Origin of the sequence: Bradyrhizobium macuxiense (assembly GCF_007993935.1) — a bacterium.
Lineage (GTDB): Bacteria > Pseudomonadota > Alphaproteobacteria > Rhizobiales > Xanthobacteraceae > Bradyrhizobium > Bradyrhizobium macuxiense_A.
The window spans coordinates 333,703-389,077 of the sequence record NZ_VITY01000003.1; the positions used below are offsets into that span (position 1 = coordinate 333,703).

54 protein-coding genes and 3 tRNA genes (1 of these 57 cut by a window edge) are annotated in these 55,375 nt (G+C 64.3%); 36 read left to right on the forward strand and 21 right to left on the reverse strand.

What is annotated here, in order from left to right:
• Positions 1–248: 248 nt before the first annotated feature.
• From FBZ93_RS09510 to FBZ93_RS09530, 5 genes are all read left to right on the forward strand, one after another.
• Positions 249–1,019, forward strand: coding sequence for a gamma-glutamyl-gamma-aminobutyrate hydrolase family protein (locus tag FBZ93_RS09510; protein ID WP_050627340.1), 771 nt, complete (start codon positions 249–251; stop codon positions 1,017–1,019).
• Between the two features lie 480 nt (positions 1,020–1,499).
• Positions 1,500–3,770: a PAS domain S-box protein gene (locus FBZ93_RS09515; protein WP_246667423.1), complete on the forward strand. Its 2,271-nt coding sequence runs from the start codon at positions 1,500–1,502 to the stop codon at positions 3,768–3,770.
• Positions 3,771–3,862: 92 nt separating this feature from the next.
• Entirely contained in the window at positions 3,863–4,513 is a 651-nt protein-coding gene (locus tag FBZ93_RS09520) for a glutathione S-transferase family protein (RefSeq protein WP_146985654.1), read from the forward strand.
• Between the two features lie 128 nt (positions 4,514–4,641).
• A complete protein-coding gene (locus tag FBZ93_RS09525; protein ID WP_246667424.1) occupies positions 4,642–5,700 on the forward strand; it encodes a dipeptidase in 1,059 nt (352 codons plus the stop codon).
• Positions 5,701–5,852: 152 nt separating this feature from the next.
• The gene (locus tag FBZ93_RS09530) at positions 5,853–6,920 is read left to right on the forward strand and encodes an ABC transporter substrate-binding protein (protein WP_146985656.1); all 1,068 of its coding nucleotides are present in this window, start codon (positions 5,853–5,855) and stop codon (positions 6,918–6,920) included.
• 221 nt (positions 6,921–7,141) lie between these two features.
• On the opposite strand, the gene FBZ93_RS09535 is transcribed toward FBZ93_RS09530, so the two are convergent.
• Both FBZ93_RS09535 and FBZ93_RS09540 read right to left on the reverse strand, forming a co-directional pair.
• Entirely contained in the window at positions 7,142–8,371 is a 1,230-nt protein-coding gene (locus tag FBZ93_RS09535) for an ABC transporter substrate-binding protein (protein ID WP_146985657.1), read from the reverse strand.
• 186 nt (positions 8,372–8,557) lie between these two features.
• Positions 8,558–9,535 carry a GlxA family transcriptional regulator gene (locus FBZ93_RS09540; RefSeq protein WP_146985658.1) on the reverse strand — a complete coding sequence of 326 codons (978 nt, stop codon included), beginning with the start codon at positions 9,533–9,535 and terminating at the stop codon, positions 8,558–8,560.
• Positions 9,536–9,687: 152 nt separating this feature from the next.
• Here FBZ93_RS09540 and FBZ93_RS09545 point away from each other — a divergent pair, with 152 nt between their 5' ends.
• A complete protein-coding gene (locus FBZ93_RS09545) occupies positions 9,688–9,951 on the forward strand; it encodes a tautomerase family protein (RefSeq protein WP_146985659.1) in 264 nt (87 codons plus the stop codon).
• A gap of 178 nt (positions 9,952–10,129) precedes the next feature.
• Here the strand turns inward: FBZ93_RS09545 and glnA are convergent, their stop codons facing one another.
• A complete protein-coding gene (gene glnA / locus FBZ93_RS09550) occupies positions 10,130–11,539 on the reverse strand; it encodes a type I glutamate--ammonia ligase (protein ID WP_074127279.1) in 1,410 nt (469 codons plus the stop codon).
• Between the two features lie 150 nt (positions 11,540–11,689).
• Positions 11,690–12,028 (reverse strand): P-II family nitrogen regulator, encoded by a 339-nt coding sequence (locus FBZ93_RS09555; RefSeq protein ID WP_011441447.1) that lies wholly within the window; start codon positions 12,026–12,028, stop codon positions 11,690–11,692.
• A gap of 354 nt (positions 12,029–12,382) precedes the next feature.
• On the opposite strand from FBZ93_RS09555, the gene FBZ93_RS09560 reads away from it, so the two are divergent.
• From FBZ93_RS09560 to FBZ93_RS09575, 4 genes are all read left to right on the forward strand, one after another.
• Positions 12,383–13,882, forward strand: coding sequence for an NAD(P)H-hydrate dehydratase (locus FBZ93_RS09560; RefSeq protein ID WP_146985660.1), 1,500 nt, complete (start codon positions 12,383–12,385; stop codon positions 13,880–13,882).
• A complete protein-coding gene (locus tag FBZ93_RS41915; RefSeq protein ID WP_146985661.1) occupies positions 13,872–14,054 on the forward strand; it encodes a hypothetical protein in 183 nt (60 codons plus the stop codon). Before FBZ93_RS09560 ends, FBZ93_RS41915 begins: the two co-directional genes overlap by 11 nt.
• A complete protein-coding gene (locus FBZ93_RS41920; protein WP_146985662.1) occupies positions 14,051–14,323 on the forward strand; it encodes a GNAT family N-acetyltransferase in 273 nt (90 codons plus the stop codon). Before FBZ93_RS41915 ends, FBZ93_RS41920 begins: the two co-directional genes overlap by 4 nt.
• Before the next feature lie 99 nt (positions 14,324–14,422).
• Complete coding sequence (locus FBZ93_RS09575) at positions 14,423–14,977, forward strand: flavin reductase family protein (protein ID WP_146985663.1); 555 nt, start codon at positions 14,423–14,425, stop codon at positions 14,975–14,977.
• 9 nt (positions 14,978–14,986) lie between these two features.
• Here the strand turns inward: FBZ93_RS09575 and FBZ93_RS09580 are convergent, their stop codons facing one another.
• The gene (locus FBZ93_RS09580) at positions 14,987–15,886 is read right to left on the reverse strand and encodes a LysR family transcriptional regulator (protein WP_146985664.1); all 900 of its coding nucleotides are present in this window, start codon (positions 15,884–15,886) and stop codon (positions 14,987–14,989) included.
• A 151-nt stretch (positions 15,887–16,037) separates the two neighbouring features.
• On the opposite strand from FBZ93_RS09580, the gene FBZ93_RS09585 reads away from it, so the two are divergent.
• The 4 genes from FBZ93_RS09585 to FBZ93_RS09600 all read left to right on the forward strand — a co-directional run bounded on the left by FBZ93_RS09585 (position 16,038) and on the right by FBZ93_RS09600 (position 21,124).
• Positions 16,038–17,042 carry an HpcH/HpaI aldolase/citrate lyase family protein gene (locus FBZ93_RS09585; RefSeq protein ID WP_146985665.1) on the forward strand — a complete coding sequence of 335 codons (1,005 nt, stop codon included), beginning with the start codon at positions 16,038–16,040 and terminating at the stop codon, positions 17,040–17,042.
• Positions 17,032–18,231 carry a CaiB/BaiF CoA transferase family protein gene (locus tag FBZ93_RS09590; RefSeq protein ID WP_146985666.1) on the forward strand — a complete coding sequence of 400 codons (1,200 nt, stop codon included), beginning with the start codon at positions 17,032–17,034 and terminating at the stop codon, positions 18,229–18,231. Before FBZ93_RS09585 ends, FBZ93_RS09590 begins: the two co-directional genes overlap by 11 nt.
• 39 nt (positions 18,232–18,270) lie before the next feature.
• Positions 18,271–19,641, forward strand: a complete 1,371-nt coding sequence (locus FBZ93_RS09595) for an LLM class flavin-dependent oxidoreductase (RefSeq protein WP_146985667.1) — start codon at positions 18,271–18,273, stop codon at positions 19,639–19,641.
• 61 nt (positions 19,642–19,702) lie between these two features.
• The gene (locus tag FBZ93_RS09600; RefSeq protein ID WP_208763982.1) at positions 19,703–21,124 is read left to right on the forward strand and encodes an MFS transporter; all 1,422 of its coding nucleotides are present in this window, start codon (positions 19,703–19,705) and stop codon (positions 21,122–21,124) included.
• An 81-nt stretch (positions 21,125–21,205) separates the two neighbouring features.
• Here FBZ93_RS09600 and FBZ93_RS09605 read toward each other — a convergent pair whose 3' ends face one another.
• On the reverse strand, positions 21,206–21,547 hold the full coding sequence (locus tag FBZ93_RS09605) for a monooxygenase (protein ID WP_146985668.1): 342 nt from the start codon (positions 21,545–21,547) through the stop codon (positions 21,206–21,208).
• Between the two features lie 174 nt (positions 21,548–21,721).
• Here FBZ93_RS09605 and FBZ93_RS09610 point away from each other — a divergent pair, with 174 nt between their 5' ends.
• The 7 genes from FBZ93_RS09610 (at position 21,722) to FBZ93_RS09640 (ending at position 29,001) form a co-directional block, all read left to right on the forward strand.
• A complete protein-coding gene (locus tag FBZ93_RS09610) occupies positions 21,722–22,300 on the forward strand; it encodes a TetR/AcrR family transcriptional regulator (RefSeq protein WP_146985669.1) in 579 nt (192 codons plus the stop codon).
• A gap of 84 nt (positions 22,301–22,384) precedes the next feature.
• Positions 22,385–23,497 (forward strand): alkene reductase, encoded by a 1,113-nt coding sequence (locus tag FBZ93_RS09615; RefSeq protein WP_146985670.1) that lies wholly within the window; start codon positions 22,385–22,387, stop codon positions 23,495–23,497.
• A gap of 21 nt (positions 23,498–23,518) precedes the next feature.
• Positions 23,519–24,328, forward strand: a complete 810-nt coding sequence (locus FBZ93_RS09620; RefSeq protein WP_208763983.1) for an acyl-CoA thioesterase — start codon at positions 23,519–23,521, stop codon at positions 24,326–24,328.
• Positions 24,329–24,427: 99 nt separating this feature from the next.
• Positions 24,428–25,078 (forward strand): NAD(P)-dependent oxidoreductase, encoded by a 651-nt coding sequence (locus tag FBZ93_RS09625; RefSeq protein WP_146985671.1) that lies wholly within the window; start codon positions 24,428–24,430, stop codon positions 25,076–25,078.
• Between the two features lie 11 nt (positions 25,079–25,089).
• Positions 25,090–25,722 (forward strand): glutathione S-transferase family protein, encoded by a 633-nt coding sequence (locus tag FBZ93_RS09630; RefSeq protein WP_146985672.1) that lies wholly within the window; start codon positions 25,090–25,092, stop codon positions 25,720–25,722.
• A 10-nt stretch (positions 25,723–25,732) separates the two neighbouring features.
• The gene (locus tag FBZ93_RS09635) at positions 25,733–26,443 is read left to right on the forward strand and encodes an SDR family NAD(P)-dependent oxidoreductase (protein ID WP_146985673.1); all 711 of its coding nucleotides are present in this window, start codon (positions 25,733–25,735) and stop codon (positions 26,441–26,443) included.
• A 77-nt stretch (positions 26,444–26,520) separates the two neighbouring features.
• A complete protein-coding gene (locus tag FBZ93_RS09640; RefSeq protein WP_167528977.1) occupies positions 26,521–29,001 on the forward strand; it encodes a CoA transferase in 2,481 nt (826 codons plus the stop codon).
• Between the two features lie 205 nt (positions 29,002–29,206).
• Here the strand turns inward: FBZ93_RS09640 and FBZ93_RS09645 are convergent, their stop codons facing one another.
• The 3 genes from FBZ93_RS09645 to FBZ93_RS09655 are packed head-to-tail and all read right to left on the reverse strand — an operon-like array spanning position 29,207 to position 32,632.
• Positions 29,207–30,139, reverse strand: a complete 933-nt coding sequence (locus tag FBZ93_RS09645) for a hypothetical protein (protein ID WP_246667425.1) — start codon at positions 30,137–30,139, stop codon at positions 29,207–29,209.
• A 29-nt stretch (positions 30,140–30,168) separates the two neighbouring features.
• Positions 30,169–31,254, reverse strand: coding sequence for an enolase C-terminal domain-like protein (locus FBZ93_RS09650; RefSeq protein WP_146985675.1), 1,086 nt, complete (start codon positions 31,252–31,254; stop codon positions 30,169–30,171).
• 43 nt (positions 31,255–31,297) lie between these two features.
• On the reverse strand, positions 31,298–32,632 hold the full coding sequence (locus FBZ93_RS09655) for a multicopper oxidase family protein (RefSeq protein ID WP_146986013.1): 1,335 nt from the start codon (positions 32,630–32,632) through the stop codon (positions 31,298–31,300).
• A gap of 136 nt (positions 32,633–32,768) precedes the next feature.
• Between FBZ93_RS09655 and FBZ93_RS09660 the strand changes: the two genes are divergently transcribed.
• The 6 genes from FBZ93_RS09660 (at position 32,769) to FBZ93_RS09685 (ending at position 40,617) form a co-directional block, all read left to right on the forward strand.
• A tRNA-Leu gene (locus FBZ93_RS09660) sits at positions 32,769–32,853 on the forward strand.
• Between the two features lie 165 nt (positions 32,854–33,018).
• Positions 33,019–34,380, forward strand: a complete 1,362-nt coding sequence (gene tig / locus FBZ93_RS09665) for a trigger factor (RefSeq protein WP_074127198.1) — start codon at positions 33,019–33,021, stop codon at positions 34,378–34,380.
• Positions 34,381–34,625: 245 nt separating this feature from the next.
• Complete coding sequence (locus tag FBZ93_RS09670; RefSeq protein ID WP_021079148.1) at positions 34,626–35,261, forward strand: ATP-dependent Clp protease proteolytic subunit; 636 nt, start codon at positions 34,626–34,628, stop codon at positions 35,259–35,261.
• Between the two features lie 469 nt (positions 35,262–35,730).
• On the forward strand, positions 35,731–37,005 hold the full coding sequence (clpX, locus tag FBZ93_RS09675) for an ATP-dependent Clp protease ATP-binding subunit ClpX (RefSeq protein WP_018271869.1): 1,275 nt from the start codon (positions 35,731–35,733) through the stop codon (positions 37,003–37,005).
• A 322-nt stretch (positions 37,006–37,327) separates the two neighbouring features.
• On the forward strand, positions 37,328–39,757 hold the full coding sequence (gene lon / locus FBZ93_RS09680; RefSeq protein ID WP_146985676.1) for an endopeptidase La: 2,430 nt from the start codon (positions 37,328–37,330) through the stop codon (positions 39,755–39,757).
• 269 nt (positions 39,758–40,026) lie between these two features.
• The gene (locus FBZ93_RS09685) at positions 40,027–40,617 is read left to right on the forward strand and encodes a cache domain-containing protein (RefSeq protein WP_246667426.1); all 591 of its coding nucleotides are present in this window, start codon (positions 40,027–40,029) and stop codon (positions 40,615–40,617) included.
• Positions 40,618–40,766: 149 nt separating this feature from the next.
• Here the strand turns inward: FBZ93_RS09685 and FBZ93_RS09690 are convergent, their stop codons facing one another.
• Together FBZ93_RS09690 and FBZ93_RS09695 are read right to left on the reverse strand one after the other, a co-directional pair.
• A complete protein-coding gene (locus FBZ93_RS09690) occupies positions 40,767–42,029 on the reverse strand; it encodes an MFS transporter (protein WP_146985677.1) in 1,263 nt (420 codons plus the stop codon).
• Between the two features lies 1 nt (position 42,030).
• A complete protein-coding gene (locus tag FBZ93_RS09695) occupies positions 42,031–42,699 on the reverse strand; it encodes a GntR family transcriptional regulator (RefSeq protein ID WP_146985678.1) in 669 nt (222 codons plus the stop codon).
• A 195-nt stretch (positions 42,700–42,894) separates the two neighbouring features.
• On the opposite strand from FBZ93_RS09695, the gene FBZ93_RS09700 reads away from it, so the two are divergent.
• Both FBZ93_RS09700 and FBZ93_RS09705 read left to right on the forward strand, forming a co-directional pair.
• Positions 42,895–43,299: a GFA family protein gene (locus tag FBZ93_RS09700; RefSeq protein ID WP_146985679.1), complete on the forward strand. Its 405-nt coding sequence runs from the start codon at positions 42,895–42,897 to the stop codon at positions 43,297–43,299.
• A 55-nt stretch (positions 43,300–43,354) separates the two neighbouring features.
• A tRNA-Val gene (locus tag FBZ93_RS09705) sits at positions 43,355–43,429 on the forward strand.
• A gap of 160 nt (positions 43,430–43,589) precedes the next feature.
• Here FBZ93_RS09705 and FBZ93_RS09710 read toward each other — a convergent pair.
• Entirely contained in the window at positions 43,590–43,838 is a 249-nt protein-coding gene (locus FBZ93_RS09710; protein ID WP_433995393.1) for a PRC-barrel domain containing protein, read from the reverse strand.
• Between the two features lie 208 nt (positions 43,839–44,046).
• On the opposite strand from FBZ93_RS09710, the gene FBZ93_RS09715 reads away from it, so the two are divergent.
• Genes FBZ93_RS09715 through FBZ93_RS09725 form a run of 3 tightly spaced genes read left to right on the forward strand, consistent with a single transcriptional unit; the run spans position 44,047 to position 45,558 of the window.
• A complete protein-coding gene (locus FBZ93_RS09715; RefSeq protein ID WP_146985680.1) occupies positions 44,047–44,331 on the forward strand; it encodes a hypothetical protein in 285 nt (94 codons plus the stop codon).
• A gap of 34 nt (positions 44,332–44,365) precedes the next feature.
• Positions 44,366–44,671 (forward strand): YciI family protein, encoded by a 306-nt coding sequence (locus FBZ93_RS09720; protein WP_050425261.1) that lies wholly within the window; start codon positions 44,366–44,368, stop codon positions 44,669–44,671.
• 35 nt (positions 44,672–44,706) lie between these two features.
• Positions 44,707–45,558, forward strand: coding sequence for a class I SAM-dependent methyltransferase (locus FBZ93_RS09725; RefSeq protein ID WP_146985681.1), 852 nt, complete (start codon positions 44,707–44,709; stop codon positions 45,556–45,558).
• A gap of 123 nt (positions 45,559–45,681) precedes the next feature.
• Here FBZ93_RS09725 and pepT read toward each other — a convergent pair whose 3' ends face one another.
• Both pepT and FBZ93_RS09735 read right to left on the reverse strand, forming a co-directional pair.
• A complete protein-coding gene (gene pepT, locus FBZ93_RS09730; RefSeq protein ID WP_146985682.1) occupies positions 45,682–46,938 on the reverse strand; it encodes a peptidase T in 1,257 nt (418 codons plus the stop codon).
• A 168-nt stretch (positions 46,939–47,106) separates the two neighbouring features.
• Positions 47,107–47,430 (reverse strand): HU family DNA-binding protein, encoded by a 324-nt coding sequence (locus FBZ93_RS09735; RefSeq protein WP_224924859.1) that lies wholly within the window; start codon positions 47,428–47,430, stop codon positions 47,107–47,109.
• A gap of 307 nt (positions 47,431–47,737) precedes the next feature.
• On the opposite strand from FBZ93_RS09735, the gene FBZ93_RS09740 reads away from it, so the two are divergent.
• Positions 47,738–47,814 (forward strand) — tRNA-Asp (locus FBZ93_RS09740).
• A gap of 141 nt (positions 47,815–47,955) precedes the next feature.
• On the opposite strand, the gene FBZ93_RS09745 is transcribed toward FBZ93_RS09740, so the two are convergent.
• Positions 47,956–48,141, reverse strand: coding sequence for a hypothetical protein (locus tag FBZ93_RS09745; RefSeq protein ID WP_146985683.1), 186 nt, complete (start codon positions 48,139–48,141; stop codon positions 47,956–47,958).
• Between the two features lie 304 nt (positions 48,142–48,445).
• Between FBZ93_RS09745 and FBZ93_RS09750 the strand changes: the two genes are divergently transcribed.
• Complete coding sequence (locus FBZ93_RS09750; RefSeq protein WP_146985684.1) at positions 48,446–49,438, forward strand: class I SAM-dependent methyltransferase; 993 nt, start codon at positions 48,446–48,448, stop codon at positions 49,436–49,438.
• Positions 49,439–49,502: 64 nt separating this feature from the next.
• On the opposite strand, the gene FBZ93_RS09755 is transcribed toward FBZ93_RS09750, so the two are convergent.
• The 5 genes from FBZ93_RS09755 to FBZ93_RS09775 all read right to left on the reverse strand — a co-directional run bounded on the left by FBZ93_RS09755 (position 49,503) and on the right by FBZ93_RS09775 (position 52,510).
• The gene (locus tag FBZ93_RS09755) at positions 49,503–50,801 is read right to left on the reverse strand and encodes a hypothetical protein (protein WP_146985685.1); all 1,299 of its coding nucleotides are present in this window, start codon (positions 50,799–50,801) and stop codon (positions 49,503–49,505) included.
• Between the two features lie 170 nt (positions 50,802–50,971).
• A complete protein-coding gene (locus FBZ93_RS09760; protein ID WP_223967230.1) occupies positions 50,972–51,139 on the reverse strand; it encodes a hypothetical protein in 168 nt (55 codons plus the stop codon).
• Positions 51,140–51,177: 38 nt separating this feature from the next.
• Complete coding sequence (locus tag FBZ93_RS09765; RefSeq protein ID WP_146985687.1) at positions 51,178–51,378, reverse strand: hypothetical protein; 201 nt, start codon at positions 51,376–51,378, stop codon at positions 51,178–51,180.
• Positions 51,379–51,465: 87 nt separating this feature from the next.
• Positions 51,466–52,116, reverse strand: a complete 651-nt coding sequence (locus FBZ93_RS09770; RefSeq protein WP_146985688.1) for a haloacid dehalogenase-like hydrolase — start codon at positions 52,114–52,116, stop codon at positions 51,466–51,468.
• A 190-nt stretch (positions 52,117–52,306) separates the two neighbouring features.
• Positions 52,307–52,510 (reverse strand): hypothetical protein, encoded by a 204-nt coding sequence (locus tag FBZ93_RS09775; protein ID WP_021079164.1) that lies wholly within the window; start codon positions 52,508–52,510, stop codon positions 52,307–52,309.
• A 256-nt stretch (positions 52,511–52,766) separates the two neighbouring features.
• Between FBZ93_RS09775 and FBZ93_RS09780 the strand changes: the two genes are divergently transcribed.
• Entirely contained in the window at positions 52,767–53,723 is a 957-nt protein-coding gene (locus FBZ93_RS09780; protein ID WP_146986018.1) for a TRAP transporter substrate-binding protein, read from the forward strand.
• 120 nt (positions 53,724–53,843) lie between these two features.
• Complete coding sequence (locus FBZ93_RS09785) at positions 53,844–54,662, forward strand: alpha/beta fold hydrolase (protein WP_146985689.1); 819 nt, start codon at positions 53,844–53,846, stop codon at positions 54,660–54,662.
• Here the strand turns inward: FBZ93_RS09785 and FBZ93_RS09790 are convergent.
• On the reverse strand, positions 54,659–55,375 hold the 3' portion of the coding sequence (locus FBZ93_RS09790; RefSeq protein ID WP_146985690.1) for a spinster family MFS transporter. Its footprint extends 576 nt past the window's final position; 717 of the gene's 1,293 nt are visible here — the last part of the coding sequence; the start codon falls outside the window, past its right edge — the gene reads right to left on this strand; its stop codon occupies positions 54,659–54,661. The two genes, FBZ93_RS09785 and FBZ93_RS09790, sit on opposite strands and share 4 nt — an antisense overlap.

Here is a 55,375-nt window from a genome sequence, read left to right on the forward strand (position 1 = left end):
CTTCGCGACGGTCTCCGAGCAGTCTTTGGCGAAAATCCCGCCGGGATCAAGCTGGCGGGACCGTGCCGGTTTGCCGCTGACGCGCCGGAGGGCGCCCGGCCGGATTGGGAGGCTCCGGGGGAGCTAATCTGTGCAGGACTGCAAGCCCCCCTGTGCAGAACTAGGCAGTTGATCCCCGGGGAACTCGAAGGCATGATCGTCTCCGCAACGTCGCAAACTTAGAAGAATCATTGCGCGAGACTTCAATAATGAGACGGCCCGTGGTCGGCGTGATCGGAAACGCCCATCGCATCGAAAATCGTTTCACGGTCCAGATGGTCGGAGAGCGCAACCTTCGCGCGGTTGCCGAGGTGTCGGGCGCCGTGCCCCTGATGTTCGCAGGCAGCCCCGAGATCACCGAGGTCGGCGCATTGCTCGACGTGGTCGACGGCGTCGTACTGACCGGGGCCCGCGCCAACGTTCATCCGACCCGCTTCAACACCGAACCCTGTGCCGCGCACGAGCCCTATGACATCCACCGCGACGATGTCGCGCTGGCGCTGTCGGAGGCCTGCGTCGCGCGCGGCGTGCCGATCTTCGGCATCTGCCGCGGCCTGCAGGAGATGAATGTCGCGTTCGGCGGCTCGCTGCATCCGGAGATCCGCGAGATTCCGGGCCGCATGAATCACCGGATGCCGCGGCTGGAGAACGGCGAGATCCATCCTGATCCGACCGTGGTGTTCGCCGACCGTCACGACGTTGCCCTGACGCCGGGCGGCGCGTTCGCGAAAATCCTCGGCCGCGAGACCATTCGCGTCAATTCGCTGCACGGCCAGGGCATCCTTGAGCCCGGCAAGCGCGTCGTGATCGAAGGCATCGCCGAGGACGGCACCATCGAGGCGATCCGCATCGCTGATGCCACCGGCTTTGCGCTCGGCGTGCAATGGCATGCCGAATACGACCCGCAGCGCAACCCGATCAATCGCGCCCTGTTCGAGGCCTTCGGCGACGCGCTGCGCGAGCGGCGCCGGGCGGCGTAGGGGGCTCCACGCGGCCCTGTCGTCCCTGCGAAAGCAGGGACCCATACGCCGCGGCGCCTCTTGCGAACGGGACTCGTTGTTCCACCATCTTGCGACTAGCAGCGTCGGTGGTTATGGGTCCCTGCTTTCGCAGGGACGACACTGAGTTTGTTTCGCCGTCGCTGGTCAAGCATCCGCAACATGAACTCCCGACTTGTTGTCTTCCGTTCCGCCGCTCTGCGAACAGAGGGGCTGGGAAAGCCGGGTCCCGATCACACCCATGGGCCCGCGCCCTCGAGTCAGCTGTCCTCCGTACTTATACGGATACGAAAGTGGCGGATTGCGGCGCCGGACTCGGCTAAGCAACTGGGTGCAAGCCACCCGATATTGCCCCGGCGCTGACAATACCTTTCCTGCTCCTGTTTTCCTTTTCCATTTTCCGGTGCAGCTGCTCACGATGAGTTGGTCGGGATGAATTTGTCGGGCCGTTTGGCGGTCGGGATGATGCTTCCCGTCGTCACACTCCTGGTCACACTGGGCTTCATCCATGGCGTCACCTGGCCGGGCATGGCGCTCGCCGGCGGCGCGGTTGCGGTGGTGTTGATGACTGCTGAGCTGATTGCGAGATCGCTGTCCAGGACGCCGGCCCAGTTGGTGCGGGCGGCGGAAGCGCTGTCGCGCGGCCAGCAGGTTCCCACGCCAGGCGGCAACGACGAGACCGCGCAGCTCGCCGCGACGCTTGCCGAGCTGTCGGCGCAATTGGGCAGCAGGCAACACCTGCTGGAGAAGACCGTCGAGAGCATCCGCGATCCGGTGGTGGTTGCCGACGAGCACGCGATGATCGTGATCGTCAACGCAGCGGCGCGGCGGCTGTACGGTGTCGAGCCCGGTTTCGACACGCTGACAGGCGTTCGCACCTTCCAGAACTATTATGCCGACGGTACGACCGAGATGCCGATCGCGGACACGCCGATGGCGCGTGCGCTGCGCGGCGAGAACATCGACGATTTCGAACTGATCGTGAAACCTCTGCCGCCGCAGCCGGCTGTCTACCTCGTCGTCAATGCGCGGCCGCTGCGCGACGATGCCGGCAATTTGCGCGGCGCTGTTATCGTGCTGCACGATGTCACCGCGCAGCGTCAGGCGCATCAGGCGCTGGTGGAAAGCGAGCAGATGGCGCAGGCCATCGTCAGGACCGCGCTCGACGCCTTCGTGCAGACCGACCAGGACGGCATCGTCCTCGACTGGAGCCCGCAGGCCGAGACGTTGACCGGCTGGACGCGGTCCGAGGCGGTCGGTTGTCGCGTCGTCGAACTGGTGTTTCCGGAGGAGCTTCGCGTCGCGCACCGGCAGCGCATCACCCGCTTCCTGCAGGAGGCCGCGGGCGGCGGCATGGGCATGCGCTACGAGACCGCGTCCGTGCATCGCGACGGCCACCGCTTCCAGGTCGAGGTGTCGCTCAATGCGCTGCGCCGCGGCGATGGCTGGATCATCAATTCCTTTGTCCGGGACGTCACCCAGCGCCGCATCGCCGAGGAGCAATTGATCCAGGCGCAGAAGACGGAATCGCTCGGGCGGTTGACCGGCGGCATCGCGCACGACTTCAACAACATGCTGACGGTGATCACCGGCACGGTCGAGATCCTTGCCGACGGGGTCAAGGACAACCCGCAGCTCGCCGCCATCGCCAAGCTGATCAGCGACGCCGCCGATCGCGGCGCGCAGCTCACCTCGAGCCTCCTGGCCTTCGCGCGCAAGCAGCCGCTGCAGCCCGCCGAGACCGACGTCAACGACCTGATCGGCGAAGTGGTCCGCCTGTTGTCGCAGACGCTGGGGTCGCAGACCGAGATCAGGACGGAACTTAACCGCAGCGCCTGGCTCGCCTTTGTCGACCGCGGCCAGCTCGGCGCTGCGCTGGTCAATCTCGCCATCAATGCGCGCGATGCGATGCCTGAAGGCGGTACGCTGACGTTTGCGACCCGCAACGTCCAGCTCGGCATTCCCGACGCCGTGGCGCACGGCGTCGAGCGCGCCGGCGACCATCTCGTGATCGAGGTCGCCGACACCGGCACCGGAATTTCGCCGTCGCATCTGGAGAAGATCTTCGATCCGTTCTTCTCCACCAAGGAGGTCGGGCAAGGCACCGGGCTCGGGCTCAGCATGGTGTTCGGCTTCGTCAAGCAGAGCGGCGGCGGGATCGAGGTCAGGAGCGAGCAGGGCAGCGGCACCGTCTTCAGGATCTATCTGCCCAAGGCAGATGGCACCGCGCAGCGCGCGGCCGAGGAGGACGATCAGCCGGTCAGGGGCGGCGACGAAACCGTCCTGTGCGTCGAGGACGACCCCACGATCCGCGACTACGTCACAGGCCAGCTCGAAAGCCTCGGCTACAAGGTGCTGGTCGCGGCAAACGCAGACGCTGCGCTCGAGATCGTCAACCGCGGCACCGCATTCGATCTCCTGTTCACCGACATCGTGATGCCCGGCAGCATGAACGGCCGGCAATTGGCCGATACGCTGATGGCCGGGCGGCCGGCGCTGCGGGTGCTGTTCACCTCAGGCTACAGCGACGGCGCGTTGCCGGCACAACAGGGGCGGGGCGGCCACGGCATTCCGCTGCTGACCAAGCCCTATCGGCGCAGCGAACTGGCGCGGACGCTGCGGCGCTGCCTTGATCTTCAGGTCGACTTCCAGGGCGATCCGGTTCCGCAGCCGTACTCCGTGCAGCCCGATCTCGAACGCTTCCTGCGCGAGAACCCGCCGGAAAAGAGCTAGGATGGCGACGCGCTGACAAGCGCGAGCGGGCGCGGTGAACATCGCGCACCGGGATCCACAACCAGCTGCGAGTTCGCCGGGGAGAAGCCTGCATGACCATCACGATCACCGCCTTTGAGCGGTCGCCCGACGGCGGCAAGGGACTGGCGCGGGATACGCGGGTTCGGTGGGCGCTTGAAGAGGTGGGGCAACCCTACAACGTTCGCCTGGTTTCGTTTGCTGCGATGAAGGAGCCGGCGCATCTGGCGCTTCACCCGTTTGGCCAGATACCGACCTATCAAGAGGGTGATCTCGCTCTGTTCGAGACGGGGGCGATCGTGCTCCACCTCGCCGAGCGCCATGTTGGCTTGCTGCCCGACGACGCCAATGCCCGGGCGCGCGCGATCGCATGGATGTTTGCTGCGCTCAACACGGTGGAACCGCCGATCCTCGAGTTCGCGACCGCGAGGCTGTTCGAGCGCGACAAGCCGTGGCACGAGGCGCGCCTGCCGCTGGTCGATGACCGGGTCCGGCAGCGGCTGGACCAGCTGTCGGATCGACTGGGCGATGCAGATTGGCTCGACGGTGCGTTCAGCGCGGGCGATCTGATGATGGTGTCGGTGCTGCTGCGCTTGAAGCCGTCAGGCATGCTCGACGGACATCCGAAGCTTGCGGCCTACGTCGCTCGCGGCGAAGCGCGGCCCGCTTACAAGCGGGCTTTCGCGGCTCAGCTGGCGGTCAATAGTCCGCCAGTCGCTGGCTGACTGAACCGGTCCGTAGGATGGGTAGAGCGCAGCGAAACCCATCAACCAGCCATCCGCGAGGCGAGATGATGGGTATCGCTTCGCTCCACCCATCCTACTTGGCGCAAGTCGGGCGAGAGGAATGCACCGTGCAGGACCACACCAAGATCGCGATCTTCGATGGCCACAATGACGCGGCTCAGCACCTCACCGAATATCGGGAAGGCGGTCGGGACTTTCTCGTGCGTTCCGAGGAGGGCCACCTCGATCTGCCGCGCGCCCGGGAAGGCGGCATGGTTGGCGGCCTGTTCGCGATGTACGCCAAGGCGGAGCATCCGCGACAGGGCGATTTCACGCGAACCGCCGACGGCTACGAGGTGCGCCTTGCCGAGCCGCTCGATGCGGCCTATGCGCGCCGCACCATCGATGCCCAGCTGAGCGCGCTGGAGGCCATGGTGGCCCGCGCCGACGGAAAGATCCGACGGGCAACGACCGTGGATGAGATCGAGGCGGCGCGCCGGGACGCGGTGTTTTCGATCGTGCTGGACCTCGAGGGCGCCGAAGCGATCGACGCCGATCTGGACGGGCTGGCGAGGCTCTATGCCCGCGGCCTGCGTTCGCTCGGCCCGGTCTGGAGCCGGCCCAACATCTTCGGCCATGGCGTGCCGTTCGCCTATCCGCGCTCCCCGGACACCGGGCCCGGTCTGACGGACGCCGGGAAGGCGCTGGTGCGGGCCTGCAATGAACTCGGAATCATGGTCGATGCAGCCCACCTCAACGAGCGCGGCTTCTGGGATCTCGTGGCACTCAGCACGGCTCCGATCGTGGTCACCCACGCCTGCGCGCATGCGATCTGCCCCGCGACCCGCAACCTGACCGACCGGCAGCTCGACGCCGTCAAAGCATCCGGCGGCGTCGTGGGCTTCAATTTCAGTGTGTCCGAGGTGCGGCCGGATGGGCACAGCGATCCCGACGCGCCGATCGAGGCGGTCGCCAACCATCTCGGCTACCTGGTCGAGCGGATGGGGGAGGATCACGTGGCGCTGGGATCCGACTTCGACGGTGCGGTGATGCCGCGTCCGCTCAGGGATGCAAGCCAACTCCAGAGCCTGATCCAGGCGTTGCGCGGGCGCGGGTTCGATGAGGCCAAGTTGCGAAAAATAGCCTTTGACAATTGGATGCGCGTATTCCGTCAAAGTTGGCGATGATCAAGTCTTTAGGATGGGTAGAGCGAAGCGAAACCCATCAACCAGCCATCCGCGCGGTGAGATGATGGGTTTCGCTTCGCTCTACCCATCCTACGCGCTATGCTCCCGCAACAAAGCGCGGCCGGTCAACGGCCCGATTCAGGGAGCGTGGAATGCAGGACCGCAAATGGTCGAGACGCGACTGGCTCAAGGTGACTGCGGCCACCGCTGCCGGCATGGTGTTCGCCGAACCGTTGCGGGCGGCGCCGCCGCCGGCCGAGGCCGTGACGCCGGAGCTGATCGCGGCGGCCAAGAAGGAAGGCAAGATCTCGTTCTACAGCGCGCTGGAGCTGAACACGGCCGAGCGCCTCGCGCGCGACTTCGAGCAGAAATATCCCGGGATCAGCGTCCGCGTCGAGCGCTCCGGCGCCGAGCGGATCTTCCAGCGCATCGCCCAGGAGCAGGGCAGCGGCATCCACGCCGTCGACGTCGCCAACTCCACCGATCCCGCGCATTATCTCGACTGGAAGAAGAACGACTGGCTCGCGGCCTACATGCCGGAAGACGTCGCAAAACATTTTCCGGCCGACCAGATCGATCCCGACGGCACCTCGGCGACATCCTGCGCCTGGTTCGAGGTGATCGGTTACAACACCGAGCAGGTGAAGCGTGAGGAGGCGCCGAAGAGCTACGCCGATCTGCTCGATCCCCGGTGGCGCGGCAAGATCGTCAAGGCGCACCCGAGCTACTCCGGCGCGATCCTGACCGCGACCTTCGTGCTGGCGCGCGACCTCGGCTGGCCCTATCTGGAAAAGCTGTCGCAGCAGCGGGTGATGCAGGTGCAGTCGGCCGCCGATCCGCCGAAAAAGATCCTGCTCGGCGAGCGCGCCGTCATGGCCGACGGCAACGACTACAACCTGGTGCTGGCCAAGGATCAGGGCAAGCCGGTCGAGGTGGTCTATCCGGCCGAGGGCGCGCCGCTGATCATCGTGCCGAGCGGCATCTTCAAGAGCGCGCCGAACCCGAACGCGGCGCGGCTGTTCCAGAGCTACTTCTTCAACGCGGCAACCCAGCAGATGCTGGCCGACGAGTTCGCGCACCGCTCGTTTCACGCCGGAGTGAAGGAGAAGGCCGGGCACGTGCCGCTCGACAAGGTGAAGATGCTCAAGGCCGATCCGGCCCAGGTGCAGGCACAGAGCGAGGAGATCAAGGCGCGCTACGCGAAGCTGTTCCGGGTGTGAGTGGCCTGTCCTTGCCGCGGGGAATTTTCGCTTTGACGCAGCCCTTTCCACGTCATTGCGAGCGAAGCGAGGCAATCCATCTCTTTGCGTACGCGGATGCATGGATTGCTTCGTCGCGGAGTTTATCATCGGGCCGGCCAAAGGCCGGACCCGTTGGCTCCTCGCAATGACGGCGATAGTGCTCGGACCACCCACGCAGCGCAGCGAGTGGCCGCAGCCGGCTACCCTCCCACTTCCGCGCTGAGCATGGGTCCGAACAGTTCCCATCTCTCGCCCTTGAGCCGTCTGAGCTGCATCTGCTTGATCGGCGCGAAATCGATCGGGCTGGTGTTCATCGTGATTCCCGGCAGCAGGTTGTTGGTCCGGAAGGCCTTCAGGTTGGCGGCCTGTTTCATCACATTCGCGCGCGTGAGATCGTCGCCGCACTGCTTCAGCACCTGAACCAGCGTCTGGGCCGAATTGTAGCCTGTCATCACCAGGCTGTCGGCCCGGTTGCCTTCGGGGAAATATTTGGCGAGATATTCGTCGAACGCCTTCATGCCGGGGTCGTCCTTCCATTGCGGATCGAGCGGATCCATCAGGTAGGCCACCGAAATGATGCCTTGGGCGTTCTCGAAGCCGGCCGGCTGGATCACGGCGCCGATCGAGGAGCCGACCGAATTGAGAATGTGCAACGGCTTCCAGCCGATCTCGGCCGTCTTCTTGATGGCCTGTGCCGCGAATTTCGGCGTGGCAATGTCGACGAATACATCGGCATTCATCGATTTCATCTTGACGATATGCGTGTCGATGGTCGGCTCGGCGACCTCGTACGCATCCTCGGTCACGATCATCGACGCCGCCTTGTCACCGAGGCCGTCCTTCAGGCCCTTGAGGTAGTCCTTTCCATAATCGTCGTTCTGGTAGAGCACGGCGATCCTGCCGTTCGGCTTTTCCTTCAGGATGTGCTTGGCGTAGATCCGGCCCTCGGCCTGATAGCTGGGCTGCCAGCCCATGGTCCACGGAAAGTTCTGCGGATCATTCCACTTGGTCGCGCCGGTCTGGATGAACAGCTGCGGCACCTTCTTCGTGTTCATGTATTTCTGAATGGCGCCGTTGGATGCGGTGCCGAGGGCGGCGAAGATCAGCAGGACCTCGTCGCTTTCGACGAGCCTACGCGCCTGCTCGACCGTTTTCGGCGGACTGTAGCTGTCGTCGTAGGAGATGAAGTTGATCCTGCGGCCGTTGATTCCTCCCTCGGCATTGACCTTGCGGAAGTAGGCCGCCTGGGCCCGGCCGCTGGTGCCGTAGGCCGATGCCGGCCCGCTGTAGGGCATGATGTTGCCGATCTTGATTTCAGTATCGCTTGCACCGGTGTCGTATGTCTTCTGGGCAGATGCGCCGCCTGCGCCGGCGGCGAGGATGATGATGGCGGTCGAAAGCGCCGCCATTCGTCGTGCGACGAAAGACATCTCGTTTCTCCCAAAATGCAAAACTGAATGTGTCTGTTTTGTCGAAGGCCGCTTCCGGGTCCTTGTTGGCAGTGAACACCCGGCTCCGGATATTGTCGATTCCGAAGCACAGGCTCACGCGCCGGTTCGCACCACTTCATTGGGTTCGTCAGTACTGCTGACCGTAGTCTTGCGGGATTGCCGCGATTACGCCGCACGCATTGATCGCTGCGCGCGGTAGGCCTGCGGCGATGTCAGCGTGAGCTTGCGGAAGGCTTTGCGAAAGCTGCTCTCGTCCTCGTAGCCGGTGGCGCGGGCGATGGCCTTGATCGGTTGCGCCGTGGTCTCCAGCAGCGTGCGGGCGTACTCGACGCGGCGTCGCGTGATGAAGGCCTGCGGCGGCTCGTGGGTCAATTCGCGGAAACGGCGGTTCAGCGTGCGTTCGCTCAGGCCCAGCGCCTGCGCGAGGCCGCGCACCGTGATCGGCGCCTTGCCGGTGCGGCGCACCAGCATGTCCGCCTTGATCAGCAGCGGGTCCTGGGCGAGCATGTAGCCGAGCGGCATGAAGATCGCCTGCGTGCGCTGCGCGGTGTCGATCACGGCATAGTCGGCGCAGACCTTTGCGACCTCCGGACCCTCGACCAGCTCGATCAGCCGCAGCAGCAGGTCGACCCATGACATCGGCCCGGCGGCGCAGACCAGCCGGTCGGCCTGCGTGATGACGGCGTCGCTGGCGAGGTCGATCCTGGGATGGCGACGGCGCAACTCGCTCTGCAGCCACCAGGTGATGGTGGCGCGGCGACCATCGAGCAGGCCGGCATTGGCGAGCAGCAGCACGCCGCTGCAGAAGGCGCCGATCAGGCGGCCGCTGGCATGTTGCTGGCGCAGCCAGGCGCCGGCACGGTCATATTGCGGCTGCAGGCGTTCGGCGGTGAGATGATCGACCAGGCTGCCCGGCACGATGATCGCGTCGAAGGCGGTCCGCTTGCTGACGGCACCATCGACGGCAAGCAGCTTGCCGCCGCCGGCGCGCACCGCCTTGCCGTCGAGCGAGAGCGTCTGCCAGCTGAAGCGCGCCTTGCCGCCCCGCAACTGCATCACATGGTTGCCGAGCGTGAGGATGTCGGCGATGCCGGCGACCGCCGATTGCATGCAGCCTTCCAGCGCGAGGATCGCGAGCTTCATGGGACCTCCAGGCGTTGCCGTCATCTTACCCGATCGGCGCGATCAGGCCATGGCGGATATTGCCCGATCTCTGTCTGATCGGCCACTGCCTGATTGGGCCATGCAGGTCCATCTTCGTTGCGCTGTCACAACCTCAGCAATGGAGAGAGACCATGCCTTACGTCACCATTTCCACCGTCCGCGGCATCTTCGATGTCGCCCAGAAGAAGGCGCTGCTGGAGCGCGTCACCGATCTCATGGTCGAGGTCGAGGGGCAGGGCGACCCGGACTTCCGCCGCAACGTCTGGGTCAAGATCGAGGAGGGCGAGCCGGCGAGCTGGTCGCTCGGCGGCATGATGCCGACGCCTGACATGATCGCGGGCAAGTTCGGCGCGCTCGATTCCGGCGGCCGGCGGGTTGCCAAGGCGAAGGTGTAAGCGACGAAGAGGCGCTTTCACTACATCGTCATTGCGAGCGAAGCGAAGCAATCCATCTCTCCGCATGCGCGGACGCATGGATCGCTTCGTCGCTTCGCTCCTCGCAATGACGGATACCTCAAAAAACAAAAGGCGCTTCCATCGGAAGCGCCTTTCGCATGCGTTCAGTGCTGCAAACTTACAGCGAGTAGTACATCTCGAACTCGACCGGGTGCGGGGTCATTTCGAAACGGGCGACCTCGGTCATCTTCAGCTCGATATAGGCGTCGATGAAGTCGTCGTCGAACACGCCGCCGTTCTTGAGGAACGCGCGATCCTTGTCGAGGCTCTCGAGCGCTTCGCGCAAGCTGCCGCAGACGGTCGGGATCTGCTTCAGCTCTTCCTTCGGCAGGTCGTAGAGGTCCTTGTCCATCGCCGGGCCCGGATCGATCTTGTTCTTGATGCCGTCGAGGCCGGCCATCAGCATTGCGGCGAAGCCGAGATAGGGATTGGCCATCGGGTCGGGGAAACGCACCTCGACGCGCTTGGCCTTCGGGTTCGCGGTGTAGGGGATGCGGCAGGCCGCCGAACGGTTGCGCGCGGAGTAGGCGAGCAGCACCGGGGCCTCATAGCCCGGGACCAGACGCTTGTAGGAGTTGGTCGACGGGTTGGTGAAGGCGTTGATCGCCTTGGCGTGCTTGATGACACCGCCGATGTAGTGCAGGCAGGTCTCCGACAGGTCGGCATACTTGTTGCCGGCGAAGGTCGGCTTGCCTTCCTTCCAGATCGACTGGTGGACGTGCATGCCCGAGCCGTTGTCGCCGTAGACCGGCTTCGGCATGAAGGTGGCGGTCTTGCCGTAGATGTGCGCGACCTGGTGGATGCAGTATTTGTAGATCTGCATATGGTCGGCCATCAGCGTCAGCGTGTCGAACTTCATGCCGAGCTCGTGCTGCGCCGAAGCGACTTCATGGTGGTGCTTCTCGACCTTGACGCCCATCTTGGCCATTGCGCCGAGCATCTCGGAGCGCATGTCCTGCACCGAGTCCTGCGGCGGCACCGGGAAGTAGCCGGCCTTGGTGCGGATGCGGTGGCCGAGGTTGCCGCCTTCATATTCGGTCGACGAGTTGATCGGCAGCTCGGAGGAGTCGAGGCGGAAGCCGGTGTTGTAGGGGTCGGCCGAATAGCGCACGTCGTCGAACACGAAGAACTCGGCCTCGGGGCCGACGAACACGGTGTCGCCCACGCCCATCGACTTCACCATCGCCTCGGCCTTCTTGGCGATGCCGCGTGGGTCGCGGTTGTAGGGCTCGCCGGTGGTCGGCTCGAGCACGTCGCAGGTGATGACCATGGTGGTCTCGGCGAAGAACGGGTCGATCGTCGCGGTGACCGGGTCGGGCATCAGGCACATGTCGGATTCATTGATCGCCTTCCAGCCGGCGATCGACGAGCCGTCGAACATCGTGCCCTCGGCGAAGATGTCGTCGTCGATCATGCTGACGTCGAAGGTAACGTGCTGCCACTTGCCGCGCGGATCGGTGAAGCGCAGGTCGACGTATTTGACGTCGTTGTCCTTGATCGATTTCAGGACGTCTTTGGCGGTCTTCATGAATACCCCTTATGGATGTGCGGGTGTGTTTCCGGCGGTGGGCGACGTTATTCCCGCTTTTGGCGGGTTCGTGTGACTACTCAAACGAAATCAGGCTGCCGAAGCAGCCTTTTTTCTCTTTTGCGTCAGAAATTCCGGATAGCACCGCCCTTAAATAGCGTCCAGCCCGGATTCGCCGGTCCGGATGCGGATGGCTTCCTCGATGTTGGAGACGAAGATCTTGCCGTCGCCGATCCGGCCGGTCTGGGCGGCGCGGCGGATCGCGTCGATCGCCTTCTCGACCAGGTCGTCGCCGATCACGATCTCGATCTTCACCTTGGGCAGGAAGTCGACGATGTATTCCGCACCGCGATAAAGCTCGGCATGGCCCTTCTGGCGGCCAAATCCCTTGGCCTCGGTCACGGTGATGCCTTGCAGTCCGACTTCCTGGAGCGCTTCTTTCACCTCGTCGAGCTTGAAGGGCTTGATGATGGCTTCAATCTTCTTCACTGAGCGCCTCCCGGGCATTGCAGATTGCAGGGTCGAGTTCGATGCGCGTGGGGCGCAGTCTGGTTGGTCTTAAACCTTCCGGCCAGTGGCCGGAAACACGCGCAATGGTCGCATCGAGCGGCCTTGTACGCGGCTTCCTCAAAAGCAGGGTCTATGCCAAGTTGTTAAGGTCCCCGATTTCGGAATGTTATCAGCCTTTTAACAGGCAGTCGGCTGATATCGATCCACATGGGCTATGATATCCAAGCCTAACAAATAGGCAAATAGATCAATCCATATGCAGTCGGCCAGTAGAAACCCCGCGAACGTCACAGGAATTGCCTCTCGAAAAGGCGAAGCGATTGAGGATTCGGCATGGACGTTCTGACCACCACCGAGATGGAGCGCGCCGACCGGCTGACCATCGCAGCCGGCACGCCGGGCTTCGCGCTGATGATGAGCGCGGGCCAGGCCGTCGCGGAAGCGGCGATGGACCTGGTCGAGGAGGGGCCGATCGTCGTGGTCGCCGGCCGCGGCAACAATGGCGGCGATGGCTTTGTCGCCGCCGCCGAGCTCGCCGCGCGCGGCCGTGAGGTCTCGGTGATCCTGCTCTGCGAGCGCGACAGCCTGCAGGGCGACGCCGCGCTGGCGGCGAAGGGCTGGAAATATCCCGTGCTGCCGTTCAATCCGCAGGCGCTCGGCAAGCCGGCGCTGATCATAGACGCGCTGTTCGGTGCCGGGCTCAACCGCCCGGTGAAGGGCGATCCGCTGGATATGATCGCGGCTGTTAATGCCAACGGTACGCCGGTGCTGGCGGTCGACCTGCCGAGCGGCATCAACGGCACCACGAGTGCTGTCATGGGCGCGGCCGTGCAGGCGACCGAGACCGTCACGTTCTTTCGCAAGAAGCCCGCGCATCTGCTGCTGCCGGGCCGGATGTATTGCGGCCGGGTCCGCGTCGCCGATATCGGCATCGATGCGCAGGTGCTCGACGAGATCAAGCCGCTGACCGCGGAGAACGTGCCGCAGGCCTGGCGCTGGTCGTTTCCGGTGCCGCGGATCGATGGCCACAAATATGCGAGGGGGCATGCCGTCGTGGTCTCGGGCGATCTCGCCTCGACCGGGGCGGCGCGGCTCGCCGCGCGGGCAGCGCTGCGCGCCGGCGCCGGCCTCGTGACGCTGGCCTCGCCGCGCGATGCGCTTGCCGTCAACGCAGCGGCGCTGACCGCGGTGATGGTGCACGCGGTCGATAACCCGATCCAGTTCGCCGAACTGCTCGACGACAAGCGCCTCAATGCATGCGTGATCGGCCCCGGCGCGGGCGTCAGCGCACGCACCCGCGACTTCGTTCACACCGCGCTCACTGCGCAGCGACACCTCGTGCTCGATGCCGATGCGCTGACCAGCTTTGCGGGCACGCCGGACCGGCTGTTCGAGGCGATCAAGGCGAGCGACGGGCTCGGGGTGGTGCTGACCCCGCATGAGGGCGAGTTTCCGCGGCTGTTCAGCGACATCTCCAACAAGCATCCCGGCCGCTCCAAGCTCGAACGCGTGCGCGCGGCGGCCGAGCGCTCCGGCGCGGTGGTGCTGCTGAAGGGCGCCGATACGGTGATCGCATCTCCGGATGGCCGCGCCACCGTCGCCGCCAACGCGCCGCCGTGGCTAGCCACCGCCGGCGCCGGCGACGTGCTGTCAGGCATCATCGCGGGCTTCCTGGCGCAGGGCGTCGCGGCCTTCGAGGCGGCCAGCATCGGCGTGTGGCTGCACGGCGAAGGCGCCAGCGAGGCGGGGCCCGGCCTGATCGCCGAGGATCTGACCGAGGTGCTGCCGGCCGTGTTCCGCCGTCTCTACGACGAGTTCGGCATTGAATATTAGGCGGCTCGCGCTCGCCGACACGGACGCCGCGGCGCACGTGCATCGTGCGGCGTTCGATCACGCGCTGCCCTGGCTCGCCGGCCTGCACACGCCGGACGAAGACCGCTGGTTCTACCGCGAGCGGATGTTTCCGGCCTGCACGCTGTGGGCGCGTTCGACGGCGAGGCAATGAGCGGCGTCATTGCGTTCCAGGACGACTGGATCGAGCAGCTCTACGCGCAGCCGGCCGCGCAGGGGCGCGGAATCGGCGGCGCGCTGCTCGCGATCGCGCAGCAGGGCGCGGACCAGCTGCAACTGTGGACCTTCCAGCGCAATGCGCGGGCCCGCCGCTTCTACGAGGCGCGCGGCTTTGTGCCCGTCGAGGAAACCGACGGGAGCCGCAACGAGGAGAAGGAGCCGGATGTCCGCTATCTCTGGACGCGCGCGGCCGGCGGGCATTGATCGGGTGAGCTGAACAACTGGTTAGATATTTGCGTTTCTGCGATCGGTCCGGCTGGCCTATAGGATCGGCTTCGTCGTCACCGAGCGTGGAACCGTCAGATGAACGCACCGAGCAACCTGCTTTCTTCAGCCTCGCGAGCCGCCGCGCCGCCTTGCGCGGGCGTCGACCCTGCGTCCTATCGCGCGGCCATGCGCCATCATGCCGGCGCCGTGACGATCCTGACCGCGGGCGGGCCGGGCGACCGGACCGGGATGACCGCGACATCGGTCTGCTCGCTGTCGGACACGCCGCCGCGGCTGATCGCCTGCGTCAACCGCTCGGCGAGCGCGCATGGGTTGATCCGGCGCACGGCCGCGTTCGGCGTCAACATGCTGAGCGTCGACCATGCGGAACTGGCAAACGTGTTCGCGGGCCGCCGCGGCATCGAGCGGGACGATCGTTTCAGCGACGGCGATGGCTGGCTGTCGCTTGCAACGGGCGCGCCGATCCTGAAGGCCGCGCTGATCGGTCTCGATTGCGAACTGATCGACGAGCATGCGCATGACACGCATTCGATCTTCGTTGGCGCGGTCCGCGCGATGCATCTGCGTGAGGGCGAGGCGCCGCTGATCTATTTCGGCGGCGCATTCCGCGCGCTCGCTCCGGTGGGATGAATGCAGCGCTTAGGGGCGCGGCTTGAGGAACTTGTGAACCACTGACGTCAGCGCGCTCGCGGCCGGCGAGAATGATTGTCCGCGCAGCGAGACGATGCAGACGGTGCGCTCCAGCGTCGGATTGACGATCGGCAGCGCCTGCATCGTTTTCCTGACCGGTCGCGGCAGGGCGACCTTGGGCAGGATTCCGACGCCGAGGCCGGCGCCGGCCAGCGCGGCCAGCGTATAGCTGTGCTCGACCTCGAACTTGATTTTCATTTGCAGGTTGCGCACCGCGAGCGCGCGCTCCAGCATCGAGCGCAACGCCGCGGATTTGGAATTGAGCAGGATCGGGTAGGCGGACAATTCGGTGAGGTCGACCGCGCTGCGCTTGCGAAACGGAAACGCTCTCGTTGCCAGCGCATAGATCGGATCGTTGAACAGCGGCGCAAACTGAAACTCGGTCGAACCCTCCATCTCCGGGCCGATGCCGAAATCGGCCTCGCGGCGGCGCAGGCAGTCCAGCATATCTTCGGCCGCAAGTTCGCGCAGATTGATGTTGATGCCGGGATAGCTCGCCTGGAAGGCATGCAGCGCCTGCGGCAGGATGGTCGCGGCAATGGTCGGCACACAGGCGAGCGACAGCGTGCCGCGCTGGATGTCGATCACCTCTCGGATCTCGCGCAAGCCGTTCTCCCATTCACCGAGCGCGCGCCGCGCATGGGTCAACAGTTGCAGCCCCTCGGCGGTCAGCTCGACGCGCCGCGTGGTGCGGTGGAACAGGGCGGCGCCGACCTGGTCTTCCAGGAGCTTGATCTGCATGCTGACCGCGGATTGCGAGCGATTGAGCTGCTCGGAGGCCTGACGAAAGCTTTTGTTTTCGGCAACCGCGATGAACATGTGCAGCAGCTTGAAATTGATCTGCGACATCGATTGGCCTCTTGCGGTGATCCGCCGATTAATCAGAATAGCTGAACAGTTCTTAAGATAATCTCGTTAGAAAGATCAGTGTCGGACATCTAGCATGTTTGCGTTGGCCGCGGGAGACGATCCTGCGGCGCGATGCAGAAAAGATGCTCCAATGTCCTTCACCGTCACCAAGCCGCGCACGCGCCGCGTCCAGCGTTCCGAGCTCGCGGTTCCCGCGACCTCGACCCATTTCTTCGAACGCGCGGCCAGTGGCGCGGCCGATTTCATCTTTCTCGATCTCGAGGACGCGGTTGCGCCGCCGCGCAAGCCTGAAGCGCGCGAGCTCGCGATCGAGGCGCTGAACCGGATCGACTGGGGCAGCAAGACGCTAGCTGTGCGGATCAACGGCCTCGACACCGAATGGGCGCATCGCGACGTCATCGAGATCGTCAGCCGCGCGCCGCGCCTCGACCTCGTCATGGTGCCGAAGGTCGGCACGCCTTTCGACGTCCGCTTCGTCGACGCACTGCTGACCGGCCTCGAACGCGAGTTCCCGCGCGCTAGGCCGCTCGGCATCGAGATCCTGATCGAGACCACGCTCGGCCTCGCCAATGTCGAGGACATCGTGCAGGCGTCGGAGCGGCTGGAGGCTGTCATCTTCGGCATCGGCGATTACTCGATCGACCTGCGCACCTGCGGCGAGATCATCGGCGCCTCAGATCCGCGCTACGCTGTTCTCACCGATGCCGGCGAGGGCGGTGCGCGCCACCTGCACTGGAACGACCAGTGGCATTTTGCGCTCGCCCGCATCGCCAATGCCTGCCGCGCCCACGGCCTGCGGGCGATCGACGGCCCCTACGCCAATTTCGGCGACGCCGCGGGCTTTCGCGCCAGCGCCGCGCGGGCCGCGGCACTCGGCTTCGAGGGCAAATGGGCGATCCATCCGTCGCAGCTCGAGACCGCGAACGAGGTGTTCTCACCGACGGCGCGGGAGATCGCCTGGGCACGCGAGATCACGGCCAGGATTCAATCCGCCAGCGTTGGCGGTGATGGCGCTTTCGGACAGGACGGCGTGCTGATCGATCTTGCGGTGCTGAAGCGTGCGCAGGCGATCATCGACCGCCAAGAGGCGATCTTGGCCGTCGCGGGGAGAGAAGGAGCACGCGATGTTGCATGAGCCACCGCTGGCGGGCATTCGCGTGCTCGACATCGCGACCTTCGTGGCGGCGCCGTTCTGTGGCACGGTGCTGTCGGATTTTGGCGCCGAGGTGATCAAGATCGAGCGGCCGGGCTCAGGCGATCCGCTGCGCCGCTTCGGCACGCCGAGCGAATGCGGCGACACCTATGTCTGGCTCAGCGAGGCCCGCAACAAGAAGTCGGTCACGCTCGACCTGCGCAGTGCGCAGGGTGCTGCGCTGTTCCGCGAGCTGGTTCGCCAGTCCGACGTCGTGCTGGAGAATTTCCGGCCCGGCACGCTGGAAAAATGGGGCCTTGGCTTCGAGGCACTCCGCGAGATCAACCCCAAACTCGTGATGCTGCGCATCAGCGCCTATGGGCAGGATGGCCCGCTGCGTGACAAGCCCGGCTTTGCCCGGATCGCGCACGGCTTCAGCGGGCTCGCCTATCTCGCCGGCGAGGCCGGACGCCAGCCCGTGATGCCCGGCTCGACTTCGCTTGCCGATTATATCTCCGGCCTGTGGGGCGCGCTCGGCGTGCTGCTGGCGCTGCGCCATGCCGATGCCACCGGACATGGCCAGGTGGTGGACATCGGGCTCTATGAATCGGTGTTCCGCCTGCTCGACGAGATGGCGACTGTGTTTGCGAAGACCGGCTTCGTCCGCGAGCGGCTCGGCGCCGACACGGTCAACGTCGTGCCGCACAGCCACTACCAGACCGCCGACGGCAAATGGGTGGCGCTGGCCTGTTCGAGCGACAAGATGTTCGAGCGCCTGGCGCAGGCGATGCAGCGGCCGGAACTTGCGACCGATCCGCGCTATGCGGCCATGGCCGGCCGGCTCGAACGGCGCGAGGAGGTCAACGGCATGGTCGCCGACTGGATCGGCTCCATGCCGCTCGAAACGGCGCTCGCGGAATGCGAGCGCTACGACGTGCCCTGCGGGCCGATCTACAGCATCGCGGACATCTTCGCCGACCCCCAATACCGCGCCCGGGGCAACATCGCCGAGGTGTCCTCGCGCGCCGGGCCGATCGCGGTACCGAGCGCGATGCCAAAAATGTCCCGGACGCCGCCGCAGTTCAAACATGCCGGCGTGGCGCTCGGTGCTCACACCGACGAGATCCTGACCTCGCTTGCCGGCGCGACGGCGGCGGCGCTCGCCGCGCTGCGCAGCGACGGGGTGATCTGACATGAACCCATTCTCCCACGGCCACGAAAGAACGACGCCATGACCAGGCAGATGAAACTGATCGGCTTCCTGCAGGCCCAGAATTGCTCGAACTATCCCGCCTCCTGGCGCCATCCGGACTCCAAGCCGAACTGGTTCTCCCGCGACTATTATCAGGAGATCGGACGCACGCTGGAGCACGGCAAATTCCATCTCGCCTTTTTCGACGACCGGCTCGCGATCCCCGATCGCTTCGGCGATGATTTCCGCGAGACCATCCGCCATGGCGTGCGCGCTGCGAAGCTCGATCCGGTCTCGGTTGCGCTGACGATGGGATTGGCGACCGAGCGGCTCGGCATCGGTGTGACCTATTCGACCACCTATTACGAGCCGTTTCACGTCGCGCGGGTGTTCGCGACCATGGATTTGCTGCTGAACGGCCGCGCCGCCTGGAACGTGGTCACCTCGCTGAATGACTCCGAGGCCGCGAATTTCGGCGCCTCGCAGCATCTCAGCCATGATCTGCGCTACGACCGCGCCGATGAGTTCATGGAGGTCGTGCTCGGGCACTGGAACAGCTGGGAGGACGGCGCGGTCAGTTTCGACCGCGAGAGCGGCCTGTTCGCCGACCCGGCCAAGGTGCACCGGCTCGACCATCACGGGCAGTTCTTCCTTTCACGTGGTCCGTTCACCGTGCCTCGCTCGCCGCAGGGGCATCCGGTCATCATCCAGGCCGGGCAGAGCGGCCGCGGCAAGACCTTCGCGGCCCGCTGGGGCGAGCTGATCTTCGTGATCTATCCCAATCTCGACATCGCCAGGAAGCAATACGCCGACCTGAAGGGAACACTCGCCAAGACGGGCAGGGACATCAGCATCGCGCCGGCGGTCTATCCGGTCGTCGCCGAGACCCAGGCCGAGGCCGAGGACAAGTTCGCGGCGATCAACGCCCTCGCCAAGCCGATCGACGCGCTGACGCTGTTGTCCGAGGTGCTGAACTACGATTTCGCTGCCAAGCCGATGGACGAGCCTTTCACGTCGGACGAACTTGCGTCGATCAGCGGGCTACAGGCGATCCGCGACCGCGTCATGAATCTCTGCGGTAAGCCCAATCCGACCCCGCACGATTTCGTCAAGTTCAGCGGGCGGGGAACGCTCGCCGAGCTGCCGACCTTCGTCGGTTCGCCCAAGGCGGTCGCCGACCAGATGGAGCGCTGGTTCACCGAGGGCGGCTGCGACGGCTTCGTCGTCGCCGCCACCCATGTGCCCGGCACCTATCAGGACTTCGTGCGCCTCGTGGTGCCCGAGCTGCAACGCCGCGGCCTGTTCCAGCGCGAATACCAGGGCGACACCTTGCGCGAGAACCTCGGTCTGCCGCGGCCGCAGGCCGTGCATGCAAGCGCCGACGAGGAGGCGCGCGTCGCGACCGGATAGAACGGGCACAAAATTCGACGCAGACAACGATCAAAACAAAATCAAAATCAGGGAGGCTGAATTGACCACGACAGGTGTCAACGCGGGTGGGCGGCTCGACAGATTGCCGATCGCCGGGTTTCACTACCGGATCTTCGCGCTGATCGGCGCCGGACTGTTCGTCGACGGCTTCGAGATCTTCCTCGCCGGCAGCATTCTTGGTGCGCTGGTGCAGTCCGGATATTCCGACCTCGCCCAGAATGCGCGCTTCATCTCCGCGACCTTTGTCGGAATGCTGATCGGCGCCTGGCTGGCAGGCGTTGCCGGCGACCGCTTCGGCCGCAAGTTCGCCTACCAGGCCAACCTCCTGATCTTCGGCATCAGCGCGCTAGCGGCGACGCTTGCGCCGTCGATGAACTGGCTGATCGCGGCGCGCTTCGTGATGGGGCTCGGGCTCGGCGCCGAGATCGTCGTCGGCTATGTCGTGCTCAGTGAGTTCATCCCGCCGCAGCAGCGCGGCCGCTGGGGCGCGGCGCTTGCGACCTGCACCAATGGCGCGCTGTTCGTCGCCACGCTGGTCGGCTGGGTCGTCATCCCGCATCTCGGCTGGCGCTGGATGTTCGCGCTGTGCGGCATCGGCGCGATGATCGTCTGGTTCCTGCGGCGCTCGCTGCCGGAATCGCCGCGCTGGCTCGAGACCCAGGGCAAGAGCGCGGAAGCGGAGGCCGTGCTGACGGCGATCGAGCAGGAGGTCGGCAAGGGCAGGACGCTGCCGGCTCCGGCCTATCAGCCCGCGCCGGTGCAGCCGGACGTCAGCTTCATGCGGCTGTTCTCGCGCGCGTTGATTGCGCGCACCATCGTCGGCTGCGTGATCCTGATCGGGCTCAACACCGCGGTCTACGGCTTCATCGCCTGGATCCCGACCTTCTTCGTCAAGCAGGGCATCAACCTGTCGTCATCGCTCGGCTACACCATGCTGATGACGCTCGGCAGCCCGCTCGGCACGCTGTCGGGCATGTGGATCGGCGAGAAGATCGACCGCAAGCCGTCGCTGATCGTGCTGTCGCTTGCAGCCGCTGGGCTCGGGTTGATCTATCCGATGTTCATCAATCCCGTTGCCTTCGTCGTGATCGGCTTCCTGCTGGTCTTCACGGTGGCGGTGATGTTGGCCCTGGCCTGGGGGCTCTATATCCCCGAGCTGTTCCCGACCGAGCTCCGGATGCGCGGGTCAGGCATCTGCAACACCGCCGGTCGCCTGATGTCGATCGTGACGCCGTTCATCGTGGTCGAGCTGTTCACCCGGTTCGGCGTCACCGGCGTCGTTTCTGTCGTGGCCGGGCTGCTGGTGGTGCAGGCGATCGCGGTTGCCGTGCTCGGCATAGAGACCCGCAAGCGGCCGCTGGAGGCGTTGCGGCCGGAGGTGATGGACGGCGAGGCGTCGCTCGCGCAGGCGCGCGGCAAGCTGCAACCGAGCACCGGTGGGATCGCCGGAGGCGGCGAGTAGGCGTCGGGCCAGAGGCCCGGTCGGAAACAGCGCCCGCACTTTGCTCAGATGCGGGCGTTCCGCGCTGACCTCAGGTCGATTTCATTCCGCTGCGGAAATCAGCTTGGTTTGGTTCACTCGCGTCTCGCCCTTCAGATTGTCGACGGTGACGTATGTGTCGTACCAGGTCAGCCGCGGCCGGGCTCCGAACCGTTCGGTGAGCTCGGCGATCTTGGCCTCGGTGAACCATGCTTCGGCCGCCTCCCGGCTCTCCCACAAATAGACGCCGCCGGTGCCGGCATCGCCGTTGAGGTAGTCTTTGCGGATCAGCCCCTTTGTCGCGAGCTTTCGATAGATGGGGGCGGTGCCCATGCCGCCCTTGATGGCCTGTTCTTCAGTTCGCTTCGGAAGGTCGAATTGAACGATGACGATGCACTGTGCCATCTCGGTTCTCCGATCTGAGTCTACGCGGTGTCAGGTTCGTTCGGCGGCACGCCGATCTGGTCGAACAATACAGCATGCAGCCCGCGCTTGTCCCGGTCTACGCCGAGTGCGCCCGGTGAGCAGCTCTTGACATTTAAGACGACCGGTCATATTGCACGCTCAGGAGATCTGAGCATGGCAAGACCAAGCGTCCGGGAACAATTGATCGAGGCGGGTTTGCAGACCCTGCATCGGCATGGCTTCAACGGCACCGGAGTTCAGGACATCACGGATGCCGCCGGGGTCCCGAAGGGATCGTTCTACAATCACTTCGAGAGCAAGGAAGCTTTGGCGCTGGAGGCGTTGGAGCGGTACTGGCAGAACGGCGCCGCTCGGCGCGCACAGCTGAGCGACACAAGTGTCGACCCTGTGGAGCGGCTTCGTCGCTTCTTTCGTGGCTTGTCGGACCTTGCCATCCGTCAGAACTTCCAAACCGGATGCATGATCGGGAACTTCAGCGCAGAACTCTCTGTGCAGAGCAAGGAGGTCCGCGATCGTCTCGCCGAGATCTACGCCGCCTGGAGCCGCGCGATCGAATCCTGCGTGCGCGAGGCCGAGAAGGCCGGCCGCGTCCAGCCGCGTCTGCCTGCCGCCACCATTGCGACATTCCTGGTCAATGCCTGGGAGGGGGCCGTGCTCCGGTCCAAGGTCGAGCAGGACAAGTCGCCGTTCGATCAGTTCGAGCGCGTGGTGTTCGCAAGCATCTTCGCCTGAGCCGTCGAGAGCCAAAGGTACCAAGGAGTCACTGGCATCAACTTGTCTTACGATTAAGATGACCGGTCATATTGGAGGGAGAAAATGAAGCTTTCAACCGCGTTCCAGCTTGGGGCCTTTCGGCTCGCGCACCGCGTCGTGATGCCGCCGTTGACCAGGATGCGATCAGCCAACGGCGTGCCGTCGCCGCTCGCCGCGACCTATTACGGTCAGCGCGCGACCGACGGCGGGCTGATCATCGCCGAAGCAACCCAGATTTCCCAGCAGGGGCAGGGCTATCCGCAGACGCCGGGAATCTACACGCCGGAACAGGTCGCGGGATGGCGCACCGTCGTCGACGCAGTCAAGGAGCGAGGCGGAGTGATCTTCCTGCAGCTGTGGCACGTGGGAAGGATTTCGCACTCCTCGTTTCAAAAGGACGGAGCCGTTCCTGTCGCGCCGTCTGCGATCCGGCCGGCAGGTAACGCGTTCAAGAGCGATTTTCAACGCGCGCCCTATGAAACGCCGCGCGCGCTCGAATTGAACGAAATCGCGGAGATCGTCGCCGACTACCGCAAGGCCGCGGAGAACGCCAAGCAGGCCGGGTTCGACGGCATCGAGATTCATGCCGCCAACGGCTATCTGCTTCAGCAATTTCTGGAGGACAAGACCAACCACCGCACCGACCGCTATGGCGGCTCGATCGCGAACCGCGCCCGTTTGCTGTTTGAAGTCCTCGATGCCGTCTCGGACGTATGGCCGGCAGATCGCGTCGGCGTTCGGCTGTCTCCGTTCAGCAGCGTCGGCGACGTCGCTGACAGTGATCCGATGGGTCTGTACACGTACGTCATCAAGGAGTTGGCCGCGCGTGACGTCGGCTTCTTGCACTTGATCGAGGCCCGCGTGCGCGCCGGTCTGGTGGATCAGACCGACGACGCGGCACCGCAATCCGTCGCCACGCTGTTGCGCCCGCTGTTTCCCGGCGCGTTCATTGTGTCGGGAGGCTTCACTGCCGAGACCGCAGAGCAGGCACTCGCCGCCGGCACGGCAGACCTCGTCGCGTTTGGGCGTGCCTTCATCGCCAATCCCGATCTGCCGAGGCGCCTCGCGCTTGGCGCCCGGCTCAACGAGCCGGATCGATCGACATTCTACGGCGGCGCCGAGCGCGGCTACACCGACTATCCGAGCCTCGATGAGGTCGGCGTGTTCAGCGCTTGAGCCGGGAAAGGCATGACAGCAATGGACGCTGTGATCCGGAGCAGTTTCGCGCAAATGATTGCCGCGCTGGAGCAACAGGGCGATCATTTCGCAATTGCCGTGCCGTCAGACTGGTTGCAGGGCCGCACGGCTTACGGTGGCCTCTCCGCCGCGCTCTGCCTCGAGGCGTCGCTGCGGACGTTCGCCGACTTGCCTCCGCTCAGGTCGGCGCAGTTTGCCTATGTCGGGCCGGCGACCGGCGTCTTGCGGATCCGGACCGCGATGCTGCGACGAGGCAAGTCGACCGTCTTCACGAGCGCGGACCTGGAAGGCGAGGACGGACTCGCCGCGCGGGCCACCTTCTGCTTCGGCGTGAGCCGCAATTCGACGCTCGCGCGCGCCGAATTGCCAATGCCGAATGTGGCAACCTTGGAGGCCAGCCCCGTCTACTTCAATTGGCCGGGCAAGCCGAACTTCATGGATCATTTCGAAGGGCGGCTCGCGTCGGGCGCCAGGCCTGGGACACGCGGTGCCGATCCGGAAATGCTTGTCTGGTTACGCCACCGCGACCAAGGAGCCGACGGCAGTCTCGTGAACCTTCTGGCGCTGGCCGATGCGCTACCTCCCGCGGCGACCATCCTCTTCTCCGAACCGGCGCCGATCAGCACGATGACGTGGTCCGTCGATATGCTCGATGCGGCGCCGACAAGCCCGAACGGCTGGTGGCTCGTGCAATGCGCTGCCCAAACGGCGCGACGCGGCTACTCGGCACAGAGCACGCTGATCTGGAGTCCCGATGGCCGGCCGATCCTCGCGGCACGGCAGCAGATCGCGATCTTTGGAAAGGGCTGACACGGCCCAAATGCCCCAATCATGCCAGCGCGCCCATTGGATCCAGTCGAGCCGTTGGCGCCGAACAAGCGAATTCCAATCCTTCAAGGAGCATCTGCAATGAAAGTCGTTCTCCTCGCCGCGACCGGTCAGGTCGGTCGCACCGTTCTCAGCGAACTCATCAGCCGCGGGCACGACGTCACGGCGGTTGCTCGCAATCCCGACAAGCTCCCGGGAAGCATCAAGCGTGTTCGCGATGACCTCAGCAACGCTGACCGAATTGCGGAGATCGTTGCTGGCGCGGATGCCGTCGTCAGCGCTTTCGGTCCGCCGAAGGATGATCCTCGCTTCTTCTCCGACGTGAGCTATACCGATCAACTGGCCAGCATGACGGATCGATTGATTGCGGCCGTTCGAAAGGTCGGCGTTCGCCGCCTGATCGTAGCGGGGGGATGCGGCTCGCTGGAGTTTTCGCCCGGTGTAACGGTGCTTAAATCCGGTCATTGGCCTGAGAAGCTGGTTCCGATTGCGACCTCCCATATGAAGGCTTTCGCCGCTCTGCGGGGGGCCGATGTGAATTGGACGTATTTCAGCCCGCCGATGTTGATCGAACCTGGCGTACGCACCGGCAAGTTTCGGCTCGGCGGCGACAGTCTGATCAGGGATGAGCAGGGCAAGAGCTGGGTCTCGTTCGAGGACTATGCCGTCGCGCTGGTCGACGAACTCGAAAAGCCCGCGCACGAGCGCTCGCGCTTCACGATTGGCTACTAGGGGGAACGACGATGAAGCTTTACGGCTTCGGGCCGGCGGCCAGCGCCCAGCGTGTCCGCATCTTCCTCGCCGAAAAGGGGCTCGACGTCCCGACTGAACAACTGAACGTACGCGACGACGATCAGTTCGCCGCAGCCTTCACCGCGATGAATCCGTTCCATTGCGTACCGTTTCTCGAACTGGACGACGGCACCGTGATTGCGGAGTCCGTCTCGATCTGCCGGTATTTGGAGGAACTGCATCCGGAGCCGGCGTTGTTCGGCCGTACGGCGGTGGAGCGCGCCATCATCGACATGTGGCTGCGCCGGTTCGAACTGGATGGCCTGGTCCCGATGGTTCACGCGGTGCGCAACCATGTGCCGATGTTCGCGGGCAAGGTCGTGCCAGGCACGCGCACAGACCTGCCACAGCTGCCGGCAATGGTGACCCGTGGCAAGGAGATGATGGAAATCTTCCTGGGTCGCGTCGAGCCGCACATTGCCAGAAACGAATTCGTCGCCGGGCCAGAGTTCACTATCGCCGATATCACCGGCTTCTTCGCCGTACGCTTGACCCGGGTGTTGGAGATGGACATCGCCGCGCGCTATCCCGCCGTCGCCGCCTGGTTCGCCAAGGTGTCGGCACGTCCGACCTTCCAGCTCTAAGGAGATGAGCATGAGCAAACCGGTTTGCCTCGTCACCGGCGTTGGGCCCGAGCATGGCACGGGCGCCGAGATCGCCAAACGTTTCAGCGAGGGTGGCTACCAGGTCGCTATGCTGGCCCGTAATGCCGATAACCTCGACGCGCTGGCTCGCAAGTACAGGGATGCTCGCGCCTATCGGTGCGACGTCGGCGATCTCGACGCCCTGATCGAGACCGTCGCGCGCATCAAGGCGGAGATGGGTGCTCCCAAGATCGTGGTTCACAACGCCCTGCGCGCGACCCGGGGCAGTATCCTTGCGATGGACCCGAACGATCTCGAAAGGAATTTCCGGGTCAACACCACAGCGCTGCTTCATCTCGCTCGCGAGACGATTCCGGCGATGCTGGAAGCGGGTGAGGGCGCGATCCTGGTGACCGGTAACACCTCAGCCATCCGAGGCAGGACCAATTGGGGCTTCTTTTCCTCGACCAAGGCGGCGCAACGCATCCTAGCGGAATCAATGGCGCGTGAGTTCGGGCCTCGGGGTATTCACGTTGCCTACATCCTGATCGACGCCTCGATCGACACGCCACGCACGCGTCCGCTGCTGGCGCCCGACAAGCCGGACGACTTCTTCGCCAAGCCCGCCGCGATCGCCGAAGAGATGTTCCGGGTTGCCCATCAGGATCGCTCAACCTGGTCCTTCCTCGTCGAGCTGCGTCCGTTCGGCGAGGTCTGGTAGCCGGTTTCGACTGATCCTCTGGCCCGCAAGTTCTGTCCATTCACGATCTGTCTGTTGAATCTCGCGAGGGAATGCACATGAAAAGCAAAGTTGCTCCTTTGGAGGGCGTTCGCGTCTTGAATCTCGGAGGCGGCTGGGCAGGGCGCGTCGCAGCGATGCTGCTCGCCGATCAAGGCGCCGAGGTCCTGGAGATCAAGCGGCCCGATCGCGAATGCCGGCTCGAGGACGCGCTGTTGGAGCGCGGCAAGGCCGTCGTCACCCTCGATTTCAGGGATACTCACGGTCGCGAGCGCGCACAATCCTTGGCGCGCGGCGCAGATATCGTCATCGACAATCTCGGCCCGGGACGCGCGGCCGGATTCGGTCTGGACGATCGCAGCATCCGCGCGCGCAACCCGGCGCTGGTCTATGTGTCCATCCCCGGCTTTGCGGAGGGAAGCCCTCTCGCGCACACGGCCGCCTGGGAGGGCACGGTCGCTGCATCCGTGGGGGTGTACACCGACATTCATGCACTCGGGCCGCTGCTCGGCGGTCCTCCGATCTTCACGGCCGTGCCGATGGCGTCGGCCTATGGCGGTGTCCACGCGGCCATCGCGGCGGTTGTGGGTTTTGCGCAACGCCTCAAGACCGGTCGGGGAGAGCGGATCGAAGTTCCGCTGGCGGACGCGGTGCTGTCGGCGATGGCGCTTCTCATCATGAAAGTCGACGGCCAGCCCCGGCGCTTCGATCTACCGCCGATCGACAAGGCAATGACCGAGGTCGCGTTTCCGATCCTGCGCCAATTCCACGACGAAATGAGCGAGGAGCAGCACGGCCGCATCCGCGGCTATCTCGCGACCTTTGGGCGCCCGCAATTCGGAAACCATCGCTGCAGCGACGGCAGATATATCTTCATCAATGCGGTCGATCACGTTCACCATGCCAAGGCATGCCTTGAGGTGCTCGGTTTGCTCAATGATTTGATCGCGGAAGGTATGACCGTCGGCAGCCCTTACGAAGAAGGCGGCGAAGGCAACAACATCAGCTATTCAGCGGGACTGCGCCCGGCCTGGGTCGCGCGCTTGAAATCGGCGATGTCGGCGCGCTTCCTGACCAAGCCGGCCCAAGAATGGGAAGGGTTGCTGCGAAAGGCAGGCGTGCCTGCGACCGTGGTCAGGTCCACGGATGAATGGCTCGACGTTCCAGAAGCCCTCGCAGGCGGAAATGTCGCCGATCTTGAGGATCAGGAGTACGGTCCAGTCCGAATGGCCGGCCGCTATGTTTCAATCGAAGGATCGGCAATTACTTCACCTGCGTTGCGGTCACGTCGCATGACGGATCGCTTCGAATGGAGCACACCACGGCTTCAGGTCGCTCCGACAGCTGAGCCGCCTGGAAAGATGCTTTCGGGGCTGCGCGTACTCGATCTTTCGAACGTCATCGCAGGACCGGCTGCAGCGCGCATTCTGGCTGAATTTGGTGCCGACGTCATTCGAATCGATCCGCCGGCACCGCAAGCCGGGCCGCGCATGACGATGTGGTTCGGCATCGACGTCAATCAGGGCAAGCGCGCGATCGTCCTCGACCTGAAATCTGCCGAGGGAAGATCGGTCCTGGAGAAGCTGGTCCGGCAGTCGGACGTCGTGATCCATAATTTCCTCGACCGTTCGGCGGAGAAGATCGGGATTTCGGATCAGCAGCTCAGGCAGATCAATCCGGACATCATCTCCTGTCAGGTTAGTGCGTGGGGTGGTCCGCACGGAGGACCATTCAAGGATGATCCGGCGTTTGACCCCGTACTACAGGCCGCCACCGGTATCACCCAACGCTACGGAACCAAGGACGCACCCGTGCTTCACGGCATCGCGTCCTGCGTCGACTACATCACTGGTTTCAGTGCGGCGCTCGGTATTGCGCAAACTCTCGTCTCGCGACAGCTCGGACGGGGCGGCGCTCACGTCCGGACGTCGCTTTCGATGGGCGCGCAGCTCGTGCAGTTTCCCTTCACGGTCGCAAGCGAACGTGCGGCCCGGATCGCCGAACCATCGGGACAACAGGCCGCCGGCTACGGCGTTCACTATCAAACCTATCGCACACGTGACGGCTGGGCGTTTCTGGCCTGCCGAGCTCGAGAGCTTGGACAAGTGGCGGGTCTGCTGGGGGCGACGGAGCCGACCGAGGGAGCTCTTTCCGAGGTTATCGCGGGGATGACTTGCATGCAGGCAGCTGACTGCCTGCGGTCGATCAAGACGGCTTCTATTGTGCCGGTCAGACGGCTGGACGAGCTGCGTGCATGCGCTACGCTCGAAAAGTCCGAGCAGTTCCAAAGCGGCGAGCAGCATCTGGCGATGCTGCGAACCGCGCATCCCAGCGGCTACCAAGTCAGCCTGCCGCTACCGACCTGGTACCGACTGCAATCAAAGGCGGTCGAGCCACTCTCCGCGGCGCACGCTCCGGGCTCACACACGCGCAGCGTTTTGGCTGAATTCGGTTTGTCTGACGCGGAGGTCGACGGCTTGCTGACAAGGGGTGTCGCCCGTGAAAGCTGGTCAATCTTGAAGCACTACCTTCCGCACTAGGACCTGGAGGCGGGGCGGATGGCACGAAGGTTCGCGTCCGGTCCTCACGTCTCGCTTCACACGATCGATTGAGGACCGCCGCAGCTATGCGTCCGACAAGCGGCGATCCATTGCGCTCTTGGCCTGAAGCAAGCTCAGACACATTCTGCAGCAAACGAGGAACGCCGCGCTGATCACACCCGGCCTGCCGGCTGGAACTGCTCGATCAATTGCGCACGAAATAGAGCGGCGTTCTCAGTGTCAGCTGATAGGACGGCTTCGGCACCCAGATGATCTGAGCCGTGACTCCGAACAGGCGGTTGTCGTTGTCATCCATCCGGTCGAGATCGAGCCGGAGAATGGGCTGGGTGAAGGACTGAACTTGCGCGAAGTTCAGCAGCTGTGCGCCGCCAAAATGCTGCACGCCGACGCGGCCGGTGAATTTCCAGTTGCTCGGCCACTGATAATAGCCGCCGACATAGCCGATGATATTTGGATGGATCCGGGCGAGCGCGGTCGCCACCTCGACGCGGGTGTCCTGGATGCCCGCTAGCAATCCCCGCGTGGCGTCCGCGTCGAAAGCGTAGTCGAACTCGAGAATATTGTTGAAGGTCGTGGTGCCGGTTGGCCCGTTGGGGATTGCCTGGGTGATTGTCGATTGCCAGGTGATGGTCGGGATCGAACCGCCATTCTGGCTGTAGAGATCGGCCTGAAACCCAACGTTCCAGCTGGTGACATCGAACTGCGACCAGCCCTGCGCGGGTCCGTAGGTGGTCGTGCCGGAAATGCCGGCATAGAGCGAGACGGTATCGGTGACGTCCACCGTCAACGGAAGATCGACGGCGAGGGATTGCCGAGACGGCAGGGATACGTTTGTCGGAAAGGTGCCGCCGCTGGCAAGCGCAAGCGACTGTAGCGCGGTAAACAGCGCCGAGCTGCCGAAACCGACCGGCAAGGCACCGGCCGGCACGGTGGCGTAGCTGGTTCGCAAATCGAGATAGATATTGGGCGTCGCGCTGGAGGCGTTGCTGTCGTCCTCGCGGTCCTTGCCGAATGCCGGTCCGGTGAACCGCGCGCCAATCAGGCAGGCGAGGACAAGCGCCGGAAACAAGCGAGAGGCGCTTGATGGAGCGGACGAGACGTGAGGGGAAACTGGCACGACCTCTCCTCCTCGACTGCAGCCAGGCGCTAGCTGACCAGATACTTTGCCACCGCCGGCTCGTTCCATTCGATGCCGAGCCCGGGACCGCGCGCGGTCACCGCGCCGTCGACGATCTCGGCGGGCCTTGCCAGGATCGCGCCGGCGAAGTCGAGGAACTCGAGCCAGTGCGCAGTCGGCGTCACCGCGAGCAGGTGCGCGCTGACCTCCGCGAACAGATGGCTCGACATCGGGATCGACGCAGCATCAGCTTGCCCCGCGACCTGCATCCAGCCGGTGATGCCGCCGACCTTCATCACGTCGGGCATGATGAAGTCGGATGCGCCGGCCGCGATCGCCTCGGCGAAGCCGCGCGGAAACCACCAGTTCTCGCCGGCCTGGATCGGCGTCGGCGAGGTCTCGCGGACCCTGGCGTGGCCGGACAGGCTCTCCTGCGGCACCGGCTCCTCGATCCAGTGCAAGTCGTAGGGCGCCAGCCGGGCGATGCGGCGGGTGGCTTCCGCCGGATCGAGCGACTGGTTGAAATCGAGCATCAGCGCGATGTCTGGGCCGAGCAGGGCGCGCACGCCCTTCACGACGCGTTCGTCGTTGGCGGCGTCGCCGTCGCCGCCCTTGATCTTGATGCCGCGAAAACCCTGGTCGAGCGAGCGGCGCAGTGCGCGCTCGTCGGCGACAGGATCGACCGCGCCGTAGCTGTCATAGGCCTTGATCGGCTTCGCCGAGCCGCCGAGCAGCTCGACCAGCGGCCGGCCGGCGAGCTGGCCGAGCACATCCCAATAGGCCATGTCGAGACCGGACACGGCCATGCCGACCAGGCCCTGCCAGCCGAGCAGCCGAAACCTGGCATCCATCGCCTTCATCAGATCGAACGGCGCGACCGGCCGGCCTGACAGTTCGCGACCGATCTCCTCGATCAGATAACAAAGCGGGTGAAGTGTGAGCTTGCTGTAAGCGAAGATGTAGGTACGGCCGGTAACGCCTTGATCGGTCTCGACATCGATCAGCACCAGCGGACCGGAATCGATCACGCCGAAGGCGGTCCTCACCGGGCGCTTGAGCGGCACCACGACCCCGCGCGCCTTGACTCCGCGGATCGCTGCAACTGTCTGGCTCATGGATGTGTCCCTGCGCGTTTCCCCGGCGGCTTCCCTCTTCTTGTCATTGGACACTGTACCATCGGACCAGCCGCGGCGCGGCCCAATCGGCCGCGACCTGCTCGATCAAATAGCGGCCCGGATATTCGGCGAGGAAGGCGATGCGCTGGGTCTGGTCTGGTTCGACCGCAAGCGTGTCGAGCCAGAACGGCTTCCAGCCGTCGTCGAGCCGGTCGAGCAGACGGAAGTGATGGCCGTGCAGATGAAAGACGCTGGCGATCGCGCCGCGATTGGTCAGGGTCAGCACGACCGGCCGGCCGGCCTTGGCCTGAAAGGCGGGCGCAGCCGACGGCTTGAAATCCGCCGGGCGGAACCACTCGGTCGGCGTGCCGAGCGGCAGCTCGAATCTGGCGGCGCTCCTGAGATCGAGCTGGGCGGGCATGTCGTTGCCCGGGAGCGGCGGAGCGGGAGGGAACGGCGCGGGGCGGATCGGCGGTTCGTTCGAGACGATGAGCTTGCCGACCGGGCGAGCCTGCTTGCCGTCATGCAGCAGGATCGGGAAGCTGGTTCCGGCCGGACCGGCCGCATCGACAAAGACATCGGTTCGGCTTCCGGGCGCCAGCACCAGCGCACCGTTGCGCGCCGGGAACGGTTCGGCCGGCTGGCCGTCGATCGCCATCACCCTGACGTCGAGGTTCTCCAGCTTGACCGCCAGCACACTGCGTTGGCTGCCATTGATGAAGCGGAGTCTGAGCCGGGCATTGGCCGGTGCCGAGACGTCGAATGAAGTCTTGCCGTTAATTGTATGAAATGGCGTCGATTCCTTGGGGTCGTTCCCTGGCGGAATCGCGGTTCCGTCCGGCCGCAGCCGCCACTCCTCGATCAGCAATACCTCGTCTCGATCGACCGCGACCGGCGAATTGCCGGTGACGATCAGCGGGCGTGGGCGTGCGGGCGCCGTGCCGCCGTCACCGAGCAGCGGCTCGCACAGGAAGGTACCGGCATGCCGGAGCGGGAGCTGGAAGGTATCCTTGGCTCCGGCCACAAGCGGCGCCCGAGACGCCAGCGGCTCCGCGGCTGGGTTGCCATCAAGGCCGCGGCAATCGAGCGCGGCGGCGACCGGCAGCTCGTTGCCAAACGTTACGTCAAGAACCTCGCCGCGCCTGAAGCGGAGGTCGCCGCTTCCCAGCGACCAGACGGGCGTGTCCGGCCCGTCAGGGCGAAGCGCGATGCGATCGATTCTGGCCTGGAGCGCGACCGCCGTCCGTCCCTGCGCCGAGACCGTGGCCGGCCAAGCGGGGCAAAGCGCCGCGGCGCCGAGGGCGGCCATCAGGTCGCGCCGGCTGAGCCGAAATTCGGGACTTGCTGCGGGGCTTGCCATCCGGCCGATGCGGACCATCTTCAAGTGTACCTGTCCAGTCGCGATCGGTCGCAGGGCGGGCTCTTCCCGCGGCCATTTTTTTGCTGCGAACCGGTGGGCGCATGTTATAAGCCCGGCCGCCCGCGGCATCGCGGCCGGACTGGATGCTTTTCGCGCGGGCGTGGCGGAACTGGTAGACGCGCTGGATTTAGGTTCCAGTGACGAAAGTTGTGGGGGTTCGAGTCCCTCCGCCCGCACCAAGCGCTTACAGCGTTTGCATGACGAATTCTTGGAGAACCTTGGGCCCGCAGGGGACGAGGGTTCGCCGAACCCACAGACGTCAGGCCGCAAGGCTCAAGCGTCGAACAGATTGAACACTGCCACGGCCGCTCGGGCCGCGGCAAAAGCGGAAGAAGATTGATACCATGCAGGTCACCGAGACCCTCAACGAGGGACTGAAGCACGAATTCAAGATCAGCGTTCCGGCATCCGATCTCGATGCCAAGGCGGACGCCAAGCTGGTCGACCTCAAGGACAAGGTCCGTCTCAACGGCTTCCGTCCCGGCAAGGTGCCGGTGGCGCACCTGAAGAAGATCTACGGCCGCTCGGTCATGGCCGAGACCATCGACCAGACCATCAGCGACACCAACCGGCAGCTGTTCGAAGATCGCGGCTTCCGCCTTGCCGGCGAGCCGAAGATCACGATGCCGACCGAGAAGGACCAGGTCGATGAATTGCTGTCGGGCAAGACCGACCTGACCTACACCGTCGCGATCGAGGTCGTGCCGCCGATCCAGCTCGCCGATTTCAAGTCGTTCTCGGTCGAGAAGCCGGTGGTCGAAGTCTCCGACGCCGACGTCGACGATGCCATCAAGCGGATCGCCGAAGGCAGCCGCCCGTACAACGCCAAGGCCGAGGGCACCAAGGCGGAGAAGGGCGACCGCGTTACCATCAGCTTCAAGGGCACCATCAACGGTGAAGCCTTCGAGGGCGGCACCGGCGAAGGCATCCAGGTCGTGATCGGCGCCGGCCAGTTCATCCCGGGCTTCGAGGAGCAGCTGATCGGGATCGGCTCGGGCGAGACCCGCACGCTTAAGGTCTCGTTCCCGAAGAACTACCTCAACGACAAGCTTGCCGGCCAGCCGGCCGAGTTCGAGACCACCGCGACGCTGATCGAGGCGCCCGGTGAGGCCACGATCGACGACGAGTTCGCCAAGACGCTCGGCCTCGAGTCGCTCGACAAGCTGAAGGAAGCCGCGCGCGAGCGCCTGACCGCCGAATTCGCCGGCGCGACCCGCCAGAAGGTCAAGCGCGCGCTGCTCGACCGGCTCGACGAGAGCCATAAATTCGAGGCGCCGCCGTCGCTTGTCGCCGAAGAGTTCAACCTGATGTGGAACTCGATCAAGGCCGAGATGGACTCGACCGGCAAGACCTTCGCCGACGAGAACACCACCGAGGATGCGGCCAAGGAAGAGTACCAGAAGATCGCCGACCGCCGCGTCCGCCTCGGCCTCGTGCTGTCGGAGATCGGCGAGAAGAACAAGATCACCGTGACCGACGACGAGGTCTCGCGCGCCGTGATCGAGCGCGCGCGCCAGATGCCCGGCCGCGAGAAGGAAGTCTGGGATTACTACCGCAGCAACGCCCAGGCGCTGGCCCAACTCCGCGCCCCGATCTACGAGGACAAGGTCGTCGACTTCGTCCTGGAGCTCGCCAACGTGACCGAGAAGAAGGTCACCAAGGATGAGCTGTTCAAGGATGAAGACGCCGAGAAAACTGCCGCCTAATTCCGGCACCTGGCGTTAATGATGAACCGCGAAAGCGCGCCTCGTGAGGATCCCCTCGCTAGGCGCGCCGCCGCGAATCGGCTTGAACGTCTGCGACCTGCCCAGTTGGCTAGTGTCGGCCTTGTAGGCCGGAAATTGGCCCATATCTGGTTTAAGCCTTGAGCCAGCCAGCCTCGAGCCGGTAGTCTTGGACGAAGCTCGTTCTGGGCAAAGTTCTGCATCACCCCTAACCCCTGGGTTCTTTCATGCGCGATCCCGTTGAAACCTACATGAACCTCGTGCCGATGGTCGTCGAGCAGACCAATCGCGGCGAACGCGCCTACGACATCTTCTCGCGCCTCTTGAAAGAGCGCATCATCTTCGTCACCGGTCCGGTGGAAGACGGCATGTCGACCTTGATCGTCGCGCAGCTCCTGTTCCTCGAGGCCGAGAATCCGAAGAAGGAAATCTCGATGTACATCAACTCGCCGGGTGGCGTGGTGACGTCGGGCCTTGCGATCTACGACACGATGCAGTTCATCCGTCCGCCGGTGTCGACGCTGTGCACTGGGCAGGCGGCCTCGATGGGCTCGCTGCTGCTTGCGGCCGGCGAGAAGGACATGCGCTTCACGCTGCCGAACTCCCGCATCATGGTGCACCAGCCCTCCGGCGGCTTCCAGGGCCAGGCCACCGACATCATGCTGCACGCGCAGGAGATCCTGAATCTCAAGAAGCGGCTCAACGAGATCTACGTGAAGCACACCGGCCAGACCTACAAGGCGATCGAGGACGCGCTCGAGCGCGACAAGTTCCTCACCGCCGAGGACGCCAAGGCGTTCGGCCTCGTCGACAAGGTCATCGACAAGCGTCCGGAAGATCCGTCGGCCGCCAAGGCTGCCTGACAAGGCTGCCTGACAAGGCCGCCCGATCTGGACAGGCCTCCCGGGGCGCCGGCGTGATCTCCACATTGGCGCCTCACATAACCGGCAAAAGCAGGACGGGCGGAGTACCCCGCAAGTGCCTATGCGCGGGCGGAAGGTTCCACTTTCGTGCTCATTGGCCGGCGTGGTAATCCCGCAACGTTCCGTGGATTTCGACGCGTATTCCACGTGCGATCGTGGAAAATCACGGTATTGTCACGGTCTTGAGCCGGGCATCCGATTAGCGAATTCTTGATAGTCGGGTGCCAGCATGGTTGGCTGTAATGCATCGGCTATGATCGCGGAGATTCGAATAAACCGTGATTGGCACGGTCAGTATTGCGTAGGGTCTTTTTTGGTACGGAATTTGCTCTATCTACCCAAGACCCCGGTTTTGTGCCGGATTGGGTCGATCTGGCAAACAAGATCGAACGGCGGACGGAGATAAGGAATGAGTAAGGTCGGCACGAGCGACGCCAAGAACACGCTATACTGCTCGTTCTGCGGCAAGAGCCAGCATGAAGTTCGCAAGCTGATTGCCGGACCGACTGTCTTCATTTGCGACGAGTGTGTCGAACTCTGCATGGACATCATTCGCGAGGAGAACAAATCCTCGCTGGTGAAGTCGCGCGACGGCATTCCGACGCCGAAGGAAATCTGCAAGGTCCTGGACGACTACGTGATCGGTCAGAGCCATGCCAAGAAGGTGCTGTCGGTCGCCGTCCACAATCACTACAAGCGGCTCAACCATCAGACCAAGCACAACGACGTCGAACTGGCGAAGTCGAACATCCTGCTGATCGGTCCGACCGGTTCGGGCAAGACGCTGCTCGCGCAGACGCTGGCCCGCATCCTCGACGTGCCCTTCACCATGGCTGACGCGACGACGCTGACCGAGGCCGGCTATGTCGGCGAGGACGTCGAGAACATCATCCTGAAGCTGCTGCAGGCCGCCGACTACAACGTCGAGCGCGCACAGCGCGGCATCGTCTACATCGACGAAATCGACAAGATCAGCCGCAAGTCGGACAATCCCTCGATCACCCGCGATGTGTCGGGCGAGGGCGTCCAGCAGGCGCTGCTGAAGATCATGGAAGGCACGGTCGCCTCGGTCCCGCCGCAGGGCGGCCGCAAGCATCCGCAGCAGGAGTTCCTGCAGGTGGATACCACCAACATCCTGTTCATCTGCGGCGGTGCGTTCTCGGGCCTCGAGAAGATCATCTCCGCGCGCGGCCGTTCGACCTCGATCGGTTTCGCGGCGCAGGTGCTCGCGCCGGAGGATCGCCGTACCGGCGAGATCTTCCGCCACGTCGAGCCGGAAGATCTGCTGAAGTACGGCCTGATCCCGGAATTCGTCGGCCGTCTGCCCGTCGTTGCGACGCTGGAGGACCTCGACGAGACTTCGCTGAAGAAGATTCTGACCGATCCGAAGAACGCGCTGGTGAAGCAGTACCAGCGGCTGTTCGAGATGGAGAACATCGAGCTGACCTTCGCCGACGAGGCGCTTGGCGCGGTCGCCCGCAAGGCGATTGAGCGCAAGACCGGCGCCCGCGGCCTGCGGTCGATCCTGGAGAGCATCCTGCTCGAGACCATGTTCGACCTCCCGGGCCTGGAAGGCGTCGAGGAAGTCGTGATCTCGCGCGAGGTCGTCGAGGGCACGGCGCGTCCGCTCTACATCTATGCGGATCGTTCCGACCGTGCCGTCGAGAGCAGCGCGAGCGCCTAACGGCACGCGTCTCGAACCGCTAAAAATTGCACGGCTGCCGGGCGATCCGGCGGCCGTTGCGGCGCAACAGCAGCGCCGTTGTGGCATTGCAGTAAATGCCTGTTTAGCCTGAATTTCCGGGCACTTCTCAGACTTGACACCCCCCGGCCTGATAGCCACCTAATGCTATCGGCGAGGGATCTCATGCGCTGAGATTCGTCGCTTTTCGATGCGGAATAAGCGGCTGCTGACGGCAATCTTTTTCCGGATCACCAAGGCACCTTGTGGCGGTTGCGCAAGCAGGCGGACTGCGAGCAAGGGGGCAAAACAAAAGGATAAGGCCATGACGACCTCAAAACCCCGGCCAACGATCGTCCACGGCGAAAGCCACTCCTATCCAGTGCTGCCGCTCCGCGACATCGTCGTCTTCCCGCACATGATCGTGCCTCTCTTCGTCGGCCGCGAGAAATCGATCCGCGCCCTCGAAGAGGTGATGAAGAACGACGCGCTGATCATGCTCGCGACGCAGAAGAACGCGTCCGATGATGATCCGGCACCCGATTCAATTTACGAAACCGGCACGCTCGCCAGCGTGCTGCAGCTCCTGAAGCTGCCCGACGGCACCGTCAAGGTGCTGGTCGAGGGTCTCGAGCGCGCGCGCGTCGAGAAGTATTCCGACCGCAGCGAGTATTACGAGGCGACCGCGGTCGCGCTCGCCGACACGGACGCCAACTCGGTCGAGGCCGAGGCGCTGGCACGGTCGGTCGTGTCCGACTTCGAAAGCTACGTGAAGCTGAACAAGAAGATCTCCGCCGAAGTCGTCGGCGTGGTCCAGGCGATCACCGATTTCGCCAAGCTCGGCGACACCGTTGCCTCGCATCTTGCGGTCAAGATTGCCGATCGGCAGGCGATCCTGGAGACGTTGTCCGTCACGCAGCGCCTGGAGAAGGTGCTGGGCCTGATGGAGAGCGAGATCTCGGTGCTGCAGGTCGAGAAGCGCATCCGCTCGCGCGTCAAGCGCCAGATGGAGAAGACCCAGCGCGAGTATTACCTGAACGAGCAGATGAAGGCGATCCAGAAGGAGCTCGGCGACGATGAAGGTCGCGACGAGCTGGCCGATCTGGAGGAGAAGATCTCCAAGACCAAGCTCTCCAAGGAAGCGCGCGAGAAGGCACAGCATGAGCTGAAGAAGCTGCGCCAGATGTCGCCGATGTCCGCGGAAGCGACCGTCGTGCGCAACTACCTGGATTGGCTGCTGTCGATCCCGTGGGGCAAGAAGTCCAAGGTCAAGAAGGACCTCGAGGCCGCGCAGGCGGTCTTGGACTCCGATCACTACGGGCTCGAGAAGGTCAAGGACCGTATCGTCGAGTATCTCGCGGTGCAGTCGCGCGCCAACAAGCTGACCGGACCGATCCTGTGCCTGGTCGGACCTCCCGGCGTCGGCAAGACCTCGCTCGGCAAGTCGATCGCCAAGGCCACGGGGCGCGAGTTCGTGCGCGTGTCGCTCGGCGGCGTGCGTGACGAGGCCGAGATCCGCGGTCACCGCCGCACCTATATCGGCTCGATGCCCGGCAAGATCATCCAGTCGATGCGGAAGGCGAAGACCTCGAACCCGCTGTTCCTGCTGGACGAGATCGACAAGATGGGCGCCGATTTCCGCGGCGATCCGTCGTCGGCGCTGCTTGAGGTTCTGGACCCCGAGCAGAACTCAACCTTCAACGACCACTATTTGGAGGTCGACTACGACCTGTCCAACGTGATGTTCATCACGACCGCGAATACGCTGAATATTCCGGGCCCGCTGATGGACCGCATGGAGATCATCCGGATCGCCGGTTACACGGAGAACGAGAAGGTCGAGATTGCGCGCAAGCACCTGATCCCGAGCGCGCTCTCCAAGCACGGTCTGGACTCCAAGGAATGGTCGATCGACGACCCGGCCTTGCTCTTGATGATCCGCCGCTACACCCGCGAAGCGGGCGTGCGTAACCTGGAGCGTGAGCTCTCAACACTCGCCCGCAAGGCGGTGAAGGAGCTGATGATCTCCAAGAAGAAGTCGGTGAAGGTCACCGAGGCGAACATCGAAGAGTTCCTCGGCGTTCCGAAGTATCGCTTCGGCGAGATCGACGACGAGGATCAGGTCGGTATCGTCACCGGTCTGGCGTGGACCGATGTCGGCGGCGAGCTGTTGACCATTGAAGGCGTCATGATGCCCGGCAAGGGCAAGATGACCGTCACGGGCAACCTGCGCGACGTGATGAAGGAGTCGATCTCGGCGGCGGCGTCCTACGTCCGCTCCCGTGCGATCACCTACGGCATCGAGCCGCCGATGTTCGACCGGCGCGACATCCACGTTCACGTGCCGGAGGGCGCAACCCCGAAGGACGGTCCGTCCGCAGGTGTTGCGATGGCCACCGCGATCATCTCGGTCATGACCGGCATTCCGGTCCGCCACGATGTCGCGATGACCGGCGAGATCACGCTGCGTGGTCGCGTGCTGCCGATCGGCGGTCTGAAGGAGAAGCTCTTGGCTGCCGCGCGCGGCGGCATCAAGACGGTGCTGATCCCGGAGGACAACGCCAAGGATCTCACGGAGATTTCCGATGCGATCAAGGGCGGCATGGAGATCATTCCGGTCTCGCGGCTGGATGAAGTCGTCGCCAAGGCGCTGACCCGCGTGCCTGCGCCGATCGTCTGGGAAGAGGAGACCAGCAAGGTCGACGTCAAGCCCGACGCTTCGGATGAGGCGTCCGGCGGCCTGACGGCGCACTGAAGCCAGCTCCGACCGAAATCATGAAACGGCGCCTTCGGGCGCCGTTTTGTTTTGGTGGTTCGCAAGCGAGGTCCGGACGCCCCGCGGCTAGCGGTGCGAGCCACTGCAATTTCCGGTTCTCGCGATGGCCGTCGGACGAGGCCGTGTCCCCATAAACCGAGCGGGGCGATGCGACGAACGCAATGTCCGCTTTGTCGCTGTAGCGACCGAGTTCGTGCGGCAGCGCAATATGTCGCGATGGGCCAAATCCGGAAATGGCAACCCCGCCTTTGCTTGTCGGCTCGTCGGCGGGCACGAGCAGACCAGGCCAGTTGGGGCAATGTTTGGATATCATCCTTGCGGGCCTGCGCCCGGTGCGGGACAATTGCGAATTGTTCGAAGAGCAGGGAGGAATCTCCATGTTTCGTAAGCTCGTGATTGGTGCGCTGGGCGCGATCGCTGTCTTGTTCTCGACGACCGCATTCGCGCAAGGCACTGCGGCCGATGCCAAGGCCATGCTTGAGAAGACGGTTGCGGCCATCAAAGCCGACAAGGCCAAGACGCTCGACCAGATCAACAAGGGCGAAAACGGCTTCCTTGCCGGCGACCTCTATCCGTTTTGCTTCAATCTGAGCGACGCGCTCCTCGTCGCGGTCGGCAATCCCAACGTTAAGGCGTTGCTCGGCAAGGATGCGAGGACATTCAAGGACCCCACGGGCGACGTGTATGGCCCACGGCTCTTTGACGCGGCAAAAGAGGGCCAGGTCAATGAGGTCAGCTACATGTCTCCCAAGGCCGGCGCTGACAAGACGTGGGTGCCGAAGGCGAGCTTCGTGACCGCGGTCGCTGGCCTCGGATGCGGCGTCGGTTACTACAAGTAGTCCGACCAAACCAACCGTCATACGGGCGCCGAACTGCCGATCTCCGGCGCCCACACGATGCTATTTTCTCGCATGACCGGTCAGTTCCGAAGGCTTCCACTCCGCATGTGCGGTTTGCCATCGAGGCTGGTCAGTTTTTGATGTCCGTCTCAGGCCGTCTTCGATGAAGCCAGCGGGCTGCGCCTCAATGAGTCCGCATCCTGGTTCTTTCTCTCGACGACGAAATTGCCGATCGCCCCACACGCCATCAGCACGCTGGTGCCGAGGAACACCGCGCGCATGCCGATATGGCCGCCGATGAATCCGCCGGCGAGCGGACCGATCACCTGGCCGGCATATTGCGCCGAAATCGAGTAGCCGAGCATGCTGCCGGTGACCGCGTCGGGCACGTTGTGCCGGATCACGCTGGCGATGCAGGGCAGCAGGCCGCCGAGCGCGAGCCCCATCAGGAAGCGGAGCAGGATGAGTTCCCAGCCGCTGACCACGAAGGCCTGTGGGATCAGCAGCAGCGCCGAGACCGCAAGACAAACGTTGATGATCCGCCAATGGCCGATACGGTCGGCCAGCTTGCCGAGGTGCGACGACGACAGCAGGCTGCCGAAGGCAGCAGCCGACATCACGAGGCCGGCCACGAACGTCACCTGCGGCGCCTCGACCAATTGCGCGACGTAGACCGTGATGATCGGCTCGATCGACATGTTGGCGACCATCAGCAGCAGGCCGGTGCCCCACATCGCGATCACAGGACGCTTGTCTCGAACGAGCGACCAGCCGCCACGCGCCTTGCTGCCTTCCACCGCCTTCGGACGCGCCTCCTCGCGGATCAGGAAGGTCGTGCCGAGGAAAGTGATGAAGATGACGCCGCCGATCAGGAAGAAGGTCGCGCGGATGCCGATCAGGCCGGGCAGGACGCCGCCGATCAACGGACCGACCAGGCTGCCGGCCATGATGCCGGCCGACAGGACGCCGATCGCCCAGCCGGAGCGCGCCTTCGGCGTCTGTGCTGCGACAAGCACCGTCGAGCCCGAAGCGTAGCCGCCGAGCAGGCCGGTCAACAGCCGCAGGCCGACCAGCTCGTACACATTGTGCGCCATGCCGATCAACGACATCGCGATCGCCATGCCGAGGCTCGCGCGGATCAGCATCAGCTTGCGGCCATAGCGATCCGCCAGTCGTCCCCACAGCGGCGCCGTCAGCGCCGCGCTGAAGAAGGCTGCGCCGTAAGCGATGCCCGACCATTGCACGATGGCGGCATGATCGGTCACGCCGAGCTGCTCGACATAGAGCGGCAGGAACGGCAGCAGCAGCGTCATTCCCACGATGGTCGTGAAGGAGCCGAACACGCAGACGATCAGGTTGCGTCTCCAGGGCCCCGCATCGAGGGCCGCTTCGCGATCGATTTCGATGTTCATGTCAGCGCAATCCGATCACGGCGAAGCCGCGCGCCCGCAGACCGCGGCGGTCCTCGTTCAGCGAACGCAGCAGGCGATCGCGGGTGTCCTTGATGTGATCGGCGGCCTCGCGCGCGGCAGCTTCCGGATCGTTGGCCTCGATGAAGCCGAGAATGCGCCGGTGCTCGCGCCAGGCCTGCTCGCGCGATGGTTCTGTCCACACTTCGAGCCAGCGCGCCCGAGACAGCCGGGTCATGGCGCCGGCGATCGCTTTGACGATGAAGGGATTGCCGGAGAGCCGCGCGATCTCGACATGGAAATCGGTGCCGACGCGATGCCATTCCTCGCGCGGCGCGCCGGACTGGCAGGCATCCAGCATCTCTTCGACGCCGGCGATGTCCGCCGCGCTCGCACGCGCGCAGGCGAGGCGGACGGCGGTCGTCTCCAGCGGGATCCTGAACTCCGCCAGCGCTTCCAGCTCGCCGATGTCGATTGGTGCGACGATCCAGTTGCGGCCGTCGCGGCGGACCAGCTCTTCGCCTTCGAGCCGCACCAGCGCAGCGCGGATCGGCGTGCGCGATCCCTCGAAACGGCTTTCGAGCCAGCGCTCGGTCAGCCGCTCGCCGGGGCCGAGGTCGAGGGAGAGGATCATTTCCCGGAGCTGGTCGTGGATCTGGAGCATCTGCGACATGGCGCTGTCCCTCGGGCTTGTTCCGTCGATATGCGTATCCCGAGTTGGTATCCCAAACAATCCAGATTTGGGATACCAGCGTTGTCCCAAAAGGGGGCACGGGACCCGTGTCGCCGACGCCTTGCAGGCCGCAATCGAGGGGAACGACCGCTTGGCGACCGCCTTGTTGCACGACGCCGAATTGGGAGAACGCAGATGCAGATCGACGGGCAATGCCATTGCGGGGCCGTGACCTATCAGGCCGAGATCGATCCCGGACGGGTGTCGATCTGCCATTGCACGGATTGCCAGGCGCTGACCGGCTCACCCTATCGCGTCACGGTGATTTGCGCCGCCGAGCAGGTCCGGCTGACCCATGGCGTGCCGAAAGTGTACGGCAAACGCGGCGATAACGGCCGGATCCGCTTCCAGCATTTCTGCGGCGATTGCGGTTCCCCCTTGTTCACCAGCGGCGAGGATGGAGGTCCCGACGATTGGGGCATTCGCTGGGGCAGCATCCGCCAGCGCGGCGAATTGACCCCGCGACGCCAGGTCTGGCGCCGCTCCGCCGCACACTGGGTCAACGATCTCGGGGGATTGCCGGCACGGCTAATGGATTGAAGCTTTGCGGCCTTGCACCTCGGGGGCGGGCGAGGCTAAAGAGGCGCGCAGGTAGGGGCGGTTAGCTCAGCGGTAGAGCGCTGGTTTTACACACCATTGGTCGGGAGTTCGATCCTCTCACCGCCCACCAGCCTTCGCCCTGCGGGCTACGGCTTGGCAAGCCAGCCTTCGCCGAAGCGCGAAGAGCGAAGGCGGACTCCATCCGCAACTCGCAGACGAAGCCTGTTCGGGCCTTTCCGATGGACTAGGGAATTCCGCCGGCGCTCCACACCGATCGACCGGATCCGGCCCTATGGTTGCAGCATCCTGATTGTCGAGATCGGCCACTTCCCGATGTGCCCCGTGATCGAGATGCGCAACCCATGTGACTCGTCGAGAAACACACCCTCGACGGTCCCGGCGGTCCCGTCGGTGAGAACTGCGGCTCTTCCGACCAGTTCTGCTTCCGCTTGCACATGTTCGCGCAGGATGACGGTGGCGCGGTGTTTCACGAGCTGCAAAGCGGCCTCTGGTTGAAGAGCCCTGCGTAGCAACGCCATTGCGCGGCCCTCTGTGAGCGCGTGGAGAGGGCGCGATCCCGACCGTGGGGTAGTGTGTGGGGTGGCCGGGACCGCGCTTGCTCCGCGCTGGCCGGTCAAATGTCAATCGTCGGCCGATGGCGCGAAAGGTGCCGAAAGTCACGTGCTCAGGTTTGATGCCGGCCTTGCTGCGATGCTATTCTCTCCGCCTAACCCGGGAACTTGATGCATGCGCAAAATCGCCGCGATTTTACTCCTCACCATGATTAGCGGACCTGCACTGGCACAGTCGGACCATGTTCAGCGCTATCGCGAAGAGGTCGAGAAGTCGCCGTCAGATGTGGCCAACGAGGCGCGGCAGCAGCGCGCGTACCAGCGTGCGCTCAGCGGCGTGCCGGACCAGAAGCCGACCGACCCGTGGGGCATTGCGCGCCCCAACGAGGGGCAGGCCGCCCCGAAGGGGAGCGCCGCCAAGACGAAGCCGGCCAAGCCCACGAACGCAGCCGCCAAATAAACAGCGAAGTCATCAGCGAACGCGGACCAGGTCGATGAAATACTACGTCTGCAAATTGACCGGACCGCGCCCGACCTTCCCTCAAGACATGACGCCGCAGGAAGCCGCCATCATGCAGGCGCACGTCGCCTATTGCGGCGAATTGCTGCAGGCCGGCAAGGCGCTGATCTTCGGGCCGGTTGCCGATCCCGCCGGCGTCTGGGGATTGGGCGTGCTGCAACTGTCCGATGATGCCGATCCGCAGGAGATCGTCGCCAACGATCCCGTCACCAAGGCCAATGCCGGATTCACCTATCAGGTCACGCCGATGTTGCGCGCTGCGACGCGCGAGAGCTGCTAGCATCGGCCAGGATTTCTCAACAAGGTTTTGAGCGCATGAACGCTGGTCACCCGCAGAACGCCGATCAGATTGCATATTGGAACGGGCCGGGCGGTCAGCGTTGGGCCTCAAGACAGGCCGCGCAGGACATCGTGCTGCAGCCGGTGCTCGACCTGCTGATCGATCGTGCCGCGCCGAAGGCCGGCGAACGCATCGTCGATGTCGGCTGCGGCAGCGGCGCCTCGAGTTTTGCGCTGGCGGCAAAGGTCGCGCCCGCGGGCCACGTGCTTGGCGTCGACGTCTCGGAGCCGATGCTGACGCGGGCGCGGCAGAGCGCGCCGCAGGGCCTGCCGGTCGAATTCACGCTCGCCGATGCGACGGTGTATCCGTTCGCCCGCGAGAGCTTCGATCTGTTGGCCTCGCGCTTCGGCGTGATGTTCTTTGCCGATCCGGCGGTATCCTTTGCCAATCTGCGCAAGGCGATGAAGCCGACCGGCCGTCTTGCCTTCGCGTGCTGGCAGGAGCCGCGCGAGAATCCGTTCTTCATGGCGCCGTTGCAAGCCGTCTACAAGCACGTGCCGAAACTGCCGCAGCTCGGCCCCGAGGATCCCGGCCCGTTTTCATTTGCCTCCGAAGCCCGGGTGAAGCGGATCCTGGGCGAGGCCGGCTTCTCCGGCATCGCCATGGAGCCGTGCAAGGTCGAGCTCGATGTCGCGACCGGCCGCGGCATCGATGCGGCGATCCAGGGCGCGCTCGAGATCGGGCCGGCCAGCCGCGCGCTGGAAGGCCATCCGGATGACGTGCGCGCCGCCGCGATCGCGTCGATGCGCGAGGCGCTGGCGCCCTTCGTCAAAGGCGATTCCGTGCTGCTGCCAGGTGCGATCTGGATCGTGACGGCGCGGGCGTAGGAGAACGAGTTGGTTGTGCCGTCATTGCGAGGAGCGTAGCGACGAAGCAATCCATCTATCAGCGCGTTGAGATATGGATTGCTTCGCTTCGCTCGCAATGACGGGGAGAGAGTTGCGACGAGCCTACGCTCGCTCTTCCCAGATCATCGCCAGATGCACGATAGTCTGCACCGCCTTTTCCATGTCCTGGCGGCTGACCCATTCGAGCCGAGAATGGAACGCGTGCTCGCCGGCGAAGATGTTCGGGCAGGGCAATCCCATGAAGGATAGCCGCGAACCGTCGGTGCCGCCGCGGATCGAGGTCTTCACCGGCGTCAGTCCCGCGCGCTCGATCGCCTCGATCGCGTAAGCGACGATCTGCGGGTGGCGGTCGATCACCTCTTTCATGTTGCGGTACTGCTGCTTGACCTCCATGCGGTAGGTCGAGCGCGGATATCCCTTCATGACATCCTTGGCGATCGCTTCGAGCAGCGCTTCCTTCTGCTTCAGGCCGGCTTCGGTGAAATCGCGCACGATGAAGTCGATCCGCGCGTGCTCCAGCGCGCCCGAGATCGCGACCGGATGCAGGAAGCCTTCCTTGCCTTCGGTGGTCTCGGGCGAGCAGGTGTCCTTCGGCAGGCGATCGACGATCGCGGCCGCGATCTTGATCGCGTGTTCCATCTTGCCTTTGGCGAAGCCCGGATGGGTCGCGACACCCTCGATGATGATGCTGGCGCCGTCGGCGGAGAAGGTCTCGTCCTCGATATGGCCCGCGGTCTCGCCGTCCATGGTGTAGCCGAAATCGGCGCCGAGCTTCTTGATGTCGACCTTGTCGACGCCTCGGCCGATCTCCTCGTCCGGCGTGAACAGGATCTTGATGGTGCCGTGCTTCACCTGCGGATTGGTCATCAGGAAATGCGCGGCATCCATGATCTCGGCGAGGCCGGCCTTGTTGTCGGCGCCGAGCAGGGTGGTGCCGTCGGTCGTGATGATATCGTTGCCGATCTGGTCGGCCAGCGCTTCATGCTCGGCGGCGCGGATCACCTGCGAGGCGTCGGCGGGCAGCACGATGTCGCCGCCGCGATAGTTCTTCACGACCTGCGGCTTGACGTTCTTGCCGGTGCAGTCGGGCGAGGTGTCCATGTGCGAGCAGAAGCAGATCACCGGCACCGTCTTGTCGGTATTGGCCGGGATCGTCGCATAGACGTAGCCATGCGGATCGAGATGCGCGTCGGCTATGCCCATCGCCTGCAGCTCGGTGACCAGCAGGCGGCCGAGATTCTTCTGCTTCTCGGTGGAGGGGCAGGTCGGCGAATCCGGGTCGGACTGGGTGTCGATCACGACATAGCGCAGGAAGCGCTCAGTGACGGTGTGCTTGAAGTCGAGAACCGGGGCCAGCATGAGGACCGCACAAGGGTAGGAATGGGGACAATGCGCCTTGGCGAATTTGGTTCGCGCAAGCAAACCGGATCAAGGCGAGCAGGAGATAATTCTATAACAGAAAAGCGCCACTCCGGGGCCGCGTCACGAGCCGGAATGGCGCTTTGATATCAACGGAGAGTAAAGCCTTTAAACGGCTTCCTTCAGCTCCTTGGCGGCGCGGAAGGCGACCTTCTTGCTCGCCTTGATATGGATCTGCTCGCCGGTCGCCGGGTTGCGGCCCATGCGGGCGGCGCGCTTGCGGACCTGGAGGATGCCGAGGCCGACGATCCTGATCCGCTCGCCCTTCTTGAGGTGCTTGGTGATCCGGGTGACCATGTCGGTCAGGATCGCCTCGGCCTGCTTCTTGGACAGCTCCTGCTCTTCGGCGATGGCCGCCGCCAGGTGCTTCAGCGTGATCGTCGCCGGGGTCGCTGCTTTCTTCGCCATGTGTGGCCCTCCTCGTTGCTGAATGGCTGGATTGCTTGCTTTCGCGCGAATGGCGTGCCGCTCGCGTCGGAAAAATGCGCCCGGAAAAGTCCTGAAACCGCCGGTTCTGGGAACGGGCAGCGCCGGGCCGGCCACAGGAAACCCAGACGTATCAGGCCTTATTTGATTCGGGGCTTTGCTGACTACGCCGTTTCGCCTGAAAACAGGCTACAACTCGCACCCACGGCGCAAAAGCGCCTGCGCTGTGCAGGGATCCGCAACGCGCTTGACTATCGGGATGCGGCCCTTTATGCCCTCGGTCCTGCGCGGATCAATCCGAAGATCGGCATCCGCGGGAGTAGCTCAGTTGGTTAGAGCGCCGCCCTGTCACGGCGGAGGCCGCGGGTTCGAGTCCCGTCTCTCGCGCCAGTCTTATCAAACACTTAGCCCAAGTTCCAGATTTTGAGACGTGCCGTGCGGCGCGCTGTCATGACGCTCTGGACGCCTCTGTCCGGGCTTGCCGGCACGCATCTTCGAGACCCCCAAAAACAACCGCCAAGCTTGCCTCTTTCAGACTATCTCAATCGCCGGTTGGCTCCCGGCGACCGCATGATCATCATTCACGCGCGCAATCCGGCATTCCGCCACGCCTGACACGATCAGCCAGGTTTCTGGCTGTGCGCCTTCTCCGATGACGACTGTTGCGTCCTGATCCGGGAGTGCCTGGAGTGCTTGGATGAGCTCGCGGACTTTCATCGATACGATTCCTGGAGGCCGCACGGCTGGAGCGCCTCACGCGAGCATCAGATTGGCGAACGCGGTAGTGACTATCGCCACCCGGTTCACCTGGGCAGCGTAACGCGCCATCCTGACGTCAACCTTACTTGCTCGGCCGAAGTCCAGCGGATGCCGTCGCTGCTTATCGACGGAACCAATCAACTACGTCAGGTTGTCATTTTTCAGAACTACACTTGACGAAGGCGGTCGGAAGGCTTGCAGGTCGCAAGGCTTGCAGCAAGAGCCGCGTGCGCGGTTCCATCGTGTTCCGGAACTCACGCGTATGATGCGTCTTAAAGTTGCCGGAGAAATCATCGACAGTTTCGGAAACATTCAGATGACGCTGGCGCGGCAAGGACCGACAAACAGAGTAGGAGACGTGCGGATGGATTGGAGCCTGTGGCTGAACGAATACTACAAAGACGAGCTGGCGAGGACGGAGGCCGCATGCGGAAGGGGAGAGCCTGCGTACGAAGCGTTCAAGTGGATCGACGATCCCTATCTTTGGAACGTGCTGCTCTGGAAGGAGTATGATGGCTTCGACGCCATCAAGGCGACGATTCCCGATCCGCCCGACGCCGGCACGCAGAAGAACTGGAGCGGTCGTTCCGGGATGGAGCTTGGCGCCGCGGTGATCGAAACGTATCGGCTGATACACGACAAACTCAGGCTGCATCTGGACAAGCCATTCGAAGAGTGTTCGGTGCTGGACTATGGTTGCGGCTGGGGCAGCGTGCTCAGATACTTCATGAAGGATGTGCCGCTGCGCAATTTGCATGGGTGTGATCCTCACAAGGGCATCATCCAGGTCGCGCAACGCTCCAACCCTCGCGCCGATATCGTGCTGTCGGACAGCCTGCCGAAACGTCTTCCATTCAACCAGAAATTCGATGTCGCCTACGCGTTGTCGATCTGGACGCACCTCTCCCCGGTCGCGAGCGACGTATGCCTCGACGCGGTCCATGCTGCGCTGGAGGATCGTGGTCTCTTCCTTCTGACGGTGCGACCGCCGGCATATGCATTCTATGAGCCGATCTCGAAATTGCCCGGTTGGGATCAGCAAAAGATCACCGAAACCGTGCGGCGAGACGGCTTCTACTTCTATCCCCAAAGCTATCCGGTCGATGGCGAAATGACATACGGCGAGACAATCATCACCAAGCAGTACATCGAGCAGCACTGGACCGATCGGTTCGATATCGTCGATGTCGGCATGAATGGGATCTCGCCCTATCAGAGCATTATCGTTCTTCGAAAGAAGTCGCGGCCACATTAGTCAGGCCGCCCGCACGCCGGCACCGTCTTTGCGCGCCCGCCACGTCGCGGCTGGGCGCGCAAGATCAGGACGCCGCGAGGCCGACGACGCCGACCTGCCGGGCGGCGTGCGCGGGACTGCGGGATAATTCCGCGCGCTGCTCCGGCGTCAGCCACCACAGCAGGAACAACAGCGCGATCCCGTTCGAGACGAGGCCCGTGGTCAGCGGCACGTTCATGATCGCCTGGACGGCGATGCCTGATGACGCCGCGATGAAGCGTGGCGACAGATGCCGCGAGACCGTCGACCCCGCCGACAGGATCACGCCGCACACCAGCGCCGAAACCGGGGCGAGCGGGAGGCCGACCGACGCGATGCCCTCGGTGGCGAGGAAGGACGCGTTGAAATTGCCGTCGCGATAGATCGCGCCGAGCGTCGGGCCGAGTTCGCCATACGGGCAGGCGGTCACCTGTCGCAGGATCGATATCTGGCAGAACCGGGTCAACTCGCGGTGGGCAAAGAAGTCGGCATATTGATCGAGCGCCAGTGACGGGATCGCGAGGAAGCGCAGGTTGATGGCGCTGAACACGACGTAGTCCTTGTCGGCGCCGAGAACGGCGAATGCCGAGAGCCCAACGGTCGCCGGGAGCAAGAATGCGAGCACCGTGGCCAGTCGCGGGTTGAACTGGCCGTAGAGCCAGAACAGGAACGGCAGCCAGATCGGCAACAGCAGAACGGTCTTGTTGTTGACGACCGGATAGAAGCACAGCGCGAACAGCAACACGCAGGCGGCCTGCAACCATTGCCTGCGCGATGCGAAATGCGCAAACAGATAGGGCAGCACCGCTCCGATCATGATCCCGGTGAGATAATTCAACAGAGCCGGCCGCCCGATGGCGTTGCGGGCTGTGCCATAGGGATTGCCAAGGTTGACCCCGTAGCAGATGTCGGAGATCAACACGGCGAAGGACGACGCCAGCAGCAGCAGCGCAACGCGTTTGATGGCCGCTTCCGACAGGTCGGGCCGCCAGACCGGCATGTTCTGGAACATCAGGGGGATCATCGCGGCGGCCAGCGCGGCGATCATGGCCCAGCGGGCGATCGCGTGCGGGTAGTCGAACGCGCTGAAGAAGCTGAGCCAGACGAAGCCGAACACGGCCGACAGCAGCGAGAAGCTCACCAGATAGCCGAAGCTGAATCGTCCTGCGGCGAATGCCGGGATGAAGATGACCATGATGGCGGTGCCGAGGACGGCCTCGACGGTGATGCCGGATCGCCAGACATGCATCGCCGGGAACGCGTGTCCGCAGGCGATCAGCGATGCGGTGCTGACGGCGAAGAACCCGAGGATCGTGCCCCCGACAACCAGGTCATCGCGCGTCATTGCATCGGCCCGTCCGATTCGAGAGCTGCGCGACAACTAGCCAACCGGCCTCGGTCGAATCAAGTCAAGCAACGTTGAGCGGCGTTGCGGTCTGTATTGTAATGTTTCCGTTGTGCGATCGGTCACCGCGGCGCCGCATTGAACGCACAATCGGCAACCGGCTGCCCTGATCAGGCAAAGAATGCGGCGACCGCGTTCAGGTCGGATTGTCCAGGCGCGTCGCCGCGCAAATTCGCGTCGATGATGCGGCGGCAGGCGTCAACCGTGTGGGTATCGCCCAATTCGTTGGCGGCCTCGAGGATCGACCAGACCGTATCCAGGGGAATGTCGCTCTGCATGGTCGCGCTCGGATCTGACAGCATCGGCGGGGACGGGGTTAGAATTCGAACAGGTCGCGGCCGCGCCGCGCCAGGGTGTGCAGGTCCGCCACCGTGCCGCGCACGGCGTTGCAGCGGCGGCATTCGATGATGGTGTCGCCCGAAGCGTGCGCCGGATCGACGACTTTGATCGCCATGCTGCCGCAATCCGTGCAGGTGATCTTGAAGCCGGTGGAAATTACTTGCTGCTGCAAATTCATTGTGGGCCCGCGCCTCTGTTGACGCCCACCATACGGAACAATTTTTAAGACCGGGGTCGCGGAGCGGATCGCAATCGAACGACCGCGTTAGGACGCGGTTAAGATTTCGCCGCGGCCGCGATCTGAAAGATGCAACGTCGGCCTGCGGAGCGCGGATACCGCGGCGCGCAGCGCCTCGCGCGCATTGACGGTGATGATTCCGGCGGCGTGGGCCCAGACCGCGAGGTCGGATGCGCTGTCGCCGGCATAGATGAAGCCGCCGGGAAAGCGCTTCAGCAGCAAGCCGGCTTTGTTGGCGCCCTTGAGATTGTGCGCGCCGTCGGAGGCGAGCACGTCGTCGAGCCAAGGCAGCCGCGACGCAAGCCGGTCTGCGAGCAGCGCGTCGGCCGCGGTTGCCAGCACGACGCGGCGGCCGGCGGCCTTCTCGCGCTCGGCCAGTGCGACGACGTCCTGGTGCAGTTCGATCCGGCTCCAGTCGATGCGCTGGCGCCGTGCAAGCTGACGCTTCAACGCCGCGCGTCCGCGCGTCAGCCAGGCAGCGCATGCGACGACGATCAGCGGATTGCGGCGCAGGATCGAGAAGAAGCTGAGATAGAGCAGGTCGCCCCTGATCAGGGTGCCGTCGAGGTCGAGCACCAATGGCAGCGACGTCGGCAGCCCGAGCAGGGTGGACGTTCCGCCGGTGCGGTGAGCGTGCGGGTCTGCAAGTATGTCGCCCGCGAGGCGAGGCTCAGTCATTCGCGACGCTCAGCCGGCTTGCGACCCTGCACACGTCGATCGCGCGCGCCCCGGTCTCGGTGGTCCTGCAATCGCCGTAGCCGAACTGGGCGGCAAAGGCCACAGCGTCCTGATTGGAACTCGAGACGATCGGGCCCAACAAAAAGGCCGCCCGAGGGCGGCCGTTTTGTCTGCCGAAGTCTGAAAAATCCTAGCGGACCGTCGAGGTGCCCGAAGAGGTGATCGCCACCGGCTTGCCGGCCTTGATGACCTGGTTGGTCTGGGCGGTCTGGGTGAAATCCGCATTGTTCCGCGCCGAAATGCCGAACGCCGCAACCCCGATGGCCGCAACGAGGGCAACCACCACGATCTTGAGGTGGGTCGCGCGATCAGCTGAATGGATCGAGTGGTTCATGGTCGCCTCCGGGCGTCTATGCGCCGTCTATGGCCGCTACTGGTAAGCCCGATCTGTTTCCGGATCGTTTCGTGAGTTCCTTGAAATGGTTTCGTGCCACGGGCGGATTGGTTTCACCGTGCCTTGCGTCACACAGGCGGAGGGCCGAAACTGACCCCAGGCGCGGGATGCGCTCGGGAGAAAAACAATAATGAAAACAACGAATGTAACCCGCCGCCGGGTGCTGAGCATCGGCACGGCGGCAGTGGCCGCCACGATGTTTGGTAAGCCGGTCCTTGCCGCCGCCGAGTTCGACTTCAAGCTCGGCGTCAACACTCCGGAAACCCATCCGCTAACAATCCGTCTGATCGAGGCGGCCAAGCTGGTCGGCACGCAATCGTCCGGCCGGCTCAACATCACGGTGTTCGCCAACAGCCAGCTCGGCGGCGATCCGGAGATGCTGTCGCAGGTCCGGGCCGGCGGTATCGAGCTATTGGCTGCACCCAGCATGACGCTCTCGACGCTGGTGCCGCTGTCCGGTCTGCCCAGCATCGGTTTCGCCTTCCAGTCCTACGACCAGGTCTGGGCGGCGATGGACGGCAGCGTCGGCGACCTCGTCCGCGAGGCAATCGCCAAGGCCGGCGTCGTGCCGCTGAACAAGGTCTGGGACAACGGCTTCCGCCAGATCACCTCGTCGTCGAGCCGGCAGCTCAACAGCGTCGACGATCTCAAGGGCTTCAAGATCCGCGTGCCGGTCACGGCATTGCTGACCTCGCTGTTTTCGGGGCTCGGCGCGCTGCCGTCGAGCATCTCCTACAGCGAGCTCTATTCGGCGCTGCAGACCCACATCGTCGAAGGGCAGGAGAATCCGCTGGCGCAGGTCTCGACGGGAAAGCTGTACGAGGTGCAGAAATACTGCGCGCTGTCGAACCATTGCTGGAGCGGCTACTGGATCCTCGGCAACCGCCGTGCGATGGCGGGCCTGCCGCCCGATCTGCTCGAGATCATCAATGCCGCGTTCGACGCGGCGGCGGTGAAGGAGCGCGCCGATCTGCTCGAGATGGATCGTTCGTTGCAGGCCGAGCTGACCGGGAAGGGCATGACGTTCAACAAGCCCGATCCGGTGCAGTTCAGGGCCGCGCTGGTCAAAGCCGGCTTCTACACGCAGTGGCAGAAGACCTATGGCGCGGACGCCTGGGCGGCGCTGGAGAAATATACCGGCAAGCTCACTTGAGGGCAGCCTGACAACACACGCGCGATTACCTGACGCGTAATCGCGCGTGTGGTCTCTCATTGCGATGATCGGTTTCGTCGACGGCGTTGTTGCCGATCGATCCGCAAAGGGAGACATGTAATGGCAAGCCGACCGCTTTACGTGACGGCGAAGGACGGCACGTCACTGTTCGCGCAGGATTGGGGCACGGGCAAGCCGGTGCTGCTGCTGGCGGCCTGGACGTTCAATTCCAGCGTCTGGGGCAGCCAGATCGTCGCCTTGAATGCGAAGGGCTACCGCTGCGTCGCGCCGGACCGGCGCGGCCATGGCCGCTCAGATATGCCGATGACGGGATACGATCTCGACACGCTGACCGATGACGTCGCTGCCGTCATCGAGCAGCACGATCTCCGTGACGTCACGATCGTCGCGCATTCGATGGGATCGATCGAGGCGGTGAACTATCTGGCACGTCACGGCGCGGAGCGTATCGCGCGGCTGGTTCTGGTGGCGCCGACCACGCCGTATCTGGTCCAGACCGAGGACAATCCGGACGCGGTGCCGCGGACGATGGTCGATGCGCAGAATGCGGCGATCGCGCAGGACTTCCCGAAATGGATGGGCGAGAACGAGGCGCCGTTCTTCATGCCCGACACATCAGAGATCACGCGGGCCTGGATCAGGGAGATGATGCTGAGCGTGCCGCTGCCGGTGGCGCTGGCCTGCCGCAAGACCATCTCCTTTGCCGATCTGCGCGCCGCGGCCAAGGGGATCGATCGCCCGACGCTGATCGTGCACGGCGACAAGGACGTCAGCGCGCCGCTTCAGCTGACCGGCGCGAAGACGGCGGGGCTGATCAAAGGAAGCAAGCTCGCGGTCTATGAGGGCGCGCCGCACGCGTTGCCGCTGACGCACAGCGCGCGCCTGATGTCCGATCTGTTCGCCTTCATGGACGCTTAACTGGCGCGGGCAATATCCGATCGTATCCAGCGCGCCGCCCAGACGAACAGCACGGCGCCGAGCGTCGTCGTCACCGCCGCCGACAGCAGCGAGTAGCGAACCGCATCGACGCCGTAGGCGCCCTTCAGCGCGTCGTTGATCATGCCGACGGCGAGGGGACCGACGCCCTGGCCGAAGCAGGTGGCGGTGAGCAGCACGATCGCGGAGGCCAGCGCGCGCATGCTGGGCTTTGCGACCGTCTGCGCGATCGCGAAGATCGGGCCGAGATGGAAGCCGACCATGAACGAGGTCAACGCCAGCGTCGCGACCATCAGCGTGAAGCTTTGCGTCAGCATGCACAGCGCGAAGACGGGGCCGGCGAGGCCGGACATGATCGCGGGCGCCCACAGTTTCCAGCGGTCGTCGCGGCGGCCGATCTGCGCCACCACGAGGCCGCCGATCAGCGTGCCCGCCATGCCGGCGAGACCCTTGAAGGTGCCGGCATAGGTGCCGATCTCGGCGCTGCTGAGATGATGGATGCGCGCCAGGAAAGGCGGGATCCACACCGCTGTGGCGTAGTTGGTGTAGGTCGTCAGGCAAAACCCGATCAACACGATGACGAAGCTCGGCTGCGATATCAGGAAGCCGAGCGTCGGCCCGATCGGCTCGGCCTTGAAGGTCTCGGCCATCGCGCCGCGCTTCGGCTCTGATATCGTCAGCCACAGGATGGCGGC

Excerpts from the sequence above, each read along its gene's own strand:
- FBZ93_RS09520 (WP_146985654.1), top strand. The coding sequence starts at position 3,863 with ATGACCATCACGATCACCGCCTTTGAGCGGTCGCCCGACGGCGGCAAG.
- FBZ93_RS09750 (WP_146985684.1), top strand. The coding sequence starts at position 48,446 with ATGATGCGTCTTAAAGTTGCCGGAGAAATCATCGACAGTTTCGGAAAC.
- pepT (WP_146985682.1), bottom strand. The coding sequence starts at position 46,938 with ATGCTGGCCCCGGTTCTCGACTTCAAGCACACCGTCACTGAGCGCTTC.
- FBZ93_RS09650 (WP_146985675.1), bottom strand. The coding sequence starts at position 31,254 with ATGAGCCAGACAGTTGCAGCGATCCGCGGAGTCAAGGCGCGCGGGGTC.
- clpX (WP_018271869.1), top strand. The coding sequence starts at position 35,731 with ATGAGTAAGGTCGGCACGAGCGACGCCAAGAACACGCTATACTGCTCG.
- FBZ93_RS09775 (WP_021079164.1), bottom strand. The coding sequence starts at position 52,510 with ATGAACCACTCGATCCATTCAGCTGATCGCGCGACCCACCTCAAGATC.
- FBZ93_RS09690 (WP_146985677.1), bottom strand. The coding sequence starts at position 42,029 with ATGAACATCGAAATCGATCGCGAAGCGGCCCTCGATGCGGGGCCCTGG.
- FBZ93_RS41920 (WP_146985662.1), top strand. The coding sequence starts at position 14,051 with ATGAGCGGCGTCATTGCGTTCCAGGACGACTGGATCGAGCAGCTCTAC.
- FBZ93_RS09765 (WP_146985687.1), bottom strand. The coding sequence starts at position 51,378 with ATGAATTTGCAGCAGCAAGTAATTTCCACCGGCTTCAAGATCACCTGC.
- FBZ93_RS09610 (WP_146985669.1), top strand. The coding sequence starts at position 21,722 with ATGGCAAGACCAAGCGTCCGGGAACAATTGATCGAGGCGGGTTTGCAG.
- FBZ93_RS09720 (WP_050425261.1), top strand. The coding sequence starts at position 44,366 with ATGAAATACTACGTCTGCAAATTGACCGGACCGCGCCCGACCTTCCCT.
- FBZ93_RS09605 (WP_146985668.1), bottom strand. The coding sequence starts at position 21,547 with ATGGCACAGTGCATCGTCATCGTTCAATTCGACCTTCCGAAGCGAACT.
- FBZ93_RS09630 (WP_146985672.1), top strand. The coding sequence starts at position 25,090 with ATGAAGCTTTACGGCTTCGGGCCGGCGGCCAGCGCCCAGCGTGTCCGC.
- FBZ93_RS09770 (WP_146985688.1), bottom strand. The coding sequence starts at position 52,116 with ATGACTGAGCCTCGCCTCGCGGGCGACATACTTGCAGACCCGCACGCT.
- FBZ93_RS09615 (WP_146985670.1), top strand. The coding sequence starts at position 22,385 with ATGAAGCTTTCAACCGCGTTCCAGCTTGGGGCCTTTCGGCTCGCGCAC.
- FBZ93_RS09670 (WP_021079148.1), top strand. The coding sequence starts at position 34,626 with ATGCGCGATCCCGTTGAAACCTACATGAACCTCGTGCCGATGGTCGTC.
- lon (WP_146985676.1), top strand. The coding sequence starts at position 37,328 with ATGACGACCTCAAAACCCCGGCCAACGATCGTCCACGGCGAAAGCCAC.
- FBZ93_RS09545 (WP_146985659.1), top strand. The coding sequence starts at position 9,688 with ATGCCTTACGTCACCATTTCCACCGTCCGCGGCATCTTCGATGTCGCC.
- FBZ93_RS09655 (WP_146986013.1), bottom strand. The coding sequence starts at position 32,632 with ATGGTCCGCATCGGCCGGATGGCAAGCCCCGCAGCAAGTCCCGAATTT.
- FBZ93_RS09560 (WP_146985660.1), top strand. The coding sequence starts at position 12,383 with ATGGACGTTCTGACCACCACCGAGATGGAGCGCGCCGACCGGCTGACC.
- FBZ93_RS09535 (WP_146985657.1), bottom strand. The coding sequence starts at position 8,371 with ATGTCTTTCGTCGCACGACGAATGGCGGCGCTTTCGACCGCCATCATC.
- FBZ93_RS09715 (WP_146985680.1), top strand. The coding sequence starts at position 44,047 with ATGCGCAAAATCGCCGCGATTTTACTCCTCACCATGATTAGCGGACCT.
- FBZ93_RS09620 (WP_208763983.1), top strand. The coding sequence starts at position 23,519 with ATGGACGCTGTGATCCGGAGCAGTTTCGCGCAAATGATTGCCGCGCTG.
- FBZ93_RS09695 (WP_146985678.1), bottom strand. The coding sequence starts at position 42,699 with ATGTCGCAGATGCTCCAGATCCACGACCAGCTCCGGGAAATGATCCTC.
- FBZ93_RS09760 (WP_223967230.1), bottom strand. The coding sequence starts at position 51,139 with ATGCAGAGCGACATTCCCCTGGATACGGTCTGGTCGATCCTCGAGGCC.
- FBZ93_RS09710 (WP_433995393.1), bottom strand. The coding sequence starts at position 43,838 with ATGGCGTTGCTACGCAGGGCTCTTCAACCAGAGGCCGCTTTGCAGCTC.
- FBZ93_RS09625 (WP_146985671.1), top strand. The coding sequence starts at position 24,428 with ATGAAAGTCGTTCTCCTCGCCGCGACCGGTCAGGTCGGTCGCACCGTT.
- FBZ93_RS09580 (WP_146985664.1), bottom strand. The coding sequence starts at position 15,886 with ATGTCGCAGATCAATTTCAAGCTGCTGCACATGTTCATCGCGGTTGCC.
- FBZ93_RS09590 (WP_146985666.1), top strand. The coding sequence starts at position 17,032 with ATGTTGCATGAGCCACCGCTGGCGGGCATTCGCGTGCTCGACATCGCG.
- FBZ93_RS09725 (WP_146985681.1), top strand. The coding sequence starts at position 44,707 with ATGAACGCTGGTCACCCGCAGAACGCCGATCAGATTGCATATTGGAAC.
- glnA (WP_074127279.1), bottom strand. The coding sequence starts at position 11,539 with ATGAAGACCGCCAAAGACGTCCTGAAATCGATCAAGGACAACGACGTC.
- FBZ93_RS09745 (WP_146985683.1), bottom strand. The coding sequence starts at position 48,141 with ATGAAAGTCCGCGAGCTCATCCAAGCACTCCAGGCACTCCCGGATCAG.
- FBZ93_RS09635 (WP_146985673.1), top strand. The coding sequence starts at position 25,733 with ATGAGCAAACCGGTTTGCCTCGTCACCGGCGTTGGGCCCGAGCATGGC.
- FBZ93_RS09510 (WP_050627340.1), top strand. The coding sequence starts at position 249 with ATGAGACGGCCCGTGGTCGGCGTGATCGGAAACGCCCATCGCATCGAA.
- FBZ93_RS09595 (WP_146985667.1), top strand. The coding sequence starts at position 18,271 with ATGACCAGGCAGATGAAACTGATCGGCTTCCTGCAGGCCCAGAATTGC.
- FBZ93_RS09755 (WP_146985685.1), bottom strand. The coding sequence starts at position 50,801 with ATGACGCGCGATGACCTGGTTGTCGGGGGCACGATCCTCGGGTTCTTC.
- FBZ93_RS09640 (WP_167528977.1), top strand. The coding sequence starts at position 26,521 with ATGAAAAGCAAAGTTGCTCCTTTGGAGGGCGTTCGCGTCTTGAATCTC.
- FBZ93_RS09515 (WP_246667423.1), top strand. The coding sequence starts at position 1,500 with ATGATGCTTCCCGTCGTCACACTCCTGGTCACACTGGGCTTCATCCAT.
- FBZ93_RS09530 (WP_146985656.1), top strand. The coding sequence starts at position 5,853 with ATGCAGGACCGCAAATGGTCGAGACGCGACTGGCTCAAGGTGACTGCG.
- FBZ93_RS09785 (WP_146985689.1), top strand. The coding sequence starts at position 53,844 with ATGGCAAGCCGACCGCTTTACGTGACGGCGAAGGACGGCACGTCACTG.
- FBZ93_RS09780 (WP_146986018.1), top strand. The coding sequence starts at position 52,767 with ATGTTTGGTAAGCCGGTCCTTGCCGCCGCCGAGTTCGACTTCAAGCTC.
- FBZ93_RS09575 (WP_146985663.1), top strand. The coding sequence starts at position 14,423 with ATGAACGCACCGAGCAACCTGCTTTCTTCAGCCTCGCGAGCCGCCGCG.
- FBZ93_RS09540 (WP_146985658.1), bottom strand. The coding sequence starts at position 9,535 with ATGAAGCTCGCGATCCTCGCGCTGGAAGGCTGCATGCAATCGGCGGTC.
- FBZ93_RS09585 (WP_146985665.1), top strand. The coding sequence starts at position 16,038 with ATGTCCTTCACCGTCACCAAGCCGCGCACGCGCCGCGTCCAGCGTTCC.
- tig (WP_074127198.1), top strand. The coding sequence starts at position 33,019 with ATGCAGGTCACCGAGACCCTCAACGAGGGACTGAAGCACGAATTCAAG.
- FBZ93_RS09700 (WP_146985679.1), top strand. The coding sequence starts at position 42,895 with ATGCAGATCGACGGGCAATGCCATTGCGGGGCCGTGACCTATCAGGCC.